Source organism: Leptolyngbya sp. CCY15150, from assembly GCF_016888135.1.
Classification (GTDB): domain Bacteria; phylum Cyanobacteriota; class Cyanobacteriia; order RECH01; family RECH01; genus RECH01.
In genome coordinates, this window is the sequence record NZ_JACSWB010000143.1 from 1 (window position 1) to 56,845 (window position 56,845).

General features: G+C 51.6%; 33 protein-coding genes, 1 tRNA gene and 1 pseudogene. 18 read left to right on the forward strand and 17 right to left on the reverse strand.

Annotated features, from left to right (window positions below):
- Positions 1-602: 602 nt before the first annotated feature.
- The 3 genes from JUJ53_RS04945 (at position 603) to pyrR (ending at position 3,841) form a co-directional block, all read left to right on the forward strand.
- Positions 603-689: transfer RNA gene (locus JUJ53_RS04945), tRNA-Ser, on the forward strand.
- 415 nt (positions 690-1,104) lie between these two features.
- Positions 1,105-2,946: an ATP-dependent zinc metalloprotease FtsH gene (ftsH, locus tag JUJ53_RS04950; RefSeq protein WP_204150908.1), complete on the forward strand. Its 1,842-nt coding sequence runs from the start codon at positions 1,105-1,107 to the stop codon at positions 2,944-2,946.
- 352 nt (positions 2,947-3,298) lie between these two features.
- Positions 3,299-3,841, forward strand: coding sequence for a bifunctional pyr operon transcriptional regulator/uracil phosphoribosyltransferase PyrR (gene pyrR, locus JUJ53_RS04955; protein WP_204150909.1), 543 nt, complete (start codon positions 3,299-3,301; stop codon positions 3,839-3,841).
- 29 nt (positions 3,842-3,870) lie between these two features.
- Here pyrR and JUJ53_RS04960 read toward each other — a convergent pair whose 3' ends face one another.
- Both JUJ53_RS04960 and ctpB read right to left on the reverse strand, forming a co-directional pair.
- The gene (locus tag JUJ53_RS04960) at positions 3,871-4,923 is read right to left on the reverse strand and encodes a folate-binding protein YgfZ (RefSeq protein ID WP_204150880.1); all 1,053 of its coding nucleotides are present in this window, start codon (positions 4,921-4,923) and stop codon (positions 3,871-3,873) included.
- A 126-nt stretch (positions 4,924-5,049) separates the two neighbouring features.
- Positions 5,050-6,381, reverse strand: coding sequence for a carboxyl-terminal processing protease CtpB (gene ctpB, locus JUJ53_RS04965; RefSeq protein WP_204150881.1), 1,332 nt, complete (start codon positions 6,379-6,381; stop codon positions 5,050-5,052).
- A gap of 1,121 nt (positions 6,382-7,502) precedes the next feature.
- On the opposite strand from ctpB, the gene JUJ53_RS04970 reads away from it, so the two are divergent.
- Positions 7,503-9,593, forward strand: a complete 2,091-nt coding sequence (locus JUJ53_RS04970) for an NAD(P)H-quinone oxidoreductase subunit 5 (protein WP_204150882.1) — start codon at positions 7,503-7,505, stop codon at positions 9,591-9,593.
- Between the two features lie 304 nt (positions 9,594-9,897).
- Complete coding sequence (gene ndhD1, locus JUJ53_RS04975; protein WP_239124791.1) at positions 9,898-11,487, forward strand: photosynthetic/respiratory NAD(P)H-quinone oxidoreductase subunit D1; 1,590 nt, start codon at positions 9,898-9,900, stop codon at positions 11,485-11,487.
- A 61-nt stretch (positions 11,488-11,548) separates the two neighbouring features.
- Here the strand turns inward: ndhD1 and JUJ53_RS04980 are convergent, their stop codons facing one another.
- Positions 11,549-12,613, reverse strand: coding sequence for a glycosyltransferase family 2 protein (locus tag JUJ53_RS04980; protein ID WP_204150884.1), 1,065 nt, complete (start codon positions 12,611-12,613; stop codon positions 11,549-11,551).
- 836 nt (positions 12,614-13,449) lie between these two features.
- On the opposite strand from JUJ53_RS04980, the gene JUJ53_RS04985 reads away from it, so the two are divergent.
- From JUJ53_RS04985 to JUJ53_RS04995, 3 genes are read left to right on the forward strand one after another with little or no spacing between them, the layout of a single operon-like run.
- Positions 13,450-15,963 (forward strand): GTPase, encoded by a 2,514-nt coding sequence (locus tag JUJ53_RS04985; protein ID WP_204150885.1) that lies wholly within the window; start codon positions 13,450-13,452, stop codon positions 15,961-15,963.
- A 26-nt stretch (positions 15,964-15,989) separates the two neighbouring features.
- Positions 15,990-17,753, forward strand: coding sequence for a GTPase (locus JUJ53_RS04990; RefSeq protein ID WP_204150886.1), 1,764 nt, complete (start codon positions 15,990-15,992; stop codon positions 17,751-17,753).
- Positions 17,754-17,762: 9 nt separating this feature from the next.
- Positions 17,763-17,900, forward strand: a complete 138-nt coding sequence (locus JUJ53_RS04995; protein WP_204150887.1) for a hypothetical protein — start codon at positions 17,763-17,765, stop codon at positions 17,898-17,900.
- 30 nt (positions 17,901-17,930) lie between these two features.
- Here the strand turns inward: JUJ53_RS04995 and JUJ53_RS05000 are convergent, their stop codons facing one another.
- The 4 genes from JUJ53_RS05000 to JUJ53_RS05015 all read right to left on the reverse strand — a co-directional run bounded on the left by JUJ53_RS05000 (position 17,931) and on the right by JUJ53_RS05015 (position 26,867).
- Positions 17,931-21,086, reverse strand: coding sequence for a hypothetical protein (locus tag JUJ53_RS05000; protein ID WP_204150888.1), 3,156 nt, complete (start codon positions 21,084-21,086; stop codon positions 17,931-17,933).
- Between the two features lie 986 nt (positions 21,087-22,072).
- Positions 22,073-22,909: an FkbM family methyltransferase gene (locus JUJ53_RS05005; RefSeq protein ID WP_204150889.1), complete on the reverse strand. Its 837-nt coding sequence runs from the start codon at positions 22,907-22,909 to the stop codon at positions 22,073-22,075.
- 111 nt (positions 22,910-23,020) lie between these two features.
- Positions 23,021-25,381 carry a 1,4-alpha-glucan branching enzyme gene (glgB, locus tag JUJ53_RS05010; protein ID WP_204150890.1) on the reverse strand — a complete coding sequence of 787 codons (2,361 nt, stop codon included), beginning with the start codon at positions 25,379-25,381 and terminating at the stop codon, positions 23,021-23,023.
- Positions 25,382-26,036: 655 nt separating this feature from the next.
- Positions 26,037-26,867 carry a TlyA family RNA methyltransferase gene (locus JUJ53_RS05015; protein ID WP_204150891.1) on the reverse strand — a complete coding sequence of 277 codons (831 nt, stop codon included), beginning with the start codon at positions 26,865-26,867 and terminating at the stop codon, positions 26,037-26,039.
- A gap of 329 nt (positions 26,868-27,196) precedes the next feature.
- Here JUJ53_RS05015 and JUJ53_RS05020 point away from each other — a divergent pair, with 329 nt between their 5' ends.
- From JUJ53_RS05020 to JUJ53_RS05030, 3 genes and pseudogenes are all read left to right on the forward strand, one after another.
- On the forward strand, positions 27,197-28,261 hold the full coding sequence (locus JUJ53_RS05020) for a PstS family phosphate ABC transporter substrate-binding protein (RefSeq protein WP_204150892.1): 1,065 nt from the start codon (positions 27,197-27,199) through the stop codon (positions 28,259-28,261).
- A gap of 186 nt (positions 28,262-28,447) precedes the next feature.
- Positions 28,448-28,699, forward strand: a pseudogene (locus JUJ53_RS05025) (UPF0175 family protein).
- A 194-nt stretch (positions 28,700-28,893) separates the two neighbouring features.
- A complete protein-coding gene (locus tag JUJ53_RS05030) occupies positions 28,894-30,837 on the forward strand; it encodes an AbiA family abortive infection protein (RefSeq protein WP_204150893.1) in 1,944 nt (647 codons plus the stop codon).
- An 84-nt stretch (positions 30,838-30,921) separates the two neighbouring features.
- Here JUJ53_RS05030 and JUJ53_RS05035 read toward each other — a convergent pair whose 3' ends face one another.
- Together JUJ53_RS05035 and JUJ53_RS05040 are read right to left on the reverse strand one after the other, a co-directional pair.
- A complete protein-coding gene (locus JUJ53_RS05035) occupies positions 30,922-31,242 on the reverse strand; it encodes a DUF5615 family PIN-like protein (protein ID WP_204150894.1) in 321 nt (106 codons plus the stop codon).
- 1 nt (position 31,243) lies between these two features.
- Entirely contained in the window at positions 31,244-31,462 is a 219-nt protein-coding gene (locus JUJ53_RS05040; RefSeq protein ID WP_204150895.1) for a DUF433 domain-containing protein, read from the reverse strand.
- A gap of 221 nt (positions 31,463-31,683) precedes the next feature.
- Between JUJ53_RS05040 and JUJ53_RS05045 the strand changes: the two genes are divergently transcribed.
- Complete coding sequence (locus JUJ53_RS05045) at positions 31,684-32,055, forward strand: calcium-binding protein (RefSeq protein ID WP_204150896.1); 372 nt, start codon at positions 31,684-31,686, stop codon at positions 32,053-32,055.
- Between the two features lie 72 nt (positions 32,056-32,127).
- Here JUJ53_RS05045 and JUJ53_RS05050 read toward each other — a convergent pair whose 3' ends face one another.
- Positions 32,128-32,751 (reverse strand): DedA family protein, encoded by a 624-nt coding sequence (locus JUJ53_RS05050; RefSeq protein ID WP_204150897.1) that lies wholly within the window; start codon positions 32,749-32,751, stop codon positions 32,128-32,130.
- Positions 32,752-33,009: 258 nt separating this feature from the next.
- On the opposite strand from JUJ53_RS05050, the gene JUJ53_RS05055 reads away from it, so the two are divergent.
- Positions 33,010-33,639: an FMN-dependent NADH-azoreductase gene (locus JUJ53_RS05055; RefSeq protein ID WP_204150898.1), complete on the forward strand. Its 630-nt coding sequence runs from the start codon at positions 33,010-33,012 to the stop codon at positions 33,637-33,639.
- Between the two features lie 76 nt (positions 33,640-33,715).
- Here the strand turns inward: JUJ53_RS05055 and JUJ53_RS05060 are convergent, their stop codons facing one another.
- The 3 genes from JUJ53_RS05060 to JUJ53_RS05070 form a co-directional block, all read right to left on the reverse strand.
- On the reverse strand, positions 33,716-34,159 hold the full coding sequence (locus JUJ53_RS05060) for a heavy metal-responsive transcriptional regulator (RefSeq protein WP_204150899.1): 444 nt from the start codon (positions 34,157-34,159) through the stop codon (positions 33,716-33,718).
- An 89-nt stretch (positions 34,160-34,248) separates the two neighbouring features.
- A complete protein-coding gene (locus JUJ53_RS05065; protein ID WP_204150900.1) occupies positions 34,249-35,796 on the reverse strand; it encodes a mercuric reductase in 1,548 nt (515 codons plus the stop codon).
- Positions 35,797-35,908: 112 nt separating this feature from the next.
- Entirely contained in the window at positions 35,909-36,685 is a 777-nt protein-coding gene (locus JUJ53_RS05070) for a TVP38/TMEM64 family protein (protein ID WP_239124792.1), read from the reverse strand.
- Between the two features lie 503 nt (positions 36,686-37,188).
- Here JUJ53_RS05070 and JUJ53_RS05075 point away from each other — a divergent pair.
- From JUJ53_RS05075 to JUJ53_RS05085, 3 genes are all read left to right on the forward strand, one after another.
- The gene (locus JUJ53_RS05075; protein ID WP_204150901.1) at positions 37,189-38,376 is read left to right on the forward strand and encodes a DNA double-strand break repair nuclease NurA; all 1,188 of its coding nucleotides are present in this window, start codon (positions 37,189-37,191) and stop codon (positions 38,374-38,376) included.
- Between the two features lie 221 nt (positions 38,377-38,597).
- Positions 38,598-39,437 carry a DUF4230 domain-containing protein gene (locus JUJ53_RS05080; RefSeq protein WP_239124793.1) on the forward strand — a complete coding sequence of 280 codons (840 nt, stop codon included), beginning with the start codon at positions 38,598-38,600 and terminating at the stop codon, positions 39,435-39,437.
- Between the two features lie 180 nt (positions 39,438-39,617).
- Entirely contained in the window at positions 39,618-42,872 is a 3,255-nt protein-coding gene (locus tag JUJ53_RS05085) for a hypothetical protein (protein WP_204150902.1), read from the forward strand.
- A gap of 209 nt (positions 42,873-43,081) precedes the next feature.
- On the opposite strand, the gene JUJ53_RS05090 is transcribed toward JUJ53_RS05085, so the two are convergent.
- A complete protein-coding gene (locus JUJ53_RS05090; RefSeq protein WP_204150903.1) occupies positions 43,082-43,288 on the reverse strand; it encodes a glycogen debranching protein in 207 nt (68 codons plus the stop codon).
- A 215-nt stretch (positions 43,289-43,503) separates the two neighbouring features.
- Between JUJ53_RS05090 and JUJ53_RS05095 the strand changes: the two genes are divergently transcribed.
- A complete protein-coding gene (locus tag JUJ53_RS05095) occupies positions 43,504-45,675 on the forward strand; it encodes a PAS domain S-box protein (protein ID WP_204150904.1) in 2,172 nt (723 codons plus the stop codon).
- Between the two features lie 844 nt (positions 45,676-46,519).
- Positions 46,520-49,504 carry a GAF domain-containing protein gene (locus tag JUJ53_RS05100; protein ID WP_204150905.1) on the forward strand — a complete coding sequence of 995 codons (2,985 nt, stop codon included), beginning with the start codon at positions 46,520-46,522 and terminating at the stop codon, positions 49,502-49,504.
- Positions 49,505-49,776: 272 nt separating this feature from the next.
- Here JUJ53_RS05100 and JUJ53_RS05105 read toward each other — a convergent pair whose 3' ends face one another.
- From JUJ53_RS05105 to JUJ53_RS05115, 3 genes are all read right to left on the reverse strand, one after another.
- Positions 49,777-55,305: a CHAT domain-containing protein gene (locus tag JUJ53_RS05105; protein ID WP_204150906.1), complete on the reverse strand. Its 5,529-nt coding sequence runs from the start codon at positions 55,303-55,305 to the stop codon at positions 49,777-49,779.
- A 616-nt stretch (positions 55,306-55,921) separates the two neighbouring features.
- On the reverse strand, positions 55,922-56,371 hold the full coding sequence (locus tag JUJ53_RS05110) for a hypothetical protein (RefSeq protein WP_204150907.1): 450 nt from the start codon (positions 56,369-56,371) through the stop codon (positions 55,922-55,924).
- Between the two features lie 143 nt (positions 56,372-56,514).
- Complete coding sequence (locus tag JUJ53_RS05115) at positions 56,515-56,775, reverse strand: putative toxin-antitoxin system toxin component, PIN family (protein ID WP_239124794.1); 261 nt, start codon at positions 56,773-56,775, stop codon at positions 56,515-56,517.
- Positions 56,776-56,845: the final 70 nt, after the last annotated feature.

A 56,845-nucleotide genomic window follows, 5' to 3' on the forward strand; every position in this document is an offset into this window, starting at 1 on the left:
CAATCAACAACGGCATTTTCGACGTTCCCCTGCAGCTTATTTAGCTAACCTGGAGCAGAAGGCTCTCCAGCTAGTTTTGCCGCCCTAGAAAAAAAGAACTTCACTCATATTTTGTATACTATACAGATTTGCGTCAGGGCGGTGGACTAAGATGCGCAGGAGCTCTTCTAGGTCGGCTGGAACACGGTATAGATTAAGATCTTGAGCACCTCACGCGTTTGGCTATCGAACTGTCCAAGCTGCCAGATATTGCCCGTTGAGATAGCGCCGTGCAAGATAGGTTATTCAGACTCGATCCACTGGTCAAGGGCGATGAGTTCGATCGCGAGATGCACAAAACCACGCTCTAGATCTTCGTCGGATTCGTCACGGCCGAACTAGCAGAACGAACACTCTATGTGCGCTATCTCCGGTGCTGTGATCGCAGGTCATGATCTGGAGTAGGACGGCGTGGCTGTTCCAAGTTTATAAAATTTTCTTTGAGACTGCCTCAAAGTCTGCTATCATACATTTCTTGTGGCTGGTTATGCATTGTTCGTCCTTGATTAGGAAGAGCGATCGCCCGCCAAGTGAATTGAATATCAATTCCGAAAAAGTACCCTGGAGAGATGGCCGAGTGGTCGAAGGCGCAGCACTGGAAATGCTGTATAGGGGTGACTCTATCGAGGGTTCGAATCCCTCTCTCTCCGTTTTTCATCCCAGCTCTGTTCCGGTCTACTAGTCTATGTAGTAGATGATGTTGATCCTGACTAGTTCTAGGTTCTACCGCCAGTTCTTGGGAGACCAAGGCTAGAATAGAGAGACATTGTTATTCAGGAACGCCAGCGTTCACACGTTGTGATCAATCCCAAGGGGCGATCGCCTAGGCTGAACTTAGAGGTTGCCATGGTTAGGACTGGCTTGTGGTTTCACCGCAGTCAACGTCTACCTTGGGTCTAGGGTCAGTTCCCCCTGTCTATTGCTGCATCTCCCATGCATGGAGAATTGCTCTACGGGTGAAACGTATTATTAACTATGAAACAGTTCTTGCACTCTCGTTCAACCCTTCAACCTCGCCGCACTCGACCCGCCCATGCTAGAGCGAAAGGAACGGTCGTAGCCGGGATGGCAGCCGCAGGCTGGATGATGCTCCAAAGCGTCTTGCCAGCCCCAGCCCTAGCCAATGGCCAGACTGGGCAAAACGGTCGAGACCTCAGCTATAGCAACCTGCTGGAAAGAATCCAGGCAGGGCAAGTCGAGAGCATCGCCATCGATGAGAGCCGCAATGTGGTTCAGGTGACGCTTGAAAATCAAGACGACGACGAAACCCCCGTTGAGGTGCAGATCTTCACCGGCGACCTCAACACCGAACTGGTTCAGCTTGCCCGGGAAAACAATGTAGCGATCGAGGCAGCGCCAGCCAACAGCGGCAGCACCGCCAGTTGGTTTTTCACCAACTTCTTCCTGGCCTTCCTGGTTGTGGTCTTCCTCGTGATGATTTTGCGGCGCTCTGCCAATGCTTCGGGGCAGGCTATGAACTTCGGCAAATCTCGCGCTCGTTTCCAAATGGAGGCGAAAACGGGGGTGATGTTTGACGATGTGGCTGGAATTGAGGAGGCCAAGGAAGAGCTGCAAGAGGTTGTCTCGTTTTTGAAGAAGCCTGAGAAGTTCACCGCCGTGGGGGCTCGGATTCCCCGAGGGGTGTTGTTGATTGGCTCGCCAGGTACTGGGAAGACGCTGCTGGCCAAGGCGATCGCTGGCGAAGCTGGCGTTCCTTTCTTTAGTATCTCGGGCTCAGAATTTGTTGAAATGTTTGTGGGCGTCGGTGCATCCCGCGTGCGTGACCTGTTCCGCAAGGCTAAGGAAAATGCGCCCTGTATTGTGTTTATTGATGAAATTGACGCCGTCGGTCGGCAGCGCGGTACGGGCATCGGCGGCGGCAATGACGAACGGGAGCAAACCCTCAACCAGCTTTTGACGGAGATGGATGGCTTTGAGGGCAATGCCGGGGTGATTATTATCGCCGCTACTAACCGCCCGGATGTGTTGGATTCGGCGCTGCTGCGTCCCGGTCGCTTCGATCGCCGTGTCATGGTCGATTTGCCAGACTTTAATGGACGTCTCGGCATTCTAGAGGTGCATGCCCGCACCAAAAAAGTAGCGGCGGATGTTTCTCTAGAAAACCTAGCCCGCCGGACACCAGGACTATCTGGGGCCGATTTGGCGAATCTGCTCAATGAAGCCGCTATCCTCACCGCCCGTCGCCGCAAGGATGCTATTACTCTTGCAGAAATCGATGATGCGTTCGATCGCGTCATTGCTGGCATGGAAGGTACACCCCTGGTAGACAGCAAGAAAAAACGGCTGGTTGCCTACCATGAAGTCGGTCATGCCATTGTGGGCACCTTGGTGAAAGGTCATGAGCCTTTGCAAAAGGTTACCCTGATTCCTCGGGGGCAGGCCCTAGGGCTCACCTGGTTTACCCCCAATGAGGAACCAGGTCTAACGACGCGATCGCAATTTATGGCCCGGATTATGATGGCCTTGGGTGGCCGAGCTGCGGAGGATGTGGTCTTTGGACATGATGAAGTGACCACCGGCGCTGGCAATGATCTGGAAAAGGTGACCGACATGGTGCGTAATATGGTGACGCGCTACGGTATGTCTGATCTCGGTCAATTTGCCATGGAAACCGGCAATCACGAAGTCTTTCTCGGACGCGATCTCGGTCGGCAAGGGGCAGAATATTCTGAAGATCTCGCCACTCGCATCGACCAACGGGTACGAGAGATGGCTCTGGATTGCTATACCCAAGCCTGTACTTTAATCCGCGATAATCGCGCCTTGGTGGATGATCTGGCCGAGCTGCTGGTTGAATGTGAAACCATTGACGGCGATGAGTTTCGCAAAATTGTCGGTGAACGGGTGGACTTACCCCAACCGGAACTGGCCAGCAGCAGCGTGTGACCCCTAGGGGAGCGATGTGTGACCCCTAGGGGAGCGATCGCCCTCAGTAGAAGGACGTCATTCGTATGGTGCCAGCGCTCCTGCGTTGACACCTGACTTGGTCGCTCCTGCGACCCTTGGTGTCTGGGCGCAGGAGCGCCGCTTGGAGCATTCCCACGCTCAGCGTAGGAACAATATTTATGGTGTCAGCGCTCCCGTATTGATACCTGATCTTGGTTGCTCCTGCGACCCTTATCGTCTTGCCCGAGCTGGTTGAAAACAGGATGACTAGATTTGATGATCCAGTAGTTTGCTGAAGGCATCCGGCCACGGTAGGATGCAGTATCCCTACGCGAGTGAGCGCAAGTCAGCCATGTCGCCTAAAGTTGTCGAAATTCTGTCAGACGATGAGATTCGCCGCACCCTAACCCGGCTAGCGTCCCAAGTGATCGAGCGCATTGGAGATGTTTCCAAGCTGGCGCTGCTCGGCATCTATACCCGAGGGGTGCCTTTGGCGACGATGCTGGCCCAGCAAATTGAACAGTTGGAGGGGCAGGCGGTGCCAGTGGGAGCCATCGACATTACCTTTTACCGCGATGACCTCGACAAAATTAAAACGCGCACGCCAGCTAAAACTAAAATTCCCATGGAGCTATCGGGCAAAACGGTTGTGCTGGTCGATGACGTGATCTACAGCGGCAGGACGATTCGCGCCGCCCTGAATGCGGTGAATGACTACGGCCGCCCTGATGTGATTTGGTTAGTAACGCTGGTGGATCGAGGGCATCGCGAGCTGCCCATCCATCCTGATTTCACCGGCAGATGCCTGCCCACGGCCCGCGATGAGGTGGTGAAGGTCTATGTGCAGGATGTGGATGGGCGCAATGCTGTGGAACTCATGAACCCCAGCGAGTAGCTGCAGGTCTGTTCAACCTAAGGTCTGGTTTAATTGAGGGGCGATCGCTCCCTGGTGAGAAAGGGCACATCCAGAATCTCCCCTTGGGCCGTACCCACTTGAACTGTGAGCCCTGGGCCACCGGCCTTGGTGCGCAGGTAGGCTAGGCCGATCGCGCCGGATTCTGCAGGGGTAACGCTGGTGAGCAAACCCACCTTGGTATCGTCCACGGTTAACGCTGTGCCTGGCTCCACCCAGTCCGATAGGCGAATACCCCAAAGCTGTTGCTTGACGCCTTTATAGGTGTCCAGTCGGGCAATGGTTTCCTGGCCGATGTAGCATCCCTTGGAAAATGAGATCCTGTGCCACAGGCCAGCCTCTAGGGGATTGTAGTCTTCTGTGAGTTCCTGATCTGGCATGGGTCGCCCCTGCTGGATGCGCAGCGATTCCCATAGATCTTGCCCAAATGGGATGGCTCCAGCTCCGGTGAGCTGTTGCCAGAGGTCGGCTCCCTGGTCGCGATCGCAGATTAAGGTATAGCCGGGGGTAGCCAAGCCGCTACCTGCCGCCACCCGCACGGTCATACCGTTGATGTCCGTTTGGGTATGGGTATGGGGAGGAGCGATCGCCAATCCTACCTGCTGCAGTAAGCGATCGCTATCCGGCCCCATGATGCTGAAGCAAGCTGTGGCCTCGGTGAGGTCAGCCAAGTCCACCTTGTCGGCAAAGAAAATAAACCGATCCATCCACTGCATCAGCTTGCTGCCATAGCCAGGGGAGGTCAATAGGCAAACGTGATCCTCCAAGACGTAGGCGCTGACGAGGTCAATGGTTCGGGCCGTTGAGGTTACAAACACCGTGTCGCAGCTTTGCCCTGGCTGCAGCGGCTCCATGGCATGGGTCGTTTGGTTGTGCAAAAACCGGAGGCGATCGCCTCCGCCCACACGCAGGCGGCCCCAGTGGGAGCGATCGCACAGGGCCACACCAGCAGCGATCGCTTGCCGAGCGGCAGCATCTTGGCCAAACTGTTGGGGTACCGTTTGGTCGGCAACGGTCATAAAGGTGGCTCCAGCAGCAGCCTGCACCTCTTGCAATGTAGTCATACAGCGTCCATTAGCTTCAGTCCCCGGCTTCATCGGGATGTATCCCCTTGATTCTACCGAACCTCGGCCCACAGGTTGCTTGACTTAAGGTGCAGAGCCGCCACGCTATGACCATGGACTAGAGATTTAGTCGCCCCTAGGACTGATGCGATCCCGCTGACCGACCTGGGTGGTCACCGAACGCATCCGATAGGTCAATATTCCAGGCTGTAGCGACTCTAGGGCTTCTGCATAGAAAGGATCTGCCCCCGTGCCAATCAGCTCCGGTCGCTCCGCAAGTGCTAGCTGCTGCTCTTGGCTCAGCCGTACTTCAATGTTGGGCGTAATGCCGCGCTGGCTGATATCAGTTCCATCAGGCGTGTAATAGTGGGCAACCGTAACGGCTAGACCTGAGCCATCGGAAAGAGGGTGAACCGATTGCACCAAAGCCTTACCAAAGGTTTGCCGACCAATCACGATAGCGCGATCATTATCCAGCAGCGCCCCGGTGAGGATCTCGCTCGAACTAGCAGAGTTGCCGTTCACCAACACCGCTAGGGGCAGATCGGTCAACGCTGTTTGGTTGGCAGAAAAGTCTTCCGTGCGCCCTCGCCGATCCACGGTTTGCACAATAGCGCCTTCATTAATCCACATGCGGGAAATGTCAATGCTGGCCTGCAGTAGACCGCCCGGATTATTGCGCAAATCTAGGACAAATCCATTGGCCCCATCATCTAGCAAGGCTTCGATCGCTTGCTGCATTTGCTGAGGAGAATGGGAGCTAAATTCGGTAAGTCGGATATAGCCAATTCGATTGGCTCCCTCTTCCCGTAGCGTGTAGTTAACGGCAGGAACTGCAATACGCGCCCGGTTCAGCGAGACTTCAAAAGCACCCACCGTATCGCGCTCAAGGCGCAGCATCACTTGGGTACCCACTTCGCCGCGAATTCGTTCTGAGGCCTGTTGTACCGTCATGTTGGCTGTAGATTCGCCATTGATCGCTAGGATGCGATCGCCCGTGCGTAGACCAGCAGCCATGGCCGGCGAACTCATCAACGGCTCAACCACCACAATGGAGCTGGTGTCCGGGTCGGCCTGTAGGCGAATCCCTACGCCGGAGAGTTCCCCAGAGGTTTGATTGGTCAAGGTTTCAAATTCTTCGGGATCCATAAACCGCGTGTAGGGATCCTCCAAAAGCTCTAGGGCATCCACTAGAGCAGCGTAGGCCTGCTCCGGGGACGCATACTCGGTTTCCAACAAGTCTTGGCGAACCGCTTGCCAATCGACTTGGTTAAAATCTTCATCTACATAGCTGCGGTTCACGATTTGCCAGGCTTCATCCAAAACAGCTTGGGGATCATCGTGCAGGGCGATCGCTGCCCTGGAAACAGCCATGGGGGTTAGGGTTGAGACCGCCATGGCGACAGCTAACGCTCCCCCGAGGCGACGAACCGATCTAGAACGAGAAAAAAGGTGCATTCGAGTCATATCAATACCTAGCCCTGAACGTGGACAGCGCAGCCTGCAAACCAATTAGCCAGAAACAACGGAGACCGCTTGGGGTCTTGATGCATTACCCATACGCTCCAACACCATCGATGCTTGGCATCGCTGAACCGAGGCGGCGATCGCACCCCAACTGAAACGAGGGAGAAGGGATACAAACGACTCTGACCTGAGACGACCCCCTAGACGGATGAGCCAAGGCGATGACTATCAACCAAGAGTTGTGCTCAGAATACCCACCCTGGTTCAAGAAATCTCGATGCGTGGGCTTGAGTAGACATGAATGATTGAGTCAACATCAGCTCAGACCTTGGAACGCCACCAGAGGTGCGTCTCTAACTCCAGCTAGTCGATAGGCAGACAATCTGGGTGCATCCCACTTTTATAGCCCTCACCCTAAATCCCTCTCCCAAGCCGGGCGAGGGACTTTGAATCCGGCTCCCCTTCACCCTTTTTTGGGAGAAGGGGTTGGGGGATGAGGGTCAACTTGCAAAACTGGGATGCACCCGACAATCTAGCTGCAGACCATCTAGCTATGGAGATCTGGCCATAGATGGGAGCCACTACAAAGGCGATCGCCAGGATTCCGGTCGCGGATCGGACTATCTTGAACGTAAAAGCGCGATCGCCCCTGTCCCATCAGCATAGCCACAAGAACCTAGAGGCTCCTAAAACCCCTGTGCCAGTTTTGCTAAGCGTCCCTAGATACCCCTAAACCTAAGGACAGCAAGATGTTGTCCCGACACCATGCCTCGTTTTCCATCTATGGGCGTCATAAATTTACTGATTTGCTTAAGGGTTTTACCACCCATGGGTTATGAGCGCACTCAAGCCAAGCCTTGGCTCCTGCTTAGCGACCCCATGGAAGCCAGGGCAATCCCTGACATCATCAGCGATCGCCTTTATGACCCATCGCTCTATCGTCCCCGATTCCTAAGATCACACCTGCCACACAACCTACAGCCCAGGGCAGGTAACTTCACCGAAGGGTGACCACTACTTGGGCATGGGTATGTCACAATGTAAGCGGCTTTGCCAACTTTACATTTGCAAACCACCTACCCCTATACAAAAGATTGGAAAACTTGTGAGTTATGGAACCGATTTATCAGTACGCCTGGCTGATCCCGGTTCTGCCCTTAGCAGGGGCAATGTTGATCGGACTAGGTCTTGTTTCATACGGCACCACCGTTAATCGCCTGAGGAAAGCCTCTGCTTTCTTCATCGTGTTCCTGATTGGAGCTGCGATGGTGTTCTCTTTTGCCCTGCTATGGAGTCAGATCCAAGGGCACGAATCCTACACTCGCACCATAGACTGGGCTGCCGCCGGAGACTTTCATCTCAGGATGGGCTACACCATTGATCACCTAACGGCAGTGATGCTGGTGATTGTGACCACCGTAGCTCTACTGGTCATGGTCTACACCGACGGCTACATGGCTCATGATCCGGGCTATGTACGCTTTTATGCTTACCTGAGCTTGTTCAGCTCATCTATGCTCGGTTTGGTGATTAGCCCAAACCTGGTTCAAATTTATGTGTTCTGGGAACTGGTCGGGATGTGCTCCTACCTCCTGATTGGGTTTTGGTATGACCGCAAGGCGGCGGCAGACGCCTGTCAAAAAGCCTTTGTCACCAACCGGGTTGGTGACTTTGGGCTGCTGCTTGGCATCCTAGCCCTGTACTGGGCTACCAGCAGCTTTGAATTTGAGGAAATTGGTGTTCGCCTGACGGGCCTGGTCGAGTCCGGTAGTTTGAGTGTTGGGTTAGCCTCCCTATTCTGCATCTTGGTCTTTCTGGGCCCTGTGGCCAAATCGGCTCAGTTTCCTTTGCATGTATGGCTCCCCGATGCCATGGAGGGCCCTACGCCCATTTCTGCCTTGATCCACGCGGCAACCATGGTTGCGGCTGGAGTATTCCTCATTGCCCGGATGTTTCCGGTCTTCGAAGGTCTACCGGGCGTGATGGACGTGATTGCCTGGACTGGAGCCATCACAGCCTTTTTGGGAGCCAGCATCGCTATCACCCAAAATGACATCAAAAAAGGACTCGCCTATTCCACCATGTCTCAGTTGGGATACATGGTTATGGCCATGGGGGTAGGTGCCTATGGTGCGGGGCTGTTTCACCTGATGACCCATGCCTACTTCAAAGCGATGCTCTTCCTAGGATCAGGCTCTGTGATCCACGGTATGGAAGAGGTTGTGGGTCACGATCCTGCCCTAGCTCAAGACATGCGGCTTATGGGTGGTCTGCGCCGCCATATGCCCGTCACCGCGATTACGTTTTTGATTGGTACCCTGGCGATCTGCGGGATTCCTCCCTTTGCTGGTTTTTGGTCGAAGGATGAAATTCTTGGATCAACCTTTGCGGTGAATCCGCTCCTCTGGGCTATTGGCTGGGGAACGGCGGGGATCACGGCCTTCTATATGTTCCGCATGTACTTCTCCACCTTTGAAGGAGACTTTCGCGGCAACCGGGACGACATTCGCCAGCAACTGCAAGCTGAGAAGCTGCAGCGCATGGGATTAGCCTTTGGCCCCGGTGCGATGGATCCGCAAGAGCTGACGGTGGATACCGATCCCCATGGGGATCACGGTGATGACCATGGCCACGCCCACAGCGAGTTTCCCCATGAGTCGCCTTGGGCTATGACGATTCCTCTGATGGTTTTGGCGGTTCCGTCGATGCTGCTGGGTCTGGTCGGGACGCCCTTCGTCAATTACTTTGAGGCCTTCGTCCATCCGCCGGGCGAGCTGGTGGAAGAACTCCCTGCCTTCGGCATTCCGGCAGAGTTTGAATGGTCTGAGTTCATCATCATGGCCGGCAGTTCCGTCGGTATTGGTCTGATTGGGATCAGCCTAGCCTCGTTGATGTACCTCACCTACAAGGTCAGTGCCGCAGCGATCGCCCAACAGATTCAGCCGCTGTACCAACTTTCCCTGAACAAGTGGTACTTTGACGAAATTTACGATGCCGTGTTTGTGAAAGGCAGTCGTCGTCTAGCGCGGCAAGTGCTAGAAGTAGACGTGCGCATTGTAGATGGCGTGGTCAACCTGGCAGGGTTTGTTACGTTGATTACAGGAGAAGGGCTGAAGTACCTCGAAAATGGTCGGGTACAGTTCTATGCTCTGATTGTGTTTGGTGCAGTGCTAGGCCTGGTGCTCGTATCAGGCATCACCTAAGCGTTAAGCGATCGCTCGTCTAAGATTCTTAGCTATCCCGGTTGGGATCAGGGGCGATCGCTCCTTGTCCCAACCGTCGCACTAATAAGATCTTGACTGATTTTGAAGAAACGCAGAGTATTCGATAGTTTCACTCATACTGTTGATACGTTGCCTGAAGCTGATCCCACGTACCCGTTCAACGTCAGGTTCTACGACGAGCGTTTAGGGACATGATGATGACAACTACCTTTAGGGAAGCATCCTTTCTCCCGGCGCGCTGGTTTGAATAATCTGGCTTAACGATCATAAATTTTCGATGAGTATGGCTGATTTTCCCTGGCTAAGCACCATAATCCTATTCCCGATCTTGGCAGCATTGCTAATCCCAATCCTGCCTGACAAGGATGGCAAAGGCCGAGTGATCCGTTGGTATGCACTAACGGTAGGTCTCATTGACTTTGCCCTGATTATTTACGCGTTTTACAACTTCTACGACGTCTCTAACCCAGACATGCAGCTTGTCGAAAGCTACAGTTGGGTATCGTCTCTTGATCTCAAATGGTCAGTGGGGGCAGATGGTCTATCCATGCCGTTGATTTTGCTCACGGGGTTTATTTCCACCCTAGCAATTTTGGCATCTTGGCCGGTGACCCTGAAGCCCCGCCTGTTCTACTTCTTGATGCTAGCCATGTATGGCGGGCAGATTGGAGTGTTTGCCGTCCAGGATATGCTGCTGTTCTTCTTTATGTGGGAACTGGAGCTGATCCCGGTCTACTTACTCCTCTCCATCTGGGGCGGCAAGAAGCGGCTCTATGCGGCCACCAAGTTTATTCTGTACACCGCTGGGGGATCGCTGTTTATCCTAGTGGCAGCCCTAGCCATGGCTTTCTATGGCGATTCTGTCACCTTTGACATGCGATCGCTCATGGACAAAGACTTTCCGCTGAAGTTCCAGCTTTTAGTCTATGCCGGCCTCTTTGTGGCCTATGCGGTGAAACTGCCCATTTTTCCCCTACATACCTGGCTGCCCGATGCCCATGGGGAAGCTACGGCTCCAGTGCATATGCTGCTGGCGGGCATTCTCCTGAAAATGGGCGGCTATGCTTTGATTCGCATGAACTGCGAGATGTTGCCCGATGCCCATGCCTACTTTGCGCCTGTCCTTGTCGTCTTGGGGGTAGTGAACATCATCTACGCAGCCCTCACCTCCTTCGCCCAGCGCAACCTCAAGCGGAAAATCGCCTATTCGTCGATTTCCCACATGGGCTTTGTGCTGATTGGGATTGCCTCCTTCACCGATCTGGGCATGAGCGGCGCGGTCTTACAAATGGTCTCCCATGGCTTGATTGGGGCTAGCCTCTTCTTCCTGGTGGGAGCCACCTACGATCGCACCCATACCCTGATTTTGGATGAAATGGGCGGCGTGGGACGGTTGATGCCCAAGATCTTTGCCATGTTTACCACCTGCTCCTTGGCTTCCTTGGCCCTGCCGGGCATGAGTGGTTTTGTGGCAGAACTGATGATCTTCGTAGGCTTTGCCACTAGTGATGCCTATAGCCTCACCTTCAAGGTGTTGATTGTCATCCTGGCGGCGATCGGCGTGATTCTCACTCCGATTTACCTGCTATCGATGCTGCGGGAGATTTTCTATGGCCCTGAAAATAAAGAGCTGACCTCCCACGAAGTGCTGATCGATGCAGAACCTCGGGAAGTGTTCATCATTGCTAGTCTGCTGGTGCCGATTATTGGCATTGGCCTCTATCCCAAGCTGATGACCCAGGTCTATGACGCCAAGACTCTGCAACTGACAGCTCGGATGCGCAGCTCCGTGACCACCCTGACCGCCCAGCGGCAGGCAACGGCCGATGCCCTAGCGATCGCTCCCCTGCAGGCCCCGTCCCTGCCTCGCTAAATTATCCGCAACTATCCTGAACCTGGGTTGGCATGTCCGACCCAGGTTTTTTCATGGCCAACTAATCATTGAAGGGGGTATCTAGGGGATCGTCTTCTATATAGAGCGATCGCATCCGGCGACGCTGGCCCGTCGGTCGTGCTTCCCGTCCCTTGGAGACCACTTGGGGGCTGGCCTGGGGCGGTGGGTCTAGATCTAGGCGGCGCATCCGTTGCTGAATATCTTCCACGAGCTTGCGGTTGGCGGCCATCAGATCGGCGACGAGACCAAAGATCCAAATCTGTACACCAATCAAAATCAAAATAGCCGCCAAAATCAAACTAGGAATGCGGGTGCGCTCTGCCCCCATCAACAGAAAAATTAACCAGCGCGTTCCTAGCAAAAAGCCTAATCCAAAGGGAATACTGCCCAGCAAGACAAAAAAACGCATCGGCTGATAGATCATAAAGATGCGGAAAATGGTCAGAATCGATCGCTGAACATAGGACGGAATGCTTTTCACCAGCCGTGACGGCCGGGCTACATAATTCGTGCGAATAGGCACCGAGGTCATGGCAATCCCTTTCTGCCCCGCCTGGATAATCGTTTCTAAGGTATAGGTATAGCGATTGAACACATTAATTTGCAGCGCCGCCCGGCGACTGTAGGCGCGAAAACCGCTGGGCGCATCGGGAATATCGGTATTACTTGCCAAGCGCACCACCCAACTGCCTAGATTTTGCAGCAGTTTCTTGATTGGCGAAAAATGTTTAGTCTGCCAGATGGGGCGCGCCCCGATGACAATGTCTACCTCACCTTGGAGAATCGGCTGGATCAACGCCGGAATATCCTCAGCACAATATTGATTGTCAGCATCGGTGTTGACAATAATATCCGCTCCTGCCCGCAGCGCCGCTTCCAAGCCAGCCATAAAAGCCCTCGCCAGTCCTTGATTGTGGGGTAGACGCACAATGTGATGCACCCCACTCGCCTTGGCTACTGCTACGGTGCGATCGCGACTACCATCATCAATCACTAACCATTCAATACAGTCGATGCCTGGCAACTGGCGCGGCAGTGCTGCCAAGGTTGCGCCCAAGGTCTCTTCTTCGTTGTAGCAGGGAATTTGGATAATCAGCTTTGTCATAGATGACCCTTTTCAGCGCGGTATAGAAGCTTGGTGTTCCTACCAGTAGTGGTATGAGGCATGTCTAACGAAGAGCGATCGCTTCGGTACTATTTTAGAGAGAGAAGTGTCGTTGTTGAACCTGATGAGTCCTCCTGTTGAGCAAATGGCTAGCACCTGATGACGATCACTATACGACCTATGTTTATGGCCTAGCTAGGGATGGTTGCCTAAATTCCTAGCCACTGATGATTGGGTGGTGCTGAATCAGGGTGTCAAGCTTAAATGAGAAGTACTGAAACCTCCTGCAAACGTTTAGCGGAGTCATACGACTATCACTCATGTACGGACTAGCATAGGGATGTACTGTCCCAGAAATTAATGACACCTACATCACGCGATCGCCCTCTTTGTCCCTTCCTTGTCTCTAGCTTTATTTCCTATCCTATTCCGTCCTGCTATCGCTTTACAGAACCACCCAGCGATGATAGAGGTTTACTGAACCTAACTGAATCATGCTCAACAGCGACTGCGGTATCGTGTAACATGTGTCTAATCTTTTTGTTTAAAAATTCTCAAAAAATTAATCTACATAACACTCCTATTGGGTGAGATGCTCTAGTGAAACTTCACATAACATCCCAGGAAGAGTAACTATGCAAGCAAAAGAGCGTGCAAGTTAAGTGGTGGTTATGTTGACTGATGGCTTTTTTGGGGAATACTGATCTCAGTGAAATTGATAAAGACATAGCTCGATTTAGGAGCCTAGTGTCTTGTTTACTGTGCAACTGTTAGCAGCTCTCAATCATGAGCATTGTTGACATTGGCTGAGCAGCAGTTTAGTAGGAATTTTCAGAATGGCAGTTAAGGACTCCTCAGAATACTGTGAAACCCTAAATTACAGTTTCCTATTATTGGTTCATATTATTTGTGCTGACCAGCAAATCCACAGCCAAGAGTCACGAGCACTGCGGGATCTTGCTCAGCAAGCACATATCAATGAATTGACACTCCAAGAGATGGAGAAAATCCTAGGGCAAGATGCCACCCACCTCTCCTGGGAAGAATGTGCACGAAATGTTCCTGTAGGTCAGCGAAGTGAGGTTTTGAAGCAAATCTTGGCGATCGCTTACATTGATGGCTATTTTTCGCCACTAGAACGTGAAGTTGTCGATCAAATCGCCACAATTTGGGGCATCCATGGGAGCGAAATCCAACGAATGCTGGAAGCGGCTCAGGGGTTTGGTCAGTGGAGTTCTGATACAGACGATGATGAAGATAGTCTTTCGGTTGGAGCAAAGCTACTCAAAGGAGCTGAGTCTGTCCTGTCGCGATCGCTCATTACCAAATTAGCTGAACTGGCTCCTGAGAATATTGGACAACGCATCGAACGCCTGCAGCGTGAAATTCTACTGGCTGGGCCGGAATATGATGAAGCCATTCAAAAATGTGCTTCTATTGCCCAAGAAGATTATAAATACTCACATCACGCGTTGGAGCGTTCCTATAACGCGTTGAGAACGCTGGCAGGCCGACTTCAGGAAAGCATCTACACTATTGAGCGAACAACAACTGGGCAAGGGAAATATAAAGCTGCAAAAGAAGTCTCGGAGAAGCTGGAGCAGACCCGCCGAAATCTATTAGGTGAGATTTTGCGTGACCTAGAAAATATGCGTGAAGCAATACGGGCCAAGAAACGGGCACTTAACTACTTCAGTATTGCATTTTTAGGAAAGACGAAAGCTGGGAAGAGTACGCTTCATGCGGTTGTGACTGGAGAAGGATGGGAATCCATCGGCATTGGTAAACAACGAACAACGCGTTATAACCGTGTCTATGAGTGGAAAAATATTCGTATTATTGATACTCCGGGAATTGGCGCACCCGGTGGTAAAACTGATGAGGAAATTGCTCAAAGCATTATTGAAGAAGCGGATGTAATTTGCTACGTCGTTACGGATGACAGCATTCAAGAAACGGAGTTTGAGTTTCTGAAGGCGTTGAAAGGGAAAACAAAGCCGCTCATCATCTTGCTGAATATTCAGTACAACTTACGGGATTCTCGACGACTAGAGCATTTTCTCAAAAATCCTGATCGCTGGTTTGCATTAGACGGAAAAAATGGCATTAGCGGACATTTGAATCGCATTCAACGCTATGCCAAGCAGCACTATGCCAACGATTATCTGTCTATTGTTCCTGTTATGCTGCTAGCGGCCCAACTCTCAAGCGAGCCAAAGCATCAACAGCAGTCTCAACGATTATTCAAAGCTAGTCGGATTCAGGATTTTCTAGACTCAATCCGAGAATCGATTATCGATTACGGTGCAATTCGGCGATCGCAAACACTTCTAGGATCAACCGTTGGTGCAATCGATATGCCTTATCAGTGGATTACTGGACAGGCTAGTGTCTACGACAATTTGGCAACACAGCTTCAAGAAAAACACAAGGACTTTAGTCGAAAGGTTCAACGAGCACAGCAGGATCACCAAGAAAATTTACAACAGAAAATCCGGGAAACCTTTCAGATTGCCCTCAATCAGGTGACACCGTTCGCTGAAGAGCACTGGGAGGCAAAAGAGGCTCACATGAGTCGAGCCTGGAATAATCTACTCAAACAAAACAAATTTGAAGAACGCATTCATACATCTGTTGAACAAGCCTGTCACGCGTTCCAAGAAGAGATTCAAGAAGCACTTGAAGAAATTGGTAATGAGCTTGAAATCCTAGCTCGACTTCAGAGTGGAAACTTCAAATTTACGGAACAAGACTCTAATTTCTTTGACAAAGACTTCATTCGTATAACAGGTGTAATTATGTTGGCTCTGGGAGTATTAGGAGGGCTTTTTTTCCCGCCGTTGGCTTTGATTTCTATTGCAGGAACTGCTGTAGGAATCATTTCAAACTTTTTTAAGTCAAAGGATGAAAAACGTCGTGAAGCAGTAAATAATATTACGTCTGTTCTGCAAGAGCAGCTTAATGAGCATCAAGCAAAGGTTCTTCAGCAGTCTAGGAAAAGCTTTGAAAAGTATTGTCAATCTGCAAATGACACTATTGAAGCTTATTTTGAAGAGTTGATTCAAGGCATCCAGGCGATTGCTAGCAAACTTGAAACGGCTCAACATGAATTGAATAGTTCGGGAAATTATCTAAATCGTGCCTATGCCAAACGCATTATTGATTGGGCAACGGATCGGACTGAGCCACTCACAGATACTGCCATAGCCAAGACTATTCGGAAGGTGGATCGTGAATTCGGAAAGAGTCTCAACATTCGAACAACAACAGCCATATCGCTCAGCAAGTCGCTTGATGAAATTTGTACAGTTTTACAAGAACGTGTGACGCTTCATCCTACAAAACACTAACAGAGAACTAATTAGAGGTTTTTCCCATGTCTTCAGCCCCATCTTTCGAAGCTGCAATTCTAAGCAAGCAGATTAAAGAGGTATGTCAACAGTTTGATGATCTTCTTTCTACGGCAAAATCAGACGAGATTACTCAGCTTCGGCAAACATTTCGCAGTGAGTTCAAAGAGTATCAACAAAATAAAGCGCTGACGGTTGCATTTGTGGGTCAATACAGTGCAGGAAAGTCAACCATTATTTCTGCACTTACCGGGCGACGAGATATTCATATTGATACGGATATTGCTACGGACAAGACCACATCCTATGACTGGAACGGCATCCAAATTATTGATACTCCGGGACTGTTTACCGATCGTAAGGATCATGATGATATCACTTACCAGGCGATAGCAAAAGCAGATTTACTCGTATTCTGTCTGACCCATATGTTGTTTGATACCCTGACCGTCGAAAACTTCAAGAAGCTGGCTTACACTGAAGGGTATCGCTGGAAAATCATGCTGGTGATCAACAAAATGTCGGCTGCTGCCGGTGAAGAAGATCAGAAAATTGCTAGCTATCGTCATAGCTTAGCTGACGCACTTAAGCCCTACTCTCTTGATGAATTTCCCATCTGTTTTATTGATGCCCAAGATTACTGCGAAGGTGTTGATGAAGATGATGAATTTCTGGAAGAGGTTAGCCGCTTTGAGACATTCATTGCAGAACTCAATCAGTTTGTGAAGCAGCGATCGTCCCTAACAAAATTTGATGTTCCGATCAGGATTACGCTTAAGAATCTTGACGAATCTCAGATTTTATTTGCTCGAAATTCTGATGAAGATACGGCATTTTTATTAATCCTATCCCACCTTTCTCGGCGTATCGAGAGAGAGAGAGAACGACTGCGAACAAATATCAAACGTATTGCTCTTGATCTATCAATAGCAATTAACGAAGAAGGAAGGAATCTTGCTGCGGCTGTCGGCGATCCAGAATTTGAATCACTAAATAGTAAATCCGAACTCAATGTTCGTGAATATTATGAATCAGCCTCGGAAGAACTTTATAAGGTTCTTGAAGCAGCAAATTTATCCATTCAAAATGAAGTTTTAGATGAACTAAAAAGTGGCTTAACAACAGCATTTATAAGACAACTTAATCTCAACGATGAACTTGGAAACCATCAATCTCCAAAAGAGAAAGGTAATGCTAAGCAAGCTCAAAGTCAGTTTAATTTCTTTAAGGAGATTGGAGAAAAAATAGGTGTTTCTCTTGCGAAGTCTGCAACGGGAAGATTTGCTACAGGAACAGGTAAGATTTTTCTTCGTTCTATGGATGCTACTGGTAGTGCATTGCATAAAGGAATTTTAGAGATTGGCAAACTGATCGGTTTCAAGTTTAGACCATGGCAGGCTGTAAATATGGCCAAAGGCATCGGCAATGCTGCAAAATTCCTGGGGCCAGCCTTAGGGATCTTAGCGATTGCTGCAGAATTCTATGGCATGGCAGAGGAACAAAAGCGTGAACAAGAAATGGCAGACATTCGTCGTGACATTACCAGTACATTCAAAGCGCTAACGATTGATCTTGAACAGCAGATTAACGAAATTCGTACTGAATTTGAACAGCAGGTGTATGGAACACTAGAACGCAATATTGATGCCGCCAAGCAGAAAACATTCAGTGCAATGAATACTTCCAGTACTGAACTAGCAAGGGTTGAGCAAATTCGCACCAATCTACGCACCATCCTTGACGACATCCAAAAGAGTGTCTCTAGTCCCCTGCTTGACCAACAAAACTAAGAAGTTGGAATGCGTCAACTGAGGGCGATCGCCCTCTGGTTTACAGAAAAGCGATCGCCCCTTGGTTCAAAGAAAAGCGATCGCTCCCTGATTTACAGAAAAGCGATCGCTCTCCCGGTTTACAGAAAAGCGATCGCTCTACATTAAGCTTCAGCTAGTGATTCAAGGAAGATTACCTTAAACAAAGTTGCTGACATTATTGATTTGATTGATGGTTGTGTTGGCAATTTGGGCGATCGCTTCTTCACCGACAAAGATAAATGCATCGGCAGCTTCTGAACCTGTTCCTTGATAGAAACTGAGGTCAGCGAGACTCAGACTTGTGAGCTGTAGGGCATCGCTGCCAACTTCAAAGTCACCGATGAAGTTGTAGGCTCCTGTTCGTAAGACGAAGGTATCATTACCGGCTCCGCCTAACAGGGTATTCAGCCCTAGACCACCATCAATCAGGTCATCCCCTGAACCCGTGGCAATGTAGTCGTCTCCACTACCGGTGAGGATATCTTTATTGCCAGCAGGTTGAGCCGCATCCACCATGTAGATAATGTTATCGCCTCCTGCATCTTGAACAATATCTGTTCCAGTGCCTAAGCCAATCGAGTCGTTGCCGATGCCGGTGAAGATGTTGTAATCACCGTTTTCTAGCCAAACGATGTTATTGCCATTGCCGAGATTCAAGAGGTCAGTACCACCGCCACCATTCACCGCATAGACAAAGTCATCTCCGTCGCCGACAGTCACAATGTCGTCACCAAGTCCAATCCCAACCAGGTTGTTCCCGGCACCTGCATTAATGGTGTTATCGCCACTAGGCAGCCAGATGTTATCATCACCCACGCCGGTTGTAATGGTATTTGTACCTCCATTGGCAGCCGCAGGGTCAGCAAGGTAGACGAAATTATTGCCATTACCTGTTGTAACGACATCGTTTCCGCTACCCATGCCAATGATATTGTTACCACTGCCAGCGATGACTGTATTGTTACCACTTTCGTTGTAATAATTGTCATCACCCTCACCGCCGCTTAAGACATCATCGCCGGTATCACCGAAGAGGAAGTCTGAACCAGGGGTTCCGGCAAAGAAGTCGTTGTTTGTGAAGCCAACAAAGCTATTGCCACTATAGGTTCCAGGAGATCCTTTAGTGTCGATAGAGACTCCCCGCGTGTTACCGCCGGTTGTGTTATCGAAGGTGTTGTTGATCAGGCTAGAGTTTGGCCCACGGGAGCGTAAGGCCGTAGCAAAGCGATTTGTGAATCCAGTGAATGAATTATTTTCAAATAAAACCGTATCGGCATCAATGGTGACTAAGTTATTCCCCTGTTCCGATACGCCATCATTTGAGCTAATACCGCCAGCAATGCCAGTAATACTGTTGTTGGAGAAGGTAATCGTGTTGCTGACATAGGGCCCCGAACCACCGTTGCCCATGGTCACCAGTTGGCGCGGTACATTGTTGCCAACATTAAACTGAGTGCCAAATCCAATGCCACCTGGATTACTGCCTTCAAAGGTCTGTCCCGAGAAGGTATTGCTGTCAATTAACGTATTGGTGATAGCCGCTCCAAACTCGGATAGGAGACCTGCATCACCGTTGGCAACAATATCGTTACCTTGGATGACAAGACCACTATTGCTACCTTGAATGTAGACGGCGGCTTTTTCAATGGCACCATTGCCATTCAACCCAATGATGGTAAAACCTTGGGTCATATTGCCGAGCCTAACAAAATTAGTATTCGGCTGAATTTGTACCGTTCCTAGAGGAGAGCCAGCTACTCCCTGGATCGTCGTAGCATCCTGTCCATTCACGGATAGCAGGGTGATGGACTGATCAATGATAACGTTCTCGTTGTATACGCCATCATCGACTAGGACTAGATAGCCTGTTGAAGCAGCATCCACACCCGCCTGGATCGTGTCAAAGGTGCCCACTAAGTTATTGCTTGTGTCAAAGACTTGGACAGGCTTTGTCAAATCAAAGGTTACGCCATCTCCTTGGAAGGTAATAACTTCAATGCTGGATAGCGTATCTACACCATCATCTCCGTCGATAGGATCGATATCGGTGACACCGGTAAATCCAACGACTTGTCCGCTGGGTGCAGTGGTCAATCCAATGGAATAGCCATCACGGGATCCGCTATAACTTGCCGTGTCAACGCCTGTCCCTCCTATCAGGGAGTCATTTCCACCACTACCTTCAAAGAGGTTACTGCCGCCAACTCCAGTCAGCACATCATCACCGGTGCCGCCTAGGAGCTGATCATTACCTTCAGATCCTTCAAAGACATTTGTGCCAGATAATACCCGAGTAGCACCATTGATATTGGAAACTCCTGGGAACGTGCCATTAAAGGTATTGTTTTGAACAACAACATCTTCAAAGGCTTCAGTGGGTAGTCGATTATCCAAGGCAACAGCAGCACTGGCGATCGCATTAAACGTGTTACCAGTGACCTGAATATCAGACTGTGTGCCCTGAGTTGCAGTGCCCGTCGCAGCGGCAAATCGAGTTCCAAAGAAGAAGTTGGTGAAGGTGTTGTCTGTAATGTCGAGCCCTGTCAAATCTCGATCATCTAGGGTAACAATCCCGTCATAAGCTCCGGAAAACAGGTTGCCAGAGATGGTCACATTAGAGGTGGAGTTGACTGACCCATCCGCATCTAACGATAGCTGAACGGCATAGCGAGCCGCGGTAAAGGTGGTGGCGGCATCGGACAGATCGGTTATACCGAGATCAATGGTATTGCCTGTGATCTGAACATTTTGGGAGTTATCAATCTGAATGCCGCGTCGCCCTGATGAACCTACGTTATCGTGGGTTGCTACATTATTGGCAATCACTAACCCATCAATGTTATCAATCCGAATCACAGATGCGTCGTTGCCGGTAATTCCATCAAAGCGGTTGCCTGTTATGGCCCAGTTCGTCCCGCCTGTCGGTGCGCCACCGTTACCAAAACCATTGGTGATGAACTGAGCAGCGTTATTACTAAGGGCTACAAAGTCGTTAAATGCGATCGTGATGTTGTTGTAGTTAACACTCCCATTGGCTCCGCCTCGAATGGCTGCGCTGGGATTGGAAAACTCAAAACCACGAATCGTAATGTCATCTGAGCCTAGAGTAAATGATCCTTGAATGATAGATTCTGCACCACGGGACGGATCATTCCCTGTTAACCCATCATTGGCACCAATCAGGGTCAATGGTTTGTTGATGGTCACATTGCCAACATAGGTGCCTGCACCAATCAGCAGGGTATCACCTGGATTCGCTGCATCTACAGCCGCTTGAATACTTGTAAATGTGCCGACGCTGATAATAGCCATGACGTCAAGAAGTCCTTATTAACCAATAACTACAAAGCCATCAAATACAGAAAAAACAGAGGAACATGAACCATGTTCTATGTGGGTAAGCATCCAAAACTAGCAGGTCATGCATAAAAAACCTGCGGTGTTGCTGAATCTACGGTACGAACCTCTAGCTAGAGATTCTGAAACTCTATGCAACATGTTGCGGAATCATACGGCTATTCAGCAACACCGAACCTGCTATCAGGGTCTTGAATGGATCACACCTCTGTTTTATAGATCTCTAGGCAATGGTTTGAAACCTCTGGAAACTTTGATTTCTTGTATAGAAGAATCAGAGTTCGGCCAAGGTTTCAAACATGTCCTAATGCACCCCAAGGTCTAATTCAATATGTGGACAAAAGGTAAGCATATTGAATGAACGGTGGTCTTGAAGAGTGCTTACTCTTGCTGGGAGATATACTTACTTTGTAACTCATTGATTAGCAGAGTTCAATGAATACACGTAGAACTTTATCATCCCTTTAAAGAAAATAGCCTTAAAACAGTTGGCTTTAAAGACTGGAATAGCCTTGAACTTTGCCCCGTAGCTGTTTTTACACGAAAAATATTAAGTGTTGACAACAGGACGCATTGTATTGCAACCGTAAAGACCATGTTCCAAAACCACATTCAAAAGCAGCTCACTTTAAATACTTTCTTTAAAATATTTGATCTTAGGGGCAATGACTTGTAAAGAGACGGATCTCTAATTATTCTGCTGGGGTGCTATGGAAACAAGAGAGAAAAATCTATGCCTAGGTTATTCTGTACATCGCTGTTGTTGATGGTCTAGCCTGAAAAGCGATCGCTCTCGTTCAATATCGTGACGTATGATGATCTAAATTAGACTGTGTACCCATGTCGGTACCAATTCTCATTTCGAGACGAATATTTCTTATTTTAATTGTTGGGTTAATTAGCCCTACTGGTTTAGATGGATAATCAAGGGAGCGATCGCCCTAGAATTGCACTTGATGGGTAAACAGAAGATTGAACAATCCGTGATCGTAGGCTTGATGGGCTGCTAGTTTGATCAACTGTTCGCTCCGCCCATCGAGGAGGTAGCTGTCATACCCTAAGGATGCCATGAAGCTTCTTAACTGCATTTGGCTCGATCCCAGTTTTTGCAGCCCAAACGCATTGATTTCCACAATCACGAAGGGTGGACGCAGGGTTTCTAAGGTATGTTGACCACCCCGTAGGATCAGGTGTTCGGCACCCTCGGTATCAATTTTGATCAGTTTAATCGCGTCTAGACCATGCTGCTGCACCAGAGCATCTAGGGTGGTCATGGGTATGGTTTGGACAAAGGGATTATCTTGGCTCTTGGTATTAAAGGGATGGTCTCCCACATTCCACAGGGCATGACCACCATCATTGTCTAGATTGAAGAAAAACTGCGTTTCTTGTTGAGTATCGCCGATCGCTCCATGGATCACCTGCACCTGCTGAAAATGATTAATCGCTACATTATGGAGAATTCGCTTGTAGTTGGATGTTTCTAGCTCACAGGACATAACCATACCCGTCTCGCCCACGAGCATGGCGGCAATCAGGGTGTAATAGCCAATATGTGCGCCAATATCAATCATGCGATCGCCGGGTTGCAAAAACTGAGGAAACCATCGAACGACCTCAGGTTCATACATCAGCCCTTGGGAAAAAGCATCCAGCATCAACGCTTGGGTAAACTCCTGGGGATTGAGGAACAGCTTGAGGATGGTCGATCCCTCCCCCTGTTGAATACTAAGCTGAATGGTTTTGCCGATGCCTGGCTTGGACGGAGATGAACTCATGGAACCATCGTTACCGTAGAGGGATGATCAAAAAACTGCCCCCAACCTAGCGGATGAAGGGCAGTTCTGTCTATGAGCTTTAGTTTTGCTTAGCCTACGCTAAGACCTAGGCTAGGGTGTTTCTGAGGCTTCTGCGGTGATGCTTTCAGCGCGTAGCTGTTTCGCGGCAGCGATCGCGTCCTCGGTCTTCTTGGCATCCAGCTTCAGAATTAGAGTAGACAGGGGCGGTAGGCAAAGATCGATGGAGAAGGGACGATTGTGGAACGCCCATTCTTCTGCCCATTTGCCGCCTAAGTTGCCCATGTTGCTGCCGCCGTAGTCGCGGGCATCACTGTTAAATAGCTCGGTGTAGAAGCCGGACTTGGGTACACCGATGCGATAGTGGGAATGGGGCTGGGGCGTGAAGTTGCAGACCACGACAATAAATTCATCGGAGTCCTTAGCCCAGCGAATGAACGAAACCACGCTATGGCGATTGTCATTACAGTCGATCCATTCAAAACCCTGTTGGTCAAAGTCTTGGGTATAGAGAGCGGGTTCACTGCGATACAGCTCATTCAGCTTAGTGAGGCAGTGCTTGAGTTTTTGGTGCGGTTCATACTGCAGCAGCCGCCACTCTAGATCTCCCCAAACGTTCCACTCACTCCACTGCCCAAACTCCATGCTCATGAACAGGGTTTTTTTGCCAGGATGGGCAAACATATAGGTATAGAGACAGCGAAGACTAGCAAACTTTTGCCATTCATCGCCGTGCATCTTGCCAATCATGTTGCTCTTGCCATGCACCACCTCATCGTGGGACAGCGCCAGCATGAAGTTTTCGGTGAAGGCATACATGATGCTGAAGGTGACGTTGTTCTGATGGAACTGGCGGAACCAGTGATCCATGTGGAAGTAGTCGAGCATGTCATGCATCCAGCCCATGTTCCACTTGAGATTGAAGCCCAAGCCGCCGACGTAGGTGGGCCAAGACACCATGGGCCAAGAGGTAGACTCTTCGGCAATAGATAGAATGCCGGGGAAGTAGCTGAAGATGACGTGGTTCATCTGGCGGATGAATTCTGCCGCTTCGATATTTTCCCGACCGCCGTACTGATTGGTGACCCATTCTCCGGGCTCGCGGCAGTAGTCGAGGTAGAGCATGGAGGCGACGGCGTCTACCCGAATGCCATCAATGTGGTACTTGTCGAACCAGAAGAGAGCATTGGCCACGAGGAAGTTGCGCACTTCATTGCGGGCGTAGTTGAAAACGAGGGTGCCCCAGCCCTTATGTTCACCTTTGCGAGGATCGGCATGTTCATACAGGTGGGTGCCGTCGAAGAAGGCCAGACCGTGGCCATCCTTGGGAAAGTGCCCCGGTACCCAGTCCACAATCACACCGATGCCATGGGCATGGCATTGATCCACGAAATACATGAAGTCTTGAGGGGTGCCGTAGCGGCTGGTGCAGGCGTAGTAGCCCGTCACCTGATAGCCCCAGGATCCGTCAAAGGGATGCTCGGCCACCGGGAGCAGTTCAATGTGGGTGAAACCCAGGTCTTTGACATAGGGAATCAGTTTGTCCGCCAACTCGCGATAGGTGAGGAAGCGCGCGCCGGGCTTGAGATCTGATACTTGGATGGCGGGCTCAGGCTTGCCGTCGGCTCCCAGAGCCGGTTCGTCAGAGGCGGCATGGAGCCAGGAGCCTATGTGAACTTCGTAGATCGATACGGGCTGGGTGAGGGGTTCGGAATGGCGGCGTTGCTCCATCCACTCTGCATCGTTCCAGGCATAGGAATCTAGGTCAGCCACGATGGAGGCGGTTTTGGGTCGTATTTCTTGCTGGAAGCCGTAGGGATCCGATTTTTCGTAGATGTGACCGTCGTGGTTTTTGATCTCGAACTTGTAGCGATCGCCCACCCCGACTTGAGGAATAAACAAATCCCAAACTCCGTTACCGGTGCGGCGCATTTGGTGTTTGCGTCCATCCCAGAGGTTGAAGTCACCCAGCAGGGACACATTGCGAGCATTGGGTGCCCAGACGGCAAAGTAAACGCCCTTGATGCCGTCCATTTCAACGGTGTGGGCCCCAAGCTTCTCGTAGATGCGGTGGTGATTGCCTTCGGAGAACAGGTGAATGTCTAGATCGGTGAGCCCCGGAGAGCGGAACGCGTAGGGGTCATACACGACTCGCTCGTGCTCCCCTTCTTTAATACGCAGTTGGTAGTTGCTGAGTTCGGGGCGATCGATGACGCATTCAAAAAAGTGGGGATGGTGTACCGACTGCATCGCGTGCTCAGTGGGCACTGGATAATCTTTGCCAGCGTTGGGGCAAATCACCCAAGCTTCACTAGCTTCTGGTAGATAGGCGCGAATGACCCAGACCGATTTGCCGTTGAGGTCAATGGGGTGAGGCCCCAACACATCAAAAGGATCGTGATGCTGATTCCAGACAATGCGATCGATTTGATCGGAAGCAACGGTCTGCGTCATATAAAGTACCTTCCTAGGGTGAATCACTCAATGAGCTGGGCTAAAGAAGAGTAGCGATCGCCTGCTGATGGGCAAATCGCAATTAGGCTTGCTGTGATACTATAGGCTGCTTTGAGTCAACCGAGAGAATGACAAAGAACAAGTCATGCCATTAAATTCTGTAAATCTATTGTTATAAACTGTAACAGAACAGCGGGAAGTCTCACCTTTTCGTTCCAACATTTTGAGAATAGCAGGTGTTTTAGTCAGCCGTGCATCCCTCTCTAGTCTGGTGGAGCGGCTAGGCTGTGATCTAGATCGTGCTTTTGGAACCTTTCGGTCACACTACAGCGTCGTTGGGCATGTCATAGATAGGGTATCGGTAGAGGTGGTCAGGCTTGCGCTCTGGGGCAGGAATGTTCCTGACGCACAGTGTAGCTGTAAACGATTCCTAAATAATGCATTCGTCCTCCTCGACCCTTTTGTCTCTTGGAGTGTGGTGGTATGGCTACGTCTTCTCAAGCCCGACTTGTGGCATTACTTCATGCCGTGATTGTGACCTTGACTCTCGCAATTCTGTTTGCATCCCAATCTGAACCAGAACCCTATAGTACTAGCCAGGCTCCGATCTCCTTTTTCCGAGTCCTGCTGCGTTGAGGGCGATCGCTCTATGCCTTTACGTTACCAAACTTGTTTGGGCCGTTTGGGTCACGGTCTTGAGCTGCTCTAGAGTGGGCATTGACTGATCACCGCGATCGCTCAGCCATAGCAAATATTCGATATTCCCGGCGGGGCCCGTAATTGGCGACCAGGTGAGCCCCTGGTAGCGCCAGCCCAAGGCCTCGGCTGCCGTGCAAACCTGGGCGATCGCATCGGCCTGCACCGTTGCCTCTCGCACCACGCCCTTTTTACCCACCCGCTCACGCCCCACTTCAAACTGAGGTTTCACCAGCAGTATCACCTCTCGGGGAGGCTGCAAAAGTGCCCAGAGGGCCGGCAGAATTTTGGTCAGCGAAATAAACGACACATCCACCACGCCTAGATCCGGGAAGGCGATCGCCTCGGTTGGCTCAGCAACGCCATAGAGATCCATGGGCGTCAGATGGCGAATATTGGTGCGTTCTCGCAACACCACTCGGGGATCCTGGCGCACTGTCCAGGCCACTTGCCCATAGCCCACGTCGATGCCGTAGACTTTGGCCGCACCGTTTTGGAGCAGACAGTCCGTAAAGCCGCCGGTGGAAATGCCGCCATCCAGGGCCAGGCGATCGGCAAGGGGAATGGCAAAGTCTGCTAGGGCCTTGGCCAATTTTTCACCGCCCCGAGACACATAGGGCGATCGCGCTTTGACGGTAATCTCTGCAGCGTCGTCAATATCGGTGCCAGGCTTGTCTACCAACTGTTGATTCACCCGCACTTCTCCAGCTCGAATCAGCCGCTGGGCCTGCTGACGGGAGTCGCATAGGTTGCGGTCTACTAGCAATTTATCGAGGCGTTGTTTGCTCAAGGGGCGATCGCCAACAGAAGAACGCTCCCTATTCTACGATTTTTTCCCCCACCTACCGGAATCCTGAGGCGGCGGGCTGAGGATGTTCATAGGCGTATGTGTTCGAGGATGCACGTGGGTCGTCAGCGATACCTTTAGGATGGATCTCTTGGATGCATCGAGGACAGGTTGTGAGTCCTACGCTAGCCCTACCTGTTGCTGAACCAGGTGATGAACTGGGCGCAGGAAGAACGGCGGTTCAACCGCACAGTTCAACCGCACAAAAGATATCAAACGCTGGAGTGGAGCGTCATTTTCAGCAATGCCCGTACATGAACGAAACTATTCCTATGACTCAAAAAAATGATACGGCTGTCCTCGTCACATCCCTGATCGTCACCATTGGATTGCTGGGAGTTGGTGCCTGGTGGTTGCTGGGGCAATCTGGGCTAAATCTCAGCGGCTCACCAGACAATACCTCCAGCTCATCATCGACCAGCACCTCTAGCAGCACGTCGTCGAGTACGGGGCAAACAGCCAACACCTTTGCCGCCGTGACCGATGTACCGGAGGGGGTGTTTAACTATGGCGGTAGCACTACTTGGGCTCCCATTCGCGGCACCCTCGACCCGGTTTTGCAAACTGTGCATCCTCAGTTTCAGTTGCGCTACACTGATTCGCCCAATGCACCGCCGGGGTCGGGGACGGGCATCACCATGCTGCTGAATAACCAACTAGCCTTTGCCCAATCGTCGCGATCGCTGCGTACGGATGAATATGAGCAGGCCCAGCAACGCGGCTTTAGTTTGGTGGAAATTCCGGTTGCCCTTGAGGGGATTGCGATCGCTGTCCATCCTGACTTAGATGTTCCAGGGTTAACGGTGCAGCAGGTGCAGCAAATTTATCGCGGTGAGATTACCAACTGGAATCAGGTGGGTGGCCCCAGTCTACCGCTGACGCCCTATTCTCGTCCTATGGATGGCGGGACAGTGGAGTTTTTTGTAGATACGGTACTTGGCGGACAAAGTTTTGGCGGCAATGTGCAGTTTATCTCAACTACGACAGAAGCACTGCGCGTGATTTCATCTGATGTTGGCGGTATTTACTACGCCTCTGCACCAGAGGTGGTGGGTCAATGTACGGTGAAACCGCTTCCCCTAGGGCGATCGCCAGATCAGTTTGTGGCTCCCTATCAAGCTCCTTTGGTGTTGCCCGACCAATGTCCTGCCCAGCGCAATCAGTTAAATATCGATGTGTTCCGCAGTGGTGACTATCCCATTACCCGACAGATGTTTGTGATTGTGCGTCAAGATGGGCGATCGGCTCAGCAGGCGGGGGAAGCCTATGCTAATTTACTTCTCAGTGACCAAGGTCAGGAACTGTTGGAACAGGCTTATTTTGTTCCGTTGCGTTAGGGTGTAGATTATCTATGTTCAGCTTGGGTTGATTGTAGGGAGAGGGGCGATCGCCCTTCTGCTATCCCAATGAATGACTCTGGCTGTCCTATGCCTAAAGCAAGCTGCACTCGAACTAGGTCACGACGTCGTCTCACCCAGCCGCCAGACCTCTACAATTGAATGTAAGCGCGTGAGAGCATCCTGATGCAAATTACCCTAAACCTACCTGATAGCCTGAGTCAGACTGAAACCTTTACCCAGAGGAACTAGCTCCGAGAAATTGCCATTGCCCTGTTTCAGCAAGAACGGATTTCCCTCGGACGAGCTAGCAGAATCGCCGAGATGGAAATCATGGACTTTCAACAACTGCTGTCAGATCGCGATATTTGTGTCCACTACGATGTGGAGGACTTTGCGCAGGATGTTCAGCACCTACGCGATCGGGGCTGGCTATGATCATCTATGCAGCGTGTTTTAGCCATTGCTCAAAAACCTCAGTCAAAAAAGTCAAGGTAGTCAGTAGAAAGACATCTAACATTGCGTTGGGGTGGGGAATCAAAAAAGATTATTGGTGTGTGAAGAAGGGCTGATTTTATGGGTACTCTATATCAAATCAAGACTTCTTCTGGAATTGTAGTGAAATCGTAGCAATGACTAAGAGTAGCACAACACAACTTGGGTATTTCATAAATTCTGATCTATGGCAAGATGCACTGGATCTTCTTAATTTTCAGATCAAACAGAAGAGGAATAATAGGCACTTTAATACCCTTAGCATGTTTTATTATGAGAAGTTAGATACAAATTGCCTAGATCATCTTACAGAAGAATATTTCAAGACAAAAATATCCAGCAGCCTTTTTTATGGCTTAAAGGAAGAGTTCTCTGTTCTTTCCTATGTCATACCCAAAACAGGTCTTGGACTAAGAGATTATAAATTTTTTACCTACCCAATGAGAGCTTTGTACTATTCTATTGGACTTTATTTTCTTAAGTTGTCGCAGGAATTTCTGGTTGAAACATACAAGAAAATTAATAGTATTGAAGCTTTTTATGGTGGGAACCTCGTCTACAAATCTAACGAGCTCCAAATTAATCCCAAGAACATGTATTACCGTAGCTTTCATGAAAGCTTTAAGTCAAAGATTAAAGAAGAAACCAAGCTAGAAAACCCAAATAAAATAGTGCTAAAACTTGATATCGAGAATTATTTCAATGAGCTGTCGATACACATATTATTAAATCTTCTTGGTCGTTTTATTAAGCCAAGCGTTCAAGCTAACTTGGCTTATGATGTATTCACAAGAGAGCAAATCGTCTGCTTATTCCAATTTATCTCAGGCGGCAAGTCCGGCATTCCTCAGTCAGACAATAATATTATTTCAAGCTTTATTGGTTATTTGTATTTGGTTTTTGGCGATCTATTTATTGACGATATACTAAATAGCTATAAACACGTTATTGACTCGCACAAAATTATTAGATATACCGATGATATTTATATATCTATAACATTCAAGGATGCTATTGATCAAAAAGATCAGGGACTACTTGTGCATTCGATTGCTTCTCAAATTGCCGAAGATCTATATAGTAAGCTTGGTCTTAAGCTTAATCTCAAAACACGGCTTTTTAGATTATCTCAACAAGATGAGAAAGAAGAGTTATTGAAAAAAATTAAAAAATCATCACTCGGTGACGAGTATTTCAGTGCTACCCAGGAAGAGGAGGAAGAGGAAGAGTCTGAACCTCCTGCTAAAAACCCCCAAAAGAAACTAGACGAAATATTTGAAGAGTTAGGGAAAATTAAAAATTCCAGAGTAGAAGACTATTTTGTTAGAGATAACTCAGTACAAGAGGAAATTCTTCAAGAAGTATTTGACAAAAGTGTTGAGCAGATTCTCGATAAGCCAGAGAACAAAGAGAAGATAGAAGAAATTTTTAATGGTTTCGACTTTAACTTGGTTAAAGCACAACCTCTTGAAATATTAATCATCCTACTTAAAGACGCAAATGCAGTTAATAAGTTTAAGGAATTTTATTTAAGCAAGAAAATTATCACCATAGGTGATGCCGACTTGATCGTCAAGTTCTTGTGCCAGACTGACTTTGCTGATCAAGGATTCTTAGAGAAGTTGAGGCAAAACTTTCACATGAGAAGTATTGTTGACATTTTTCTCGATGGCAAGCTAAATTGCTCTCAACCTGGGTATTATAATCTTACCTGTATGCAGATGAGAAAATTATCTGACATGCCTGACGTTCTTGAGCAGACGAGATTACGAGTTTTGAGTGAGAAAGGTGCATCTTATTCCGTTGCACTCAATCATTTGGTTAATGAAATCCATGCTGTCTGCATAAAGCAAGAACAAGCAAATAAGAAGACTTATGATGTTAATGATGTAGTCAAGTTTTTGCAGTCGAAGGGTATCCATCATGAGGTATGTATAAAAGTCAGAAACCTATTTGATCGTAGAAACTCTAATCGTGTTTCACATCCAGGTTCTGATGAAAGTCTTGCTTGGGAAGTCACAGAGGAGGAGTATCTGGATTACTATAAGCATGTTGGGCGATGCTTAGATTTTCTCTTGTAGTCTTGGCTAGAGTAAGTTAAGCCACGCTTCCTACTTTGATATTCGGCATTGCTGAATTGTCCGATGATTTAGTACTGATAGCTTTTACATACCAACTACTATAGCTTGACCTTTAACTACGGCATCTAAAACATCCAAAACCTTAGGTGCTAGAGGCTTAAGATCTGCTAAACGATTCGATGATGCTTGTAAAACAACTATTGCGATATCTAATTGAGATAGGTTCTGCTGAAATGACAAGTTGCGATCAACTGTGATGAATACATCAAACTCTTGTTCCGCAAGCGCAAGGAGCTGACCGTTCTTCACGCCTGCCCATCCCATCTGTGGAACTGTTTTCACCTCATGGTTAGGAAACTCTCTCGCAAGTTTGCGATCAATGCACTCATCCAGCAGGATTTTCATCCTATGCCACCATGCCAACAAGTCGTTTTCCAGCTTCTTCCAGTAGGGTGATGACCTGTTCTTGAGTGACAGTCGGAAACCCATCCAAAAAATCGTTGATAGATTCTCCTGCTTTGAGATAGTCCAGCAGCGTCTGAATAGGAACCCTAGTACCAGCAAAAACTGGAGTACCGCTCATAATGTCAGGAGATGCGCTGATGACTGGGGAGTTTTCAAGCATACGTCGTTGACCTCTAGACTTCGTACCTACAGTCTACCAATTCTCCACAGCAGCATCGTCTAAGATGGCTTCAGGGTAAGCGATCAACGCAGTTCAACAAGTATTGACAACAACACTTGCGGGGCAGAGTTGCTATTGCTGTTCATTTTGGCTTACGAGATAATTGCTTACACAGATTGGGCAGAAGGTCGTTAAGGGCGATCGCCCCTAGGAGGACATGTATGGCGAAAGTTGAACGGGATGAAGAGCGGGAAGAACGGATCACGATGGAGATTGTGGTGGATACCTACGGCCCGGAAGAGCAAGCGATGGGCTGGTACTACTACTTGCAGGACACCCTACAATTTCCCTTCACCGCCACCCGTATCCTTCAGCGGCGTATTGTCCCGTTGAAGGAAGACGCACCGGTGACTGTGGTGGGTATGGCATCGGAGGGTGAGTGTGAGCAGGAAATGTTTGTGGAAATTGAGTCGGATGGCGATATCTTGGCAGTGCCCTTGATCCAGATTGAAGCCCCAGAGGCCGATGCAAAGACCCAGCAAGCGATCGCTGACTGGCATTATTGGGTGAATCAGGGATATGAGTTTGGGTAGGAGATGGTTCAGACTGGATTGTTTTGGCTGTTGGAACGCAAGGTGATCCAGTCTATGAACCTGCCTGAGTGATTAGTCCTGCTCTTGGAGCTGACGAGATTCTAGCCAGAGGGGAATCACAATCCAAGCTGCTACTAGCGCTAGGGCAAAGAGGGCAAACTTGGCCACGTCGCTAATCAACTCCTCTAGGGGAATAATCTGCCCGGCAAAATAAGCCAGGGTCACCATGATTGAGGCCCAAGAGGCTGCACCAATGAAGTTACAGAGCAAAAACTTGGGATAGGGCATTTGGGAAAGACCGGCTAGGGGGCCAGCAAAGATGCGTAGGAGCGCCACAAATCGCCCTAGGATGACGGCTCGCACAGCATTTTGGGCAAACCGTACCCGCACCTCAAGCATTTGCTCTTCCTTGAGACGAAACAGTCGCCCAATGCGAACCATGAGCGGCCATCCGCCATAGTAGCCAATCCAATAGCCGATGTTGTCGCCTACCACGGCACCGGCGATCGCACTGGGCAACACAAACCAATAGTTGAGTTCTCCACTGCCGGCGAGGAAGCCACCAATGAGCGTAATGGTTTCACCGGGGAGGGGAATGCCTGCGTTTTCAAGCATGATGCCAATGCCGACCGCCCAGTAGCCATACTGCTGAGCAATTTCTTGTAGAGTTTCTAGCGACATTAGCTCCAGGGACATAGAGGTCAGCCTTTACATGGGTTAACATTTTCTTTCAATATCGTGACGCAGGTGAAAGGGTCGTGTCAATTGACATCTCTCAGTTAGCCTGCGGGCGAGTCTGGGTTTAGCCTAAGAATTCGGTGCGGTGGGCCAGATCCTGAGAAGATTTGTAGGGCAAGCAGATCCATCGGCTGTTCTGGGGCACTCTGAAGGGGCCTGGCTGGTCTTAGATGATGTCTTTGCTGTTTACTGTGTTCTGTATCGGCGTTCAACACTATGTCTACCTTGCTACATATTGACTCCAGCCCGCGAGGCGAGCAGTCGGTTTCCCGGCGGTTCACGCGCCGGTTTGTCACGTTGTGGAAAATTAAACACCCCGGCGATCGCGTCATCTATCGAGACTTGGGCCGCCATCCTGTTCCCCATGTGAATGAGGAATGGATTTCCTCTGCTTTCACGCCACCGGATGCGCGATTGATAGACCAGCAGCAGGTTCTCAGTCTGTCGGACATGTTGATCGATGAGTTGATTACGAGCGAGCGCTATGTGTTTGGGGTGCCCATGTATAACTTGAGTGTACCCTCCACCTTTAAGGCCTATATCGATCAGGTGGTGCGCATTAACCGTACGTTTAAATATGTAGATGGGGAGTATCAAGGATTACTTCAAGATAAAAAAACATTGGTGGTGACCACGCAGGGCGATCGCTCCTCTAAAACAACGGTGCATCCGCTGCCAGATTTTCAGGAGCCCTATATTCGATCGATTCTGGGGCTCATTGGTATTACGGATATCACCTTTGTAAACTTAGATAACCTAGAGGGCGATCGCGAAGCTCGGGCGCAGTCTATCAGTTCTGCGAAGGTGCAGGTGAAGCAACTGGTCAAGGACTGGTCTGGTCAGTAGTCTGTGGCTGCAGGGTATGACCTAGGGAGCTTCTACGTCATGCCATACCGCGATCGCCGCTATTCGGCTGGAGATGTTAGGCCGTTTGGGGCTGCCTGGCAGAGGATTGTAGGATGGGGCAAATCATGGTGTCTGATGAGCGATCGCTGGCCTCGTCGGGAATTTGCATGAGGGCGGTTAGCTCTTGCTTAAGGGTTTGCAGTTGCTGGATGCGATCGTCTATGTCGTGAATTTTGCGCTCTAGGTTCTCGCGCACCTCTGCACAGGGCAACTGACCTTGGTCGTGAATCTCTAGGATATGTCGGATTTCCTGGAGGCTAAAGCCCAGCCGCTGAGACCGTTTGACAAAGGCTAGGCGGGTCAATGTGTCTGGGGAGAACAGCCGAAAGCCTCCTTCTGTGCGGCTAGCGGCCTGCAGCAGTCCAATTTCTTCGTAGTATCGAATGGTTTTGATAGACACCTGGCTCTGGGCATGGAGTTCGCCAATTTTGAGCAGGGGTAGAGAAGCAGATTGGGTCATATCATTGACGTCATAATAGATTGCCAGCGCAGGGGGGCAACGCAACAGCGATCGCCCATGGTGTAGCGATCGCTGGATGGAACTTACCCTTAGGATAGCTTGGTTAGCAACCCTAGGAAGCGTTTCGAGGTAGGAGTTAACAAGGTACGGCGATAGGCATCGGCTGCTTTTTTGATGCCCTCGGCTTGGGTCGGGTAGGGATGAATGACGCCGGAGAGGGTGCTAAGCCCCAATCCACCTACCATGGCGGCGGTAATCTCGCTGATCAGGTCACCGGCATGGCGGGCAACAATGGTCGCACCGAGGATTTTATCGCCCCCACGGGTGTGGATGATTTTGACAAAGCCTTCCGTCTCACCATCGGCGATCGCTCGGTCTACGGCGCTCATAGGAATTTTGATCACATTGATATCAATACCTTGTTTCTGGGCATCTCGTTCATAGAGACCCACATGGGCAATCTCTGGATCCGTGTAGGTGGCCCAGGGCATCACGAGATTGCTGAGGCGATAGCGACCGAGACCAAAGGGAGAAAAGAGAGTATTTTTTAGAACAATCCGAGCTGCGGCATCGGCGGCATGGGTAAATTTCCAGTTCATGCAAATGTCCCCAGCGGCGTAGATTTTGGGGTTGGTGGTTTGCAAATAGTCGTTGACCACCACACCGCGCCGCTGATCGTAGTCCACACCGACGGCTTCTAGGTTCAGGGTCTCGACATTGGGTGCCCGACCAGCTCCAGCCAGAATCTCGTCCACCTCTAAGGTATGGGTTTCGCCTTGACAGCTATAGTGAATCACCTTGCCGCTGGGGGTGCGTTCCACGCGCTGCAGGTCGCAACCGAGGACGAGTTGAATGCCATCTTGGATGAAGGCCTGTTGCACAATGGCGGCAGCATCCGGATCTTCTTTGTTGAGCAAATGCTCGCCCCGGTGGAACAGCACCACCTGGCAGCCGAGGCGGTGGAAGGCCTGGGCCAGTTCACAGCCAATCGGGCCGCCGCCGATCACCGCTAGGCGTTGGGGGCGCTCGGTGAGGTTAAAGACCGTTTCGTTGGTGAGAAAGCCGGCCTCGGCTAGACCTTCGATGCTGGGACGCACGGCCCGGGCTCCGGTGGCAATCACGGCTTTCTTAAACGTCAGCCGTTGCCCCTGCACAACGACGGTATTGGAGTCCACAAAGGCACCGTCACCGAGGAAGACATCAACGCCAATTCCCTGAAAGCGATCGGCGGAATCATGATGACTAATGCCGGCCCGCAGTTGGCGCATCCGTGCCATGACGGCGGCAAAGTCTACGTCAATCTGGTCGGGTGGATGGATGCCAAAGGGAGCTGCGTTGCGCATGTCTGCCACCACCCGCGAAGAGCGAATCAGGCATTTTGAGGGCACACAACCCACGTTTAAACAATCACCACCCATCAAATGCCGCTCAATCAGCGCCACCTTCAAACCCAGTCCCATACCTGCAGCTCCGGCGGCCACTACTAAGCCCGCCGTGCCAGCACCAATCACCACCAAATCGTAGCGATCGCTTGGGGTAGGATTCGTCCAATCCGCCGGATGGACATGGTTCACCAACTGTTGGTTATAGTCATCCATCGGGGAGATGGGCGCAGCTTCAAAGGCAGAATAGGACATGGGAGGTATGGGGTAAGGGAATGCAGGGCAAGTGGTGGATGGCGAGGGGGGATTCAGCATTGAAGGCAATCTAACGCACAAGGCTGGCGCTAGGGGACGAGGTGAGCGCTATCTAGCTGGGTTCATCCATGGCTGCGGCTGGATTGTCGAGATCACCGACTTCCTGAGCCAAGGCCCGGCGAGCAATGCGGGTGACAAACCAGGTGACCCCAAAGGTGGTGATCAAACCGACGATGAACAGGGCATATTCTGCAGGGCTCTTGGGGCGATTGCTCTGGGTGAACAGAGCCGCTAAACTGCCGACAGCAGAGCCCAGGTAGGTATAGAGAAGAGTGCCGGGAATCATGCCCACAAAGCCGATGACGTAGTCGCGCAGGGAGACCCCCGTGATGCCAAAGGCGTAGTTCAGCAGCACAAAGGGAAAGACGGGGGAGAGGCGGGTGAGCAAGACTATTTTTAGCCCCTCGCGACCCACGGCCTGGTCAATCGCCTGGAACTTGGGATAGGCTTCTAGCTTTTTCGAGACCCAATCGCGGGCTAGGTAACGCCCAACGAGGAAGGCGGCTGTTGCACCTAAACTGGCACCGATGAACGCATAGATCGATCCAGCCCCAACGCCAAACAGGGCACCTGCCCCCAGGGTCAGCAAGCCACCGGAGACGAAGGCTACCGTCGCAACCAAATACACAGCAATCAACGCGATGGGCCCGATCGCTCCCAGACCGGCAATCCACTCTAGGGTAGATTGAATCGTGGTCTGAATGGGAGAGCCGGGGGTGGTATCTTGAGCGATCGCTGTGCCGGTGCTCAGGAGTAAACCGAGGATGGAAAATCCTATCATCAATACAAGGGTTGAGGATAAACGAACTGGAGACAGGTAACGCGTCATAGGGATAGTCCGGTGAGGAAGCAAGGGTGGTGTATTGCTAATCCTAATTTAGAGGGACGTTGCCCCTAGGACATGATGCCTATCTAAGCAAAACATAAATGTTTCCTGAGAAGATTGGAATCTACAGGATGTCGGTGATGGGCAGGATACCTAGGATCTGTTTGGTCAGAACGTATGTACTAAATCTCGGGATTTGGTGTAGGATGGCAGTAGATTTTGATAGGCATGACTCCAGTCTTAGTGAAGAGCTTCCTCCAGCCTCTTCTTCAACCTGTGATACAAATCCTGGATTTTGACCTAGTAGGGTGCCGTTAGGCGAAGCCGTAACGCACCATCTTGGTACAACACACCTAAAAAGATGCATTAGGGACTACTTGCAAGTCTTGTTAAAAGATAATTTTCAGGTTTTTCTAATGCGCTGCTTTAGTTGTGTTGTAGTACTTGGAGCGATCGCGAGGGATTGGGTCGATCGATGAATTGAACATAGCTTGTGAGCGATCGCCGTGTTAGATCTGACCAAGTTGGCCCAGCAAATGCAAGGCATAGGGCAGCATTTAAATCAGGAAGCCGCTACGGTGCGACAGCGTCTCGACCGGGCGACGGTGCTGGTGGCCCAGGCGGCAGAGCGACAGGCTGAGCTGGTGGCACACCATGACACCTGGGGCGATCGCTTAGGGTTCACCGCTGCTTGCCCCATTGAGCCCTTGGACACGGCTGTACCCCTGACGGCGGCCCCCAATGCCCACAGCGTTTTGGCTACCGACGGTTCTCAAATCGCGCCCAGCCACCATGAAATTGCCTACTGCTATCTGGTGAATGTGGGGCGGGTGGCGTTGCACTACGGGCAGTCGCGCTATCCGCTGCTGGATAGCTTGCCTGAGGTGTTTTATCGCGCCGAAGATCTCTATGTATCGCGGCAGTGGGGCATTCGCACTGAGGAGTGGATGGGCTACCAGCGCACGGTGTCGGAGGCGGCAGCTTTGGCAGACTTGGCGATCGCCTGCCAATCTCCCCAGCCAGGGGCAGCTCCGAGCCTAGCTATGGTGGATGGCTCGTTGATTTACTGGTTTTTAGATCCCCTGCCCCATGAGGCCCGCGATCGCCTTCTGCCGCCTATTCTTGCCGCTTGGGAACGCCTACGGGCCGCCCGCATTCCCCTGGTGGGTTACCTGAGCGCCTCCCGCAGCAGTGAAGCACTGAACTTTTTGCGGCTGCACACCTGCCCCCACGCCACGCCCGACTGCCAAACCCACTGTGCCGGCCAGTCGGAGACTGCTCCCTGCCAGGTGTTGACGCCCCTGCGGGATACGGTGCTTTGGGGATTACGGCTGCAGCCGGGGCAGCGCGGCCCCTTTTGGCGCAGTTCGGCCCACATTCTGTCTCTCTATGGTGAGCATACGATTTACTTTTGCTATGCCCATGTGGGGTCTGAGATTGCCCGCATTGAAATGCCGGAGTGGGTGGCGCTGGATGACACTCTGCGGGACATCGCGCTTAGCTTGACGCTCACCCAGGTGCAAAAGGGCTACGGCTATCCGGTGGCGTTGGCGGAAGCTCATAACCAAGCGGTGGTGCGAGGGGGCGATCGCTCTCGGTTTTTTGCGTTGCTGGAACAGCAGATGATCCGGGCAGGTTTGCAGAATATTGGCACATCTTATAAAGAAGCCCGTAAGCGGGGCAGCATTGCCTAAAGACGTCTAGGGAAATAATGGTTGGGTTGTAGAGGGCGTTCCCTGAGCGAAGTCGTTGGCGTAGCCGCCCCAAGGGGGCTAGGGAACGGGGAGCACGGGTATTGACGTACAACTCCTAGGACTGGGGATATCTGGGGGCGATCGCTTGGAACTCGGGTTAGCATGAAGCTGTCAGGAACAAAGAGTAGGATGAATCAATCTAACACCGGGGGCTATTGAGGATGCGTAACCTGCAAGAGGTTCAGGACAACCAGGCTCAAAATCAAGAGATGCAGAGCCAGGATAAACAAGGCACAACAGCGCCAGCTAGCGATCGCCCCTTGGATCGGGCACCAGAACCGAGGCGATCGCGCCCTGTGCTGACGGCGCTGCAATATATTGCTCTGCTGTCGGTGGCGGGTCTGTTTGGATCCTTGTCCTTTGGTCTGATTAGCACCTGGCGCACGGGCTCTAGCCTGATGTCGCGGTTAACCGCTCCCCAACCGCCCGCCCAGGTAGACGTGCGCACCGTGCTGGTGCAGCAGGTGCGGGGCGCAAGTGAATTAACGACGGCAGTCTTTGCTATGGAATCGGTGGTGCCGGCCAGCCGCGATCGCACCCTAGCTGGCTACACGGTTGGCACCACGACGCTGCTCTACATGGCCTATGGAGAAGTGCGGGCTGGCGTGGATCTGAGTGACATGACGCCCCAAAATATTCAGGTTGATGGCGACCAAATTACCGTCACCCTACCGCCACCCCAAATTCTAGATAGCAAAATTGATGTAGCTCGATCGAGCGTTTATGACTACGATCGCGGCTTTTTGGGTCTCGGCCCCGATGTGGCTCCAGAACTCCAGCAGCTTGCCCAAACCGAAACCCTGGCCAAAATTGTGGAAGCTGCCTGTCGGGAAAATTTGCTAGACGAGGCCAATGTCCGAGCTGAACTTGTGGTAACGCAGCTTTTGAGCACCGCTGGCTATGGAAACGTGACCGTTGAATCTCAGTCTGCCGACCCTGCCGCCTGTGCTGCCGCTTCAACGACTCCAGCCCCCACCCCTGCGACAGAGACCCAACCGTAATCTAACCGTCATCGGCTGGTCATCTAAAGCACCCCATCTGCCGAGCCCTTTGGGAATGTCTGCCCAATTAGTTGCCAAATCATTGGCAATCTCCTAGTGTTGTAACCGCGAATATTGACTAGAATTGGCCCAGCGGGTTCACCTTTGAACGGCTCATGGTGCAGAGGACTATCAACGCTCATGTCGAATGGTGCAGACAATTCGTCTCCAGCTAGCCCCAAGTCTCGCCTAGCCCGTTGGATTCATCGGGTGCTAGGCGATCGGCGCATCCGCGTCAAGTTTCGCCTGCAGGGTAATCATCTTTACATCCTGTGCGAAGGCTCGCCCTGCCCTGATCAATCTCGGGCCCTGCTACGGCTGCTGCCGGCTTTGAAAAAGGCCCCTATCAACAAGCTGCTGCCGTCTTCCGAGCCGGAAATTTATCAAATTTTTCTCTACGGTCGAGTCACTGGGCATTCCCATCCGCTTTGGCAGGTGCCCATTTCTCTACACCAGCTCGATCGCCACTTAGAGGATCTTTACGGGGAGCCGTCAAGGGCGCAGCCTACGATCCCAGAACCCCAGCCCGCTTCCGCCATCACCCTATCCAACCGAAGCTTGGCACGGCAGGGCAAGGTGGAGGCGATCGCAGCCTACCTCAGCGAGACCCTAAGTAAGCTGGGGGTTTCGGTACAGGTACGCAGCCGACCCTTGCCCTACGAAAATCCTACCGCTGCGGTGGTGGATGGAGCCCAGATGCCTGCGGTCAGTCAGCGTCTATGGGTGACCTGTGAGGCCAGCTATAGTCCTGATCCGTCCCTGATTTCTGAGCCGGTGACCCAGCAACTGCGTGGGTTGGAGCTAGAAGGATTTCGAGATGCGGTGGTGTTCATCCAAGTGCGGGGTGAGTCGCGGCCGGATTGGGTGCTGCGGGTTGATCTAACTCCGGCCCAGGAAATTTTGAAGGAATGGGCCCGTTGGGGCGATGTTGATGCTCTAACTCGGCTGTTGAACCAGGCGCTGGCCGAGGCGCGGGTGGGCATTGCCACAACGCTTTTGAAGCAATCCACTCTGCATTTAACCTGCTGCTGGCTGCCGGCGGCGGCGCGGCAACTGGAGACCCATACACCGCCTCCCATGGAGCGGGTGCGATCGCTGATTACGCAAACCATCGATCGCCTTGGGCCCCAAGGCATTCACCAGGCTGTGCTCTATGGGCAAGTGCCCGAGCAAAACGATCCGGGCTGGGTGGAATGGCTGAGCTTGCCAGCTAGCCAGCATCAGGCTTTGGCAGAACCACCGACGATTTTGGCGCGGCGGGGAGATTGGGAAGCGATCGCCTTCTTGCTGAGTCGGCTGCTGAATCCTAATCTCGATCGCCATCTGGCTACCGCTGGCATTCGCCTCAAGCTGCTGCCCAAGGGCGATTTACTTCATGTCATGTGTGATGCGGCCATCTGTCCCGATCAACAGAAAGTGGGACGGGCGATCGCTAAATTTTTGAAATCTCTGCGCATCCCCAACCTATCTGGCGTCCGGGTCTACGGTCGGCGGGCAGGGCAAAAACGTCCCCAGTGGAGCTATGGCATAGACTTTGTGCGCCGCCAGCGGTTTGTGCCGGAAGCCAGTCCAGACTTTGCCGCCACCGATGCCCTGGTGGGCGATCTGCTCCTGCGCCCCGATGATGGTATTTTCCGACCGGATATTACCCCAGAGGATCTGAAAAACCGCTGGGATCAACGGTGGCGATCGCTCTTGCCGGCGATTCAGACGGGCCTGATTCGTTCGCAGTTGTTCAGCCCCTGTGATCAGACCGAATCGATCAGCGTGCCTGAAGCCAGCAACCGGCAAATGGCGTCGCCTCAGTCCCCGCGCAACGTGGCCTTGATCTGGGGAACCGTGGGGCTCTTGCTGCTGCTCCAGTGTGATTGGCTGTTGGGGCAATGGCTCTATGCCGCGCCAGAACCATCGGCGGATGACCTAGCTTATCTAGAAGACCATTCATCCCTGCTCTCGACTTCGCCGCTGCCACCCCTGCGATCGCCCGACCCGGCTGAGGAACCAGTCGCCCCTGAGTCCACGGCTCCAGCCAACTTGGCCCTGCCCGAGGATTGGACAGCAGCAGATGTTGATGAAAATGCCTTTGATGCCGGTGCTTTCACTCAGCCCGATGAGACGGTGGTGGTGGGAGATGCTGCGGGAGAACCTGAGGGCGATCCCGCCGCTAACGCATCTCCGCCCGTTGCCCCTCTCCCTTCGCCAACCGCGTCTCCTGCCCTTCCCCCCATTAACCTACCCCAAGTAGAACTCGCCGATCCTGATCTAGAGCTGCCCCTCCCCTCCTTCAACAACCCTCAGCTCGATCAAAAACTCGCCCTGTATTACCAGCATCTGGAGCAGTATGGTGCGCCGGATGTGTTGATTATCGGTAGCTCTCGGGCCTTGCGTGGGGTGGATCCTACAGCTCTGCAGGCAGAACTGGCCACCCTTGGCTATGAAGATGTGACCGTGTTCAACTTTGGCGTGAATGGGGCGACGGCTCAGGTGGTTGATTTAGTCATCCGGCGGCTCTTGGTGACTGAACATTTACCCAAGCTGATCCTGTGGGCCGACGGAGCAAGGGCATTTAACAGCGGCCGCACCGATCGCACCTATACAGGCATTGCCTCCTCGGAGGCCTACCGGGAATTAAATGCGGGAACCTTGGCTTTGCCGGTGGTGGATGCTAACCGGATTACTACCCGTCCTACTGCCCAGACCACGAGGGAAAATGTAGGATTTTCGCTCCAGGAAAGCTATCAGACGATGGATCGGTGGCTGAGCGATCGCTTGGCCCAAGGCTCCACGGTTCATGCAGAACGCGATCAGGTTAAATACTTGTTGCAACGTCAGTTCGCTGATTGGCTGCCCCGGCCGGCCGCTTCGGATACCCCCGTGATGATGACCCTCCCGGCAGAGTCTGCAGCAGTAGATGGCACTCTTCCCACCGATCTAGAAGCTATGGACAGCCAAACCCGCACAGACATTCGGGGATTTTTGCCCCTAGCTGTGGAGTTCAACCCTGCTACCTACTATCAGCAATATGCAAGGGTGTCTGGCAGCTACGATCGCGACTATGAAGCCTTTCGCCTAGAAGGTCAGCAGGCCGAAGCCACCCAGGCCGTTCTAGCTACTGCCCAAGAGCATGGCATTCCGCTGGTCTTTGTGAACATGCCGTTGACCGATGAGTATCTTGACTCGGTGCGTCTTGGCTATGAGCAAGAGTTTCGCCAGCAGCTTGTGAATCTATCGGTGAACAACAGCGCCTTCATCTTCCGAGATTTGGGTGAAATTTGGCTGGATCAATACCAATACTTCTCGGATCCAAGTCACCTTAACCGGACTGGGGCCTTTTCGGTTTCCCAACGTCTTGCCCAAGATCCAATGATTCCTTGGGCTGTAACTACAGAAGACTAGCTCAGAATGTTGCTGCATCAGGGGTTGACCTGCTTGTAGCGTTACCTTGCGATATGGTTTGCGATCACGAACCGTGAGCGAGACGCTCACGCTCGCCATGCATGCACCATCAAGGTCGTGGGAGCATCTTGCTCCCATGGATTCCCTATCTTCCTTCAACAACGCCCTCTGTTTCCGAGCGCGATCGGAGCACCCGTTAGCAACGCCGCCTAGCTGAGCTTGAGGGCGTTGACGGGGACGTCATCCCAGGAGTCTACGGTGCGCAGACGGGCCACCCAGCCATCTGCTTTTTGGTCGGCGGTGAGGTTTTCTTGAAACGAAACATGGCAGGCTTCGGCCTCGGTCTCGCTATCGCAGGCAATGCAGGCATAGATAATACCCAGGGGATCAAGCTGCTCATTTATCCAAATAGTCACGGTGTGGTTTTTCCCCTATATGATCGCTATGGCTAGGTTCTTGAAATTGCGGATGTCTCAACGAACACCCGCAGTCTATCCTACAGAATTCGCCCAGGAATTGCAGCCGAGATGGGGTATTTCTTCCAATTTGGGACAGGGCTGGAAACCCTAGCCTATGATTGAACTACAGCCGCTTCTGCTCCATGTGTCTCAGGATCGGCTAGCTGCGACCTATGGTATCTATTAGCTATCCCGATGAATCTGTACACTTACCGGCCCTGCGCGATCGCCTCCTGGCCCTAGAGCAGGATATCGCCGAGCATGGCTCTGGAACGGCGGCAGCTCGGTGGCGGGCAGAACTGGCAGCGATCGCCGCAGATCTCGACCAAGCCTCTTGCCATCCCAAGCCTGCTGAACGGGTGGCGAAGGAAAGCGATCGCCCCTCTTTAGATTACCTGCGTCATGCCTACCAGGTGCTGGACTTCCATCTAGAAAACTTGCCCCTCGCCTTTATTGAATGGGATGCCCAGTCTAGGATCCGGCGTTGGTCAACCCAGGCGGAGGCAATTCTAGGTTGGCAAGCCGAGGAGGTCATGGGTAAGACATTGCAGGATTTAAACTTTATTCATGAGGATGATTGCCAAAGCGTCATGCAGGTGAAAGAACGTCTGCTGCGAGGAGAACAGCGGATCATTCATCGCAACCGCAACTATCATAAAAATGGCTCGGTGGTGTATTGCGAATGGTATAACTCGTCGCTAACCGACGAACAAGGGCAGGTAATTTCAGTGTTGTCGGTGATGCAGGACATTACCGAACGCCAGGCAGCAGACCTGGCCCTAGAAACAAGTGAACAACGCTATCGCCAGCTCTTTGATAGCGCCAACGACGCAATCTTTGTGCATCCATTGAGCGCCGAAGGGCAGTTATCTAACTTCTCCGACGTGAATACCGTAGCTTGCCAGCTCTTGGGCTATAGCCGTGAGCAACTCATGCAGCGATCGCCCAAGGATATTAACCTGCCGGAGATGAATGACCAGTTGCCAGAGATTACCCAACGCTTGCAGCAGGATCACCAAGCTCTGTTTGATATGGTGTTGCTTAGCCAGACGGGTGAACCCATTCCCACGGAGATCAACTCCCATTTGTTTGAGCTAGAGGGAAAGCTGACCGTGCTGTCTGTGGTGCGTGATAGTCGCGATCGCAAACAGGCAGAGCTAGAAATCCAAGCCTGTATCCAGCAAGAACAGTCTCTCAACCGCGTGGTGCAGACCATCCGCAATTCGTTGGATATTCAAACTATTTTTTCTACTGCGACTCGCGAGATTGTGGATCTCTTGGGCATTAGCCGCGCCTTAATTGTGCAGTATTGTCCTGAGCAAGAATACTGGCAACATGTTGCCGAGCATCGATGTCACGAGAGTTTACCGGATACATTAAACACCATCATTCCCGATCGCCATAATCCTTTTGCCGAACGCATCAAGCGCGGAGAAATCATCTGTATTGATCAAACCAGTACCATTGAAGACCCCATTAACCAAGCGCTTGCCGATCAGTTTCCCGGTGCTTGGCTGATTGTGCCCCTCAGAGTCAATGGTGAGACGTGGGGGGCGCTGACGCTGATGAAAGAGGCTAGTCATGCCGGATGGCAGGCGTCTGAACTCGAACTGGCGCACCGAGTCACGGATCAACTGGCGATCGCTATCCAGCAGGCCCAGCTCTACCATCAGGCCCAAGAGCAACTGGCCGAACGGCAGCGGGCTGAAGCTGCGTTGCGAGAATCTTTGGCGGAAAAAGAGGTGCTGCTGGCGGAAGTGCATCACCGGGTCAAAAATAACTTACAGATTATTTCTAGCCTACTCGATCTCCAGGCCAACCGCACTCAGGATCCAACCGCTCGGGACGTTCTGCGGCAAAGCCAAAGCCGGGTCAGCAGCATTGCCCTGATCCATGAACACCTTTACCAGTCCCATGACCTGTGCAACATCAACGTTGCCCAATATGTTCGTCGGCTGACCGCAGACCTCTATCGCACCTACGCCACCTCCATCCATCCTGTCACCCTAGAGCAGGTCATGGATCCCAGCATCCATATTGGCGTCGATCGGGCGATCTCCCTAGGTTTGATTCTCAATGAACTGATTGCCAATGCTTTGAAACATGGCTTCAAGTCCGGTCAATCTGGCACTCTCACCATGTCCCTCCAGGCTGTTAGTCCTGATGAATATGCACTGTCCGTTGGTCATGACGGCCTTGCCTTGCCCTCCGACTTTGATCCCCAAGCTCCTCAATCCATGGGACTCAAGCTCGTCTCTATTTTGATCCAGCAGCTTAAGGGACGTCTAGAGTGCGATCGCAGCCCTCAAACGGTGTTTACCGTTTATTTCCCATCGCAAAGTTAAGTAAATAATCTTTATAGTGTATTTTGTTTGCTAAGGGTTAAGATGAGCATAGGTTCAAGCAACCGGTTCAAGCACCACTCTGTTACCCTCAACAGAGTCATCTTGTCCCCTGTTATCCGTAGGATGAAATGTAGATGATAGATGCATGGCTGGCTGGATAGTCCGCTGCCACCAACTGATTCATACTCAGCTCCCTGTGATGAGCAGGGGGAAAGCAGTACGAATCCATCTTTAATCCTATTGCTCTTAATCCTATTGATACGTCGTACAGGTTCTACAAGAGTGTTTCACGGGAGATTTGCTTGAGTCTATGGTGTAGATGTGGACTGAGTCTGAGCCATTGTCACGCAACAGCTCACTCTATTTCTACTGTGGTTGCTCACCATCATCATGAACGCCTAAGAAGGCTTTTCACGTCTCAGCTTAGGCGCGATCGCTACCAGACCGGCCAAACATGTACAGTATGAGTGGATTTAGGCAGCTTATGGCTGAATGTAAGCATTTTATGACGTTTTAACTAGAGGTCACTCCTGTTGACGGATATCTGCTAGCCCGATGGGTAGATAGTTTTACGCATGAGGGCTACTGCGATCGTGACGATGTCTGTCTAGGAGTCTATCGTAGTTGATATAAGAGTTCTGTGCTCCAGAGGGAGGGACTGAATACATCAGGTATTAGCCCAAGGATGTGACACGTTGCTCTGAGCGTGCATCTTTACATGAGTGCTACTGTTGTCTATGGTCAGCATGATCCAGCAGTGCTTAGGCTGAAAAGATCTACAGTTCCTGAACTATTCCTCCGCGATCGCCCTCAGGGCAACCTTGCACCTTACGAGACGAACGTTATGGCAAAGATCCTTATTGTTGAAGATGAACCGATTGCGGCCTGGCATTTGCAGGAGTCTTTGGAGTCCTTGACGCACCAAGTTGTGGGCTGCGTGAGTTCTGGGCGTGAAGCGATTCAGGTCACCCAGTCCTTGCAGCCTGACATCGTGATCATGGACATTCGTTTAGAGGGAGACCTAGATGGCATCCAAACTGCTACGATTATCAACCATGACTATGAGGTGCCGGTTATTTATCTGACCGCGCACTCTGATGAGGTAACCCTAGAGCGGGTGCTGAAAACATCGCCCTTTGGTTACTTAATGAAGCCCTTTCGGCTGAAGGAACTGCAGACGAGCCTCAACATTACCCTGCAGCGATCGCAATTGGAGCAACGGCTAGAAGCCTCAGAGCAACGGTTAGCGGTCACGCTCAACAGCTTAGGTGATGCGGTGATTGCTACCGATACGTATCAGCATATTACCTTTATGAATCCGGTGGCCGAGCGCCTGACTGGATGGGATACCGAGGCAGCCATGGGGAAACCGATCAGCGCTGTCATGCGGCTGCTGGATGCTCAAACTCGCCAAGATCTTATCAACCCTCTCACCCAGGCGATCGGTGATGGACAGGTTTTCCGGCTTCCCGAACCGACTGTGCTGCAAAGCCTAGCCGGACAGGAATATCTGGTGAGTGACTCCGCTGCTCCGATTCAGACGACAGAAGGAGACATTATTGGTGGTGTTTTGGTGTTCACCGACCTCACCGATCGCCAAGCGCTGGAAGCTGATCTACGGCGCAGTCAGGATCGCTATCAACTGGCGGTGCAGGCTGGGCAAGTGGGAGTGTGGGACTGGGTCTTAGATACCCATGACATTTATCTTGATCCTATCCTCAAGTCGATGCTGGGCTATGACGAAGAGGACATTCCCAATCATCTGGATGAGTGGTTAAAACATGTGCATCCGGGCGATCGCTCTAAGGTGGCGATCGCTTTGAATACTCACCTCAATGATGCCACCCATCAATTTGTCTGTGAACACCGAATGCTGCATAAAGACGGTAGCATTCGCTGGGTTTTAATGCGCGGGAGTGCAGAAAAGGATCGTCACGATCGCCCCTGGCGGGTGATGGGTACCTATGTAGATATTACGACTCAAAAGCAGGCGGAGAATGCCTTTCAGCAGCAGGCAAAGCAGGAGCAGGTGCTGAACCAGATTGCTCAACATATTCGTCAATCCCTAGATCTTGATCAGGTATTGAAAACAACGGTGCATGAGGTGCGTCATCTGTTGCAGGCTGATCGCACGCTGATCTATGAACTGCCTATCAACCTCCGGGGCAAGATTGTGATGGAGTCTTTAGCACCGGGATGGGTGTCTATGCAGGGATGGGAAATTTTTGATCCTTGTTTTAGTTTAAGTCCTTGTTTAGAAAAGTATCGCCAAGGTGCAACCCAGGCGATCGCAGATGTGCATCAGGCAGGTTTATCCCAGTGCTATGTAGAACTACTGGATCAGTTTCAGGTCAAAGCTAATCTAGTTGTCCCCATTATCTCGGGCGATCGCCTCTGGGGGTTGATGGTGGCGCAGCAATGTACAGCGCCCCGGCATTGGGAAGGATGGGAAATTAGCCTAATGACCCAACTTGCTACTCAGGTGGCGATCGCGATTCAGCAGGCAGAGCTTTACCGTCAATTACAGACTCTAAACAGTAATTTAGATCACCAAGTTCAGAAGCGCACCCAGGATCTACAGCAGGCGCTCAACCTTGAAGCGATCCTCCAGCGAATTACCGATCGGGTGCGGGATTCGCTCAATGAACACAGTATTTTACAAAGCACCGTCCAAGAAGTGACTCAGGGATTAGGCACATTGGGTGGACGGATCTCGCTCTACGATCTGTCCGCTCATCAGTCTCGGATCTATTATGAATATTCTGAGCTGAGTTGTGCCTATGTAGGACAAACTATTTCTATGGCAGATGATCCACAGCTTTATCAACCATTACTGGAGCGACAAACTGTACACTATTGTCCATGCTGGTCAGATCCGTTGTGGGGAAAGCAATCTTTTCTCGTTTATCCTATTTTTGACGATCAGGGTGCGTTGGGCGATCTCTGTCTTTTTGACCATTGCGATCGCTCGTTTTCTGTTCAGGAACGCCGCTTAGTGCAGCAGGTGGCTAGTCAATGTGCGATCGCCCTGCGTCAGTCTCGCCTCTACCGCGCTGCCCAGCAGCAGGTGGATCAACTAGAGCGATTGAACCATCTCAAAGATGAGTTTATCAGCACCATTTCCCATGAATTGCGTACCCCCATCGCTAATATTCGCATGGCGACGCAGGTGATTGAAATTGTCCTCAAGCAACTGGGGCTTCTTGATGCCCATGAGCATTTAGCGCGCTATCTGAGCATCCTGCATGAGGAAGGTCAGCGAGAGCTTGATTTAATTAACGATCTGCTAGACTTATCTCAACTAGAGGTTGGAGGGCAGAGTGATGCGTTGGAACTCTTAGACTTGAAACAGTGGTTGCCCCATCTTGTCGATTCCTTTAGCGATCGCGTTCAGCAACACCATCAGCTCCTGCTTTTGGATCTGCCAGATAACTTACCGATTCTGCAGATTGAGTCGCTCTACTTTGAGCGAGTTCTCCTAGAGCTTCTGAATAATGCCTGTAAATATACCCCAGCAGAAGGTAGTATTCAGCTTACGGTGCGGGCAAGGCGGCAGGGAATTGAGCTACAGCTTGCTAATACCTGTCTGAATCTAAGTCCAGACGAGTGTGAGAAGATGTTTGACACCTTCTATCGCATTCCCAGTCGAGATCCCTGGAAGCATGGCGGCACAGGTTTAGGATTAGCTTTGGTGAAAAAACTTATGGCTCGCCTAGAGGGTACCATCCAAGCCAGCAGTCAGGATAATCAAGTCACGTTTACCCTATGGGTGCCGATCTTGGATGAAGATAGCGCCAGCCCTGAGATCGGATCCCGCGATATTGGATGATAGTTAGATCCCATAGGACGTAAAAAACTCTATTGATATGTAGAATGCCTATGGTCTACTCTGTGAAGAGTAAGCTACAGCATGGTTACGTGCGATGCATCAACATCCTGTGCGATGGTGCGTTACGGCTTTGCCTAACAGCACTCTACAATTTATACATAAGGTATCATAGCTCAGGATTACCAAGGGCTGCTAATGCTCTGTGCGATGGTGCGTTACGGCTTTGCCTAACAGCACCCTACAATTTATGCATACGTTATCCTAGTTCAGGATTACCAAGGGCTGCCAATGATTGTAAAAGAAGACCAGTAGTAGGGATGAGATACGCTCTGCCGTCCTGGTGCCTGGTAGCTAGAGGGAAGGTCTAGAGAGGAGGTTGTGGTCTGCAGTTGTCCATCTTGAAGCACTACCTCGCCTCGCAGCATGGCTAGCTGGGCCTGTCGAAGGGCATCGGCACGGATGCTTGTTGTGCCCACGCGATCGTAAAATTCTGACATGAGCGCTAAGGTTCCTAAATCACTGACGTACCAAAGGCTAGCGATGGCAGAGTTAACGCCAGCTTGAATCGCTAGTCCAGCAAAGCCCAGCTCGGCTTCCGAGTCTCCTAGGGCTGTACGGCAAGCGCTGAGTACCATCAGTTCCACGGGTGGGTTATTTAAGCCAAGCGATCGCAACCCGTCTAGCCCCAAGCGTCCATCCCAAAACTGGATATAGGAATTACCTGGGCCACCGGGTAAGAATTCACCGTGGGTGGCGAGATGGATAATGCCGTAGGGGGTACGCTGGCGTTGGCGTTTTAAGTCTTCTGGCGTAAAGTCTTCGTTCAAGAAGGGTACTGACGAAATATGGTTCAACTCAGTAGGCACGGCTGGCAACGGTTCTTGGTCGGGAAACTCAGAGGCTCCCATCGCTAAGATACCTAGATTTTGCAGACTGACGTAGCGGTTATCCGTTAAGCTCAGGCTAGGCATTAGGCCAACACTATAGTTTTCAATCAAAAAGCGATCGCCATCATAGAGCGCCGCCATGGGGAGCGATCGCAATCCACCATCCAGAACGAAGGAAATATGCTGAATGCCTTGGGCTTCTAGTTCTGCCTCGATAGGTTCGATCAGCCAATTGTAGAGCTGTTGGGCAGGAGCCTGGTAGAGGCGAGTATTAGCCAGGCTGCTATCGGTGACGGACAGATAAAATTGCCGGGCAACGTTGGCCACTCGTTCGCGGGTAGCGTCGGATATCAGCACCCGAATCGGCTGTCCTTCTTGGGTAACCAAGACGATCTCAAGGCGATCGCTGCTGGCGTTAGGACTATTGAGACCGACCGCAAGGGTTTCCAATTCTTGCAAAGGGTCGGGGCTGAGAACGGGAGGCGTGAACACAGCGTAGACGACGGCGGGCCGCACACCAACGCTATCAGAAATAACTCTTAAATCGTCCTGGATTTCTTCCAGAGTCGAGATCTCAGCTTCAGGTAAGGATAGGTAGGAAATATACTGTTCCGTAAAGAAGGTCTCTAGATCTGTCAAGGTATCTAGAGTGACCTCCGAAAGATCAGTAGTTTGAAGGGGGGAGAGAACGTCTTGTTCTGGAGGGGCGATCGTGGGTGATGGGTCATTGGGATCGACGGGCCCCGGTGGTTCTGGATCGACGGGCCCCGGTGGCTCTGGATCGACGGGCCCCGGTGGTTCTGGATCAACTGGCTGCGGTACGCTGACAATGCGGATCCGTCCAGCTCCCTCACCTTCTTGGTAGGTAAACAGAAAAGAATCGGGATCAATTGTAAAAGTACGACTGCTGAGGACGGCTGCGCTACCGTTGGTGCTGGCATCACCCACGATGAAGGGTACGATACCGTTACCACCATGGCGCAGGGTAATGTTACCGCCGCCCGCACCGCCGCCCGTGGCGATACTGGCTGCTAGCCCCGTATCATCAATAAACGATCCGGTGATCCGAATGGTGTTGCTGGCGGTGATATCCACATTGCCACCCCGGCCAGCATTGCCACCTTGGGCATCAATCCAATCTACCACCACATCAATGGGATCAATGGTAACGTTGCCGCCATCGCCTACCGTGCCGCGACTGCGGATGCTGCCAGTGCGCAGAGTGGTAATCGCATTCAGGTTAATATCTCCACCCTGGGAACCGGAGGTATCTAGATTGCCGACGGTGAGCGCGCCGGTTTCTGACGTAGCGGTAATGCGTCCACCGCTGCCGGTACCGCTAGCGTCAAGATTGCCTAGGATAAGATCTTGTCGAGCGATCGCTGTGATATCACCGCCTTGATTTCCCGCCGTAGTTAAATCCCCAGCCGTGAGGTTGCCGGTGGTGGCTTGCAAAAACAGGTTGCCGCTCCTAGCACCAGCCGTCGATAGCTCAATCGCCTCAGAAATCTGTAGATTGGTAGCTACAAGACGCAGATCATTGCCGTTGGTGGCGATCGCTCCACTGCCGAGAATCCTCAGCGCGCCATCACTTTCTAGGCTAAACTGTCCGCCGCCCGTGGCGATGGTGGCATCTACTAAGCGGAGGTTGCCATCAATATCTAGGCTAATGGGACTGTTGTTGGTGCTCAGGTCATCGGTGATGCGTAGGTTGGTAGCAGCGAGGGCGATCGCTCCCCCCCGCCGGCCATCTTGGGCATCAATGGCGGAGGTGGTGAGGTTACCGCGACTGGTCACCGTTAAATCACCGCCGCCCGTGCGAATGTCACCCATCTGTACGGCTTCGCCGACAACCGCGATCGCTCCTCCCTGGGACTCTAGATCGCCGGTACTTACGCGACCCTCCTGGCTGCTGATGTCTAGATTACTGGTTCCCGAGGCGATCGCTCCGGTGGTAATCGTGCGCTGGGCTGCGATCGCCACTGCGCCATCTTGCACCCTGCCTAGGGTATTGATGGTTAAGCCTGGATCGATACTGATGCCACCCTGGCTGGTGAAGGAAACCGCTCCACCATTCGTTCTAATATCACCATTTCCGAGAATTTGCAGATTATCCCGAGTGCGAATAGATAAGTTACTGTTGTCTTGAAAAGCAGTAGCTGCATTCTGCCACCGGAAGGTATCGGCCACCACCTCCATATCCCCGCTGTCGGTTAGGGTACCGCTGAGAGTTAGATCTGAGGGTGCCGTGGTGGTGCCGATACGAATAGCGGCTCCATTGGCCGTGATCACGTCATTGAGTGTGATCCGACCAGGGGCATCCACCGTTAGCTGGCTAGGGTTGCCGCCGTCGTCACTCCCCAAGGTCAACGCACCGCTGGTTATATCGTCTGCTGCCGAGAGGGCGATCGCCCCGCCATTGCCGGTGGGGGCTAGGCTATTCAGGGTGCCGCCGCTGGTATCGATGCTGCCGCCGCTGTTGAGGTCAATCCGTCCCCCCGCTGTGGTGATGTCGCCCGTGATGATGTCGTTGGCAGCGGTGATGGAGACGCGATCGCCCCGCCCGCCACCCAGACCAGTGTTAATCGCGCCGCCGCTGGTATCCACGGCACCTTGAAGGCTTTCCAGGGTAACAGGTGCTTGAGCTGTCGTCATATCACCGGTGGTGATATCGCCTGAAGTTGCAAAGGTTACGGCATTATTACTGACGATGGCAAATCCACTGGTATCAATGCTTCCTCCCGGCCCACCAGCTTGCAGCGTCAGAGCATTGTTAAAGGTAAGATCTTGAGCCGACTGAATGGTGCCACGACCATCCTCCCGACCGATAATAACCTCTGCAAAATCACCTTGAGTGGCGGCTAGGTCTGCTAAATCCAGGTTTAAGGATAGTGCACCTGCCCCACCTAAGATAATATCTTGGGCAGCATTGCTGGGACGAAGCTGGAGATTGCCTTGACCTTGGAGAGCGGCGTTTAAATCAATCTCGCTACCCGCTAATACCAGATCCCCAGCGCCGGTATTAATCCCCGCATTCACCGTCAGAGTACCCAGCCCATCGCCGTCCTGATCCGCCGTTAGATTCACGGTGCCGCCGTCACTGATCAGCGGTGCATTCATATTCAATTGGGTATCAGCACTGATGGTAACATCGCCACCCTCAGACTGCAGTGGTGCAATCACATTGGCGATCGCATCAGAGCTGATTTGTATATCGCCGCCGCCGCTGTTGAAGCCGTTAAATACGTTAACGACTCCCCCGGCGGTTAAGGTCACTGCTCCGCCGTTACTGGTCATCGGTTGATTCACCTGAATGGCATCCCCCGCTATCAGGGCGATTGCTCCATTGGTTGTTGTTAAGGCAGCATTCACTTCAATATTGCCGCCCGCTTCTGCCCGTAGCCCCACACCGTTAGTGGGAATGGTGACGGCCTCGTTGAAGAAAATGCTGTCCGTTGCCTGCAGGATAATATTGGTGGTAGCGGCTGCCAGGGTGCTGGGGGCAATTTGGGAATAGTCGGAAACCACTCCTGGCGCACCGACGATGCTATCGGGGTCGGCCAGCTCATCCACGCCGTCTAAATCGACTAAGGCTCCGGGCAAACCCACCTCCGCCACAATGATATTGGTAGGATCAAGCAACAGCGTCCCCGTCCTGCCACGGGGGGCTAGGGTATTCACCTGTCCCAAAAACTGCAGGGTTTGGAGCCCCGATACTTCCACCAAGCCACCATCCCCCGATCGCCGTCCACCTCTGGCCCAGATATCTCCTGCAAAGCTGGTGGTGTCGTCACTCCAGATAATCACCCGACCGCCATCTCCCTGAGCGATCGCATCCGCCCAGATCCGCGAGCTAGCATCCACCACCGTCCGCTGGCTGGTGAACACCGACCCCTGACCTTGGTAATCACCCCCAATGCGAATCGTGCCGCCTCCCTGGCGTCCTGACGCATCAATCTGTGCGCCGACTAGACCGACGCGATCGCCTAGGATGTTCACCTCAGGGTGATGGGGCGCACGGGTGACGTTAGCGGTGTTGATCGATCCCGAGGCGATCGCCGTTCCGCCCGTGGTCGGCAGCGCTACCCCCGATCCGACGAGGCGTACGGTACCATCCGCGTCCACCGTCACGCCTGTGGCGTGCTGGATATTGGGATCGGTCAATAAATCCGGCAAGGCCAAGGGGGTGATCGGACTGGGGGATAAACCTGGCTGATCGGCCGTCTCCAACTCCAGGCTCAGCACCTGCCCCGCCTGGCTCATGCGCACCACCTGCTGCTCCGGCACCGCCACAATCGACACCTGCCCGCCCGGCGCAATCAGGTCACCGGTATTGATCACCACGCCCCCGGCTAGCATCAGGCTCTCGCCAGCCGGCACCGCCAGCCGTCCTGCGTTGATCAGCGTCGCGGCGTCGCCCGTAAAGGCTAGGGCCGTCGGCGTCCCTACTAAATTGGCATAATCTGTTTCTGTGCTTGTCAACCAGCGATCGCCAAATTCCAGGCTGGTCGCCGTTGTTGCCGTAAAGGAGCCGTCTATATCTAGGCGGGCATTGGGCCCAAAGATGACCCCCGCCGGATTGATTAACCACAGATTAGCCGAACTGCCACTCACCCGCAGCAATCCATCCACCACCGATACATCACCACCCACCACACGCCCCAGGACGTTCTGCACCGTTGACGGGGTGCGGAAGGTGGCCCGCTGCCCTGCATCTAGACCAAACTCGTCAAACCGATGGAACAGGTTTGCCCCATCCTGCGATCGCTGCCCGCCACGAATCAGGAAGCGATCGCCCTCTTGCGTCACCTGCGTATTTGTACCATCTGCTGCTGGCGTCACCTGTGCCTGCACAGAAACAGTCCAGCCGATCACCGTCATAGCAATCGCTGCCCCAGTCATTCCGTTGTTCATGCACCCTGTCCTTCATCGCGCCCTACGTTATGGGTTCGGCAACGGCTGTGACCCCACATGCCAAGCCAACGCCAGCCTATGAGTTGTCTCTTAGTGTTGCACTGAACTCAGTCACCGAGACTCCATTCAGCCTATTTTGTTTCACAAACCCATGGACGGGCTGCAAACCTCAGACGGCTAGGTCACTCTAGAATGAAGGGCGATCGCTCTTCGTCCAACCGTATAAGTCCTGAATCTGGGTGAAATCTGGATACTGAGATGTGTAGACAGAGGCTGGTTGACTGACAAGCCTGAGTTAACCTTAATGCGGCTAAAGCCTTATACGTTAAGCATTTCGGCTAGTTTTAGGCTCTTCTTAAAACCCTTGTGCAGCAAGGGGGCGACTACGTTCAGCTATATCTATTGGAGGGATCAAACGGTGTCAAATTCTGGTGCAGCCATTGCGTAGTTGGGTTGACTATTCCGTGAATGACATCATGGAAACCGGCTGCGGTTTGCACAATTTTCGCCTGACCCATCGAGCAAAGCAACGGAATTCTCTGGCAGAACCGCTTAATCTCAAACAACCACGGGCGAAGTTGACTGGCAGTGACTTCTCTCCTATTGCCGATAAAGTCTATTCTGAGAACAGGGCGATCGCCCAACCGATGCCCAAGGCCCCGGCAAACAGTCCGGCTAGTCTGATAAAAGCTTGTTGGTGACTCATTAGGGTCAACATCGTGGTTCCTAGGGTGCCAAAGATCCAAGCGTTGATGGCGAGGGTCATACCGATGATGTAACCAGAAAGGCTGGAGTCTTGAGTAGAGTAGACGATCGCCACCAAAACCGCCATTCCTGTCGCGCCCCAGATGGCTCGCTGCTGAAATTGGCATACCAGCTTGGCGTAGACAATGGCGATCGCTAATCCGCTCAACCCGACCCATGCAGGCAGAAGAGAAAAGAAAATCCCAGTGATTCCTGCCCAGAACACACCAAAGATGAGTAAGAACCAGCTATCCCTAGAAAATTTGGGGGATAACGGTTCAGTGGCTTGATCTGGATCGTTAGGTTTGGGTGGTTTGTTCAACAAGGTTTCCTTTTGCTGTAAGGATAAAAGATCAACTGACGATAAGTCTATGTTCCTGCAAAACTCGCTCTTCATCATACAGAGTTTACGATTTTCATCTCTGGGCGATCACTCTCATCGGTGCCGGATTTCGAGTTTGATTGTTAGAGACTTATCTGACCTAAAAAAGCTTGATAGGTGACAATTTTTGTTCCTTTGAACTCTTCAAGAATTAATAAGTCCGCATCTCCTGTAATCATAAATTCTGCTTGACTATCTTGGGCGAGTGCGAGCAGAAAATTGTCCTTTTCGTCTCGACAGACTAAAACCTCTGATTTGATTTCCACGAACAAGCCAACAACTTTTAGAAGCTCCAGCAGCTCAGAAACTTTTTGGGGTGATACCAGTTCAATGTGAGGCGGCATAGAACAGTGCTTCCAGGATAAAGTCGTAGGCAGAAACTGATGCAACCTGCTCCAGTGTTAGTTGATCCAA

What these genes read in the sequence shown, in the direction of transcription:
- JUJ53_RS05105 (WP_204150906.1), bottom strand. Translation starts at nt 55,305, where the DNA reads ATGAACAACGGAATGACTGGGGCAGCGATTGCTATGACGGTGATCGGC.
- ftsH (WP_204150908.1), top strand. Translation starts at nt 1,105, where the DNA reads ATGGCAGCCGCAGGCTGGATGATGCTCCAAAGCGTCTTGCCAGCCCCA.
- JUJ53_RS05065 (WP_204150900.1), bottom strand. Translation starts at nt 35,796, where the DNA reads ATGTCCTATTCTGCCTTTGAAGCTGCGCCCATCTCCCCGATGGATGAC.
- JUJ53_RS04980 (WP_204150884.1), bottom strand. Translation starts at nt 12,613, where the DNA reads ATGACAAAGCTGATTATCCAAATTCCCTGCTACAACGAAGAAGAGACC.
- pyrR (WP_204150909.1), top strand. Translation starts at nt 3,299, where the DNA reads ATGTCGCCTAAAGTTGTCGAAATTCTGTCAGACGATGAGATTCGCCGC.
- JUJ53_RS04985 (WP_204150885.1), top strand. Translation starts at nt 13,450, where the DNA reads ATGGCAGTTAAGGACTCCTCAGAATACTGTGAAACCCTAAATTACAGT.
- JUJ53_RS05050 (WP_204150897.1), bottom strand. Translation starts at nt 32,751, where the DNA reads ATGTCCCTGGAGCTAATGTCGCTAGAAACTCTACAAGAAATTGCTCAG.
- JUJ53_RS04970 (WP_204150882.1), top strand. Translation starts at nt 7,503, where the DNA reads ATGGAACCGATTTATCAGTACGCCTGGCTGATCCCGGTTCTGCCCTTA.
- JUJ53_RS05100 (WP_204150905.1), top strand. Translation starts at nt 46,520, where the DNA reads ATGGCAAAGATCCTTATTGTTGAAGATGAACCGATTGCGGCCTGGCAT.
- JUJ53_RS05115 (WP_239124794.1), bottom strand. Translation starts at nt 56,775, where the DNA reads ATGCCGCCTCACATTGAACTGGTATCACCCCAAAAAGTTTCTGAGCTG.
- JUJ53_RS04995 (WP_204150887.1), top strand. Translation starts at nt 17,763, where the DNA reads ATGCGTCAACTGAGGGCGATCGCCCTCTGGTTTACAGAAAAGCGATCG.
- JUJ53_RS05060 (WP_204150899.1), bottom strand. Translation starts at nt 34,159, where the DNA reads ATGACCCAATCTGCTTCTCTACCCCTGCTCAAAATTGGCGAACTCCAT.
- ctpB (WP_204150881.1), bottom strand. Translation starts at nt 6,381, where the DNA reads ATGCACCTTTTTTCTCGTTCTAGATCGGTTCGTCGCCTCGGGGGAGCG.
- JUJ53_RS04990 (WP_204150886.1), top strand. Translation starts at nt 15,990, where the DNA reads ATGTCTTCAGCCCCATCTTTCGAAGCTGCAATTCTAAGCAAGCAGATT.
- JUJ53_RS05020 (WP_204150892.1), top strand. Translation starts at nt 27,197, where the DNA reads ATGACTCAAAAAAATGATACGGCTGTCCTCGTCACATCCCTGATCGTC.
- JUJ53_RS05080 (WP_239124793.1), top strand. Translation starts at nt 38,598, where the DNA reads ATGCGTAACCTGCAAGAGGTTCAGGACAACCAGGCTCAAAATCAAGAG.
- JUJ53_RS05045 (WP_204150896.1), top strand. Translation starts at nt 31,684, where the DNA reads ATGGCGAAAGTTGAACGGGATGAAGAGCGGGAAGAACGGATCACGATG.
- JUJ53_RS04960 (WP_204150880.1), bottom strand. Translation starts at nt 4,923, where the DNA reads ATGACTACATTGCAAGAGGTGCAGGCTGCTGCTGGAGCCACCTTTATG.
- JUJ53_RS05070 (WP_239124792.1), bottom strand. Translation starts at nt 36,685, where the DNA reads ATGACGCGTTACCTGTCTCCAGTTCGTTTATCCTCAACCCTTGTATTG.
- ndhD1 (WP_239124791.1), top strand. Translation starts at nt 9,898, where the DNA reads ATGGCTGATTTTCCCTGGCTAAGCACCATAATCCTATTCCCGATCTTG.
- JUJ53_RS05035 (WP_204150894.1), bottom strand. Translation starts at nt 31,242, where the DNA reads ATGAAAATCCTGCTGGATGAGTGCATTGATCGCAAACTTGCGAGAGAG.
- JUJ53_RS05005 (WP_204150889.1), bottom strand. Translation starts at nt 22,909, where the DNA reads ATGAGTTCATCTCCGTCCAAGCCAGGCATCGGCAAAACCATTCAGCTT.
- JUJ53_RS05095 (WP_204150904.1), top strand. Translation starts at nt 43,504, where the DNA reads ATGGTATCTATTAGCTATCCCGATGAATCTGTACACTTACCGGCCCTG.
- JUJ53_RS05040 (WP_204150895.1), bottom strand. Translation starts at nt 31,462, where the DNA reads ATGCTTGAAAACTCCCCAGTCATCAGCGCATCTCCTGACATTATGAGC.
- JUJ53_RS05000 (WP_204150888.1), bottom strand. Translation starts at nt 21,086, where the DNA reads ATGGCTATTATCAGCGTCGGCACATTTACAAGTATTCAAGCGGCTGTA.
- JUJ53_RS05085 (WP_204150902.1), top strand. Translation starts at nt 39,618, where the DNA reads ATGTCGAATGGTGCAGACAATTCGTCTCCAGCTAGCCCCAAGTCTCGC.
- glgB (WP_204150890.1), bottom strand. Translation starts at nt 25,381, where the DNA reads ATGACGCAGACCGTTGCTTCCGATCAAATCGATCGCATTGTCTGGAAT.
- JUJ53_RS05055 (WP_204150898.1), top strand. Translation starts at nt 33,010, where the DNA reads ATGTCTACCTTGCTACATATTGACTCCAGCCCGCGAGGCGAGCAGTCG.
- JUJ53_RS05030 (WP_204150893.1), top strand. Translation starts at nt 28,894, where the DNA reads ATGACTAAGAGTAGCACAACACAACTTGGGTATTTCATAAATTCTGAT.